The following is a 57,671-nucleotide window of genomic DNA, read 5'->3' on the forward strand; positions in this document are numbered from 1 at the left end:
ATCTGCAATATTTCCTGTGTGAAAAACAAGGCCCTTGAGATTCAGTTTCTGTGCCATATCATTACAATATTTAATTACCTCTTCCTTGAGGTCCAGACCTTCAATTTCGCATTTGATATGGCGGATTTCTGTAAGGAAGTAATGTACTGCAAAGGTGAGGTATGATTTTCCGCAGCCAAAGTCTGCTATGCGAAGGGGCTGGCTTGCAGCGGTCTTGTCTGCAAACTCCGGCAGAATATCATCAATAAATTCCAGAAAGCGGTTTATCTGGCGGAACTTGTCGTAGCGGGAAGAAATCACCTTACCTTCATCATTCATGATTCCGAGTAGAACGAGGAAGGGAACGGGGCTTCCTTCCTGCAAAAGATAGTTCTTACGGTGGTTGAGTAGACCGCAGGTCGTATCGAAACCACCTGCTTTAAGTTTCTTAACTCTGGTGGTTTCGATACGCTCGCTTTGCTCGCACTCAACCACCGGAGCAGCCAGCTTTTTATGCAGCTCAGTAGTCTTTCCCTTTTTATTTGTAAGCAGGGTGATTTCTTCTGTATCAGTTCGCGTAACAACGTTTTTAAAAGTAACTCCGGAGTTTTCTTTCAAAAACTCCTCCAGCTCACTCTCCGAAAACTTCTGATGAAAAACCTGAGTCTTAGTAAACATCTCCGCCGCATAAGATGCCCCATCGGCTGTATTCACCGCGCGGATTTTGATTTTCTGATATGGCTGTCCCAGCTTTTTTTCAACTTCTCCGGCAGGTTTTGAAAGTGTCACGCTTAAAATCATAATGATTAACAGTATACTATTTTTTCAAAAAATGATACATTTTCTTATATGGGAAAGTGTATTGTTTTTGTAAATCAGAAAGGTGGTGTAGGTAAAACCACCTCCGCAATCAATATCGGCGCATATATTGCGCTTGCCGGAAAAAAGGTTCTTCTTGTAGATTTTGACTCTCAGGGCAATATGTCCAGCGGTGTAGGTGTTTCAAAGGATAAGCCTACAATTTACGAGCTGCTTGCCGGTCAGGTAGAAGCAGACAAAGCAATCAAAAAAACTTCTGTAGAAAACCTCGATGCAATCAGCGCATCTATTGACCTTTCGGGTGTTGCTATTGAGCTTGCAGACCAGGAAGACCGCGAATTCTACCTCAAAAACGCACTTGAACCACTTAAAGCTGTTTATGATTATATCCTTATAGACTGTCCGCCGTCTCTTGGCATTCTCACACTTAACGGACTTGCCGCTGCAGATTCAGTTCTTGTTCCAATGCAGTGTGAATATTTCGCTCTTGAAGGTATTACACTTCTTCTTCAGACAGTTCAGAAGGTTCAGAAGGGAATTAATCCGGATCTTAAAATCGGTGGTATTTTCTTTACTATGTATGATTCCCGCACCCGCCTTGCACAGGACGTTGTAATGCAGGTTAAATCATATTTTAAGGATGTTGTTTTCAATACAATTATTCCTCGAAACGTTCGTCTTTCAGAAGCTCCATCTCACGGACTTCCAATCTGTAAATATGATCCTGAGTGTGTTGGCGCACGCAGTTACGCAAAGCTTGCAGAAGAGGTGATTCGTCGTGGCTAAGAATGCATTAGGAAAAGGACTTGGTGCGCTCTTGGGTGAAAATCCGGCCGCACAGGAAGAAGTTGCAGTTTCAACAGGCGCTGCCTCAGCTTCTGCTGGAGGTCTACATTCAACTACATTAAAAAGAACAAAGATTCCTGCCGCCATCGAAATGAAAGAAGACGGCTCTATGTGGCTGGACCCGGCCCTTCTTAAGCCGAACCCAAAACAGCCTCGTATTGAGTTTAATCAGAAACAGCTGGATGAACTTTGTGAATCAATTAAAGTAAACGGAATTCTTCAGCCAATTATTATTGAAGATGCCGGTGACGGTCAGTTCTATATTATTGCCGGTGAACGCCGTACCCGTGCAGCCCGCATGGCAGGTCTTGCAAAGGTTCCTGTTCAGCTGCGAAAGTTCGATGAGCAGCAGAAGCTGGAAATGGCACTTATCGAAAATATTCAGCGTGCCGACTTAAATCCTATTGAAGAAGCTACAGCATATTATAATCTTATTCAGATGGGCGACCTTAATCAGGAAGAGGTTGCTAAGCGTGTAGGCAAGGCCCGCGCTACGGTTGCAAATGCAATCCGTCTTTTGAAGCTGCCTGAAGATATTCAGCATGCACTTGTTAATGGGCAGATTACTTCTGGTCATGCACGTGCTCTCCTTATGGTAAAGAATGACGCTGATATGCGCGTTATGTTTGCAAAGATTCTTGGAAGCGGACTTTCCGTTCGTGAAGCAGAAGCACTTGCAGAAACCTACAATGGTGGTGGACGTGCCGCAGCTAAAAAAGAAGAAAAGAAGGCTGCAAAAAAAGATCCTGATGTTCTTGCCTTTGAGCAGGAATTGCGCAATATTTTTGGAACCCGCGACGTCAGCCTCAAAGGCGACATCAACAAAGGTTCGATTGTAATCGGTTTTGATAATAAAAAAGACTTCGATAGAATCTACGAAGTCTTGATGAGCAAGAAATAAATGCCTTCCGGTGGTTGAGTAGACGCGAAGCGTCGTATCGAAACCACCATTTTTTTTCATAAATCATACAAAATTTCTCAATCCCATTTCCTAAAAAAACATAGTTAAGTCTATATTATATACAGGAGGACTATATGAAACCATGTATGTACATACTTCAATGCAAGGATGATTCTTACTATGTTGGCAGTACCACTGATCTTCCAAAAAGAATTGAGGAACATAAACAGGGAATGGGGGCCGAATATACAAAGCATCGATTACCTGTCAAACTTGTATATTATGAAGAATGTCTAATTATAAAGGATGCATTTCTTCGTGAAAAACAGGTTCAAGGCTGGAGTCATAAAAAGCGACAAGCCTTAATAAACATGAAATTTGAATCACTAAAAGAATTTAGTAAAAAAGAGTTTAAAAAGAATAAGTAAATCAGCAGTGGTTTCGATACGGCACTTCGTGCCTACTCAACCACCGCGTCAAAGCACTTCCGGTGGTTGAGTGCCGCGACAGCGGTGTATCGAAACCACCCTGCTTAGTATTTTATGCAGATTTTCCCTTTCTATTAATGTCTGTAATACCCATAAGAAGGTTCGGAACGTATAAATCTTCATCAAGCTTATTCCAGTGGATACCTAAACCACCCCCACTCAATTCATATTCATTAAGGTCTTCAGCTTTTGCTGTAAAAAGATGCGGAAAAAAAATAAGGGGTAAAGAAAGTTGTCTTCCGTCTATCAATAAAATCCAAAGATTTTCGCTATCAAACCAGACTTTCTGAGCTTTTGCGTTTTTCAATAAAAAACTATATTCTTTTTCATTTAATAGTGCTGGCATGTAGCAATTATACAATACTTTTGAACAAAAGTGCATAAAAAAATGGCTGCGCATCAAAAGGCCTTACCACTCCAGATTAACAGTACAAACGGTGATTGTGAGCTTGTATATTTGTCTAATAATTATTGTGCTTCGCAAAGTATTGAAAATACTGTTTTTTTTTATAGTATTTCATAATAGTACAAATAACTATTGGAGGTTTGCTATGAAAATTATTAAAAAAATTTCAATAACACTTTTGGGCTTCAGTTTAGCAGCTGCACTGTTTTTTGGTTGTAGTAATTCATCTTCTCCAGAAAAGTCGGAGCCAACTGCAACTGAAGAAACAACAACCACTTCAGATACAAGTGACGAACCAGCAGAAAGTACAGACACAAATACTTTTACTTATTCTACAACATATACAGAACCTACTTTGCCACCTAACGTGGGAGAGGATCCATTTAAGGGAAAAACTTATTCATCTAGTAAAGGAAGAAGCTATTCTTTTGGAAATAATGGAGAGCTCACAGATACTTCATCAGAAGATCCAAATGGAGGCACAAAGTACCAATATACCTACAATGCAAATAGTGAAGAACTCAGTTTAAAACTGACTCACGTCAGAGAGGCATCTAACTGGTGTACATATAGTCAATTAGTTGACGTCTATAGGAATTATTCATATTCAGATTATGTAAATGAAATGGAACAATATGGGGAAGAAGCAGTCAGTGAAACTGTATTCAAGCAGCAAATTCAGGGACTATTAGATTATTATAAATCACAGTTTGAAAATCTAGCTGTTTATAAAGCAAAAGTCGATAGTTCTAATAATTTCGAATTTCGTACTGAATACTATAAAACAGCACCATCTCGTTTACCCTATCACAAAGGAATAAAATTTTATGGTAATTCAAATAATCACTCTATTAATATTAAAATAAATCCTGACGGTTATGGTGAATGGAGTTCTATTAATATTAGTTCCCCTTCAGAGAATCTAAGCTTTAGAATATCGAATATAACTTCAAATACAATTAATGCAAAAGAAGCTACTAGTAATCTGGAATACCAGGAAAATGGACGTCAATTGCTATTAAACTATTCATTGGAACTTGGATCTGAAAATAATTTAATTATAACATTATCAGCTACAGATGATGAAACCACAAGAACATGGTTAACAGATAACTTTAATACTTCGAGTGTAACTCTTACTACATCTACAGCAACTCATACATATACTTTACAGCAATAAAGGTGGTTTCGATACGGCACTCCGTGCCTACTCAACCATCGTGGGTTGATCATCGTTGTGGTTTCGATACGGCCTCTGGCCTACTCAACCACCGCATTAAAAGTACTCTTGGTGGTTGAGTGCCCGCGCAGCGGGTGTATCGAACCCACCTGCATTACTAACCACACTACCTACAACACATACTTCTTAATAAACTCACCTACCCCATCATGGTTATTGTCGTACTCGGTAACATGGCGGGCAATGCTTTTTATTGCTTCCAGACCATTGCACATTGCAACACCGTGGCCGGCCATGCGGATAAGACTTTCGTCGTTCATGCTGTCGCCGAAGCCCATTGTCTCTTCCATCGGAATTTTCAACTCATTTGCGAGCCAGCTGACAGCCTCGCCCTTACCACAGTTTGGTGGAAGAATTTCAAGGAAGTATGGTTTGCTTGTAAAGATTACGGCACGATCACCGAACTCTGCGCGAAGTATTCTTTGTAAATCTAAAAGCTGAGCAGGATCTCCCGGAACCAGCATTTTTGTAAAGCCGGTTTTCAGGAACTCTTCATAATTCTCAATGGCGGCTCCCTTGAGTCCACACAAATCAACATCGAGCTTTGTCCACTGGGTTTCCTCGCGGTAATAAATTGTATCGGGTGTGTAAACTTCACTTCGGAGACCACGAGCTTCTGCAATCTCATTTGTACGAAGTAAAATATCAGCTTCAACCTTACGGCAGAATATCTGCTGACGCTTATGCAAATCAAAAATTGAACAGCCGTTAATAGCAATCAAAAAGCGGCCGGCCTCTTTGCCTGCAATTTCAAGACGGCGGACAAAAGGAAGAATTGCATCTTCGGCACGACCTGAACAAAGTACAACATATATTCCGCGCTCTGCGCATTCCTGCAAAGCTGCTACAGTTCCGTCTGTAATTTCACGGTTATCGTTTAAAAGTGTATCGTCCAGATCAAGGGCAATCAGCTTAATATCAAATTTATCCATGGCTGCGAGTATATCAGAAAAAAGACTTTTTTTACAATATTTTTCTTTTTTTATACTATATAGCGTGGTATAATATTTTTCTATCACCTTTTATAAAATTTAAAAAATTGTTTATCAAAAATTAAGTGCAAATAAGGAGAGATTTTGCAAGTATGGAAAACAGAATACCTGATGAACTACATTTATCACCTGTTATCAACGTAGATAAGGATAAATGCTGTAACTGCCACCAATGTATTGATATCTGCCCGGTAAAACTTTGTAATGATGGCTCTGGAGACTACGTTACCCTGAATCATGATTTATGCATTGGCTGTGGTGCCTGTATTGAAGCTTGCACACATGGAGCGAGAAGCGGAATTGATGATTCTCAGCAATTCTTTGATGAACTCAGCAAGGGAACTCCGATAGTTGCAATTGTTGCTCCTGCAGTTGCCGTAAACTTTAAAGGACAGGATCTTGAATTAAACGGCTGGCTTAAATCAATTGGTGTAAAAGCAGTATTTGATGTATCTTTTGGTGCCGAACTGACTACTAAATCTTATGTAGAACAGCTTTCTAACGAGAAACCTCTTTTAATGATAGCCCAGCCTTGCCCTGCTCTTGTTACTTTCATTGAAACCTATAGACCAAATCTTATTCAGTATCTTGCAAAGGGCGACAGTCCTATGGCTCACACTGTAGAATATATCCGTCACTTCCATCCGGAATATGCAAGACATAAAATTGCCGTTATTTCACCTTGTTATGCAAAGCGCCGTGAATTTGATGAAAATGGACGCGGTGATTATAACGTTACCATGAAATCTCTTTCTGATTACATGGAAGCCCATAATATTAACCTGTCAAAATTCCCTAAAACAGATTTTGATAATCCTCTTGCAGAACGTGGAACTCTTTATTCAACTCCAGGCGGACTGATGAGAACTGCAAAACGTTTTGTTCCTAATGTTTCAAGAATAACCAGAAAAATCGAAGGTAATCCTCTTGTTTTTGATTATCTTGGTGGTCTTGATGACAGCCTTTCTGCAGGCGGAAAACCAATTTATACACTTGTTGACTGCTTAAACTGCGACAAGGGTTGTAACCGCGGCGGTGGAACTGTTAATCATCATATGTCTCTCGATGAACTTGAAATGTATGTAGAAAAGCGTACAGAAGAACGCCGCAATAAATGGAACACCCTTGATACCCGAAAGAAAAAGAAGGCAATCAAAAATCTGAATAAAACAATTGATGAATTCTGGAAGCCAGGAATTTATGACCGTGCATATACAGACCGCAGTGAAGTTTTCCATACCCTTTTGAAGTTGCCTACAAAGGCCCAGGAGCAGGAAATTTTACATCAGATGGGAAAATATTCTGACGCTGATATTTATAACTGCGGCGCCTGTGGTTATAAAACCTGCAAACAAATGGCTCTTGCGATTTTCAACGGAAAGAACAAGCCTGGTAACTGTCACCACTATGTAATGGATAAGCTCAACGAAGACCACAGTGCTGAACTTAATGAGGCAATTCAGAAGGTTACCGGCAAAAGTATTTCTCTTCTTGACGGTGCAAAAAATAACATTACATCACTTTCTGTTGTAACAGAAAAAATGAGTGATAACGTTTCTGATTCTTCTTCTGCAATTGAACAGATGCTTAAGAGTATTTCTTCAATAAACAAGATTATTGATAATAACTTTACAATCGTTAATGAGCTTGAAAACGCAACTAACATCGGACGAACAAATCTGCAGGAAGTAACAGGTCTGGTCGGCGAGATTGAAAAAGAGTCTAAGCAGCTGGTTGAAATGAGTAAGGTAATTGGTCAGATTTCAAGTCAGACAAACTTACTTGCCATGAACGCCGCTATTGAAGCTGCCCATGCCGGTGAATTCGGTGCGGGCTTTAGTGTCGTTGCAGACGAAATTCGTAAGCTTGCAGAAGACTCTGGTCGTCAGGCTAAACAGATTGGTGAAGTTCTTAAGACCATCAAGCAGATGGTTGATAATGCATACTCTAAAGCAGGAACGGTTCAGAGTGAATTTGATTCTGTAGTTTCCCTTGCAGGCCAGGTAAAAGACCAGGAGCTGCAGGTAAAGAATTCTATGGATGAACAGAATGCCGGTAATAATCTGCTTTTACAGAGTCTTTCTCAGATGAAAGATGGAACTCATGCTGTAGAAGATGCCGCAAAGCACCTTAAGGATGACACATCTTTAATTATTGAGCAGATTGCAAATATTCACGTTTAATTTGTTTCGAGCCAGCAGTTTATGAACTCAATCATAAACTGCTGGACATCGCTGAACCACTTTTTCTGGAACTTGCAGGCTTCTACCCCGATATAGCGGAAATGCCAGCATTCCCAGCGGTATCCGGTAACATCCTCGTAGCCCTTTGGAAAGCTTAAAGACCAGCCGTATTTTGCGGCATTTTCATAAACCCATTTTCCGCCCGGAGTCTGGTCAAAGGCATCGTCTACCGGAGCAAAGTCCAGTGCCATACCAAGCTGATGCTGACTCGTACCAGGGCGGGCACTTTCGCGTTCTGCTTCTTCGAGCCCGTCTACACTTACCCAGTAATCAAAAAGATTTTTCTGATAGTCATAGGAGCGGTAGGTAGAGCTGACGGTAAGTGTAACGCCGTCTTTTTTTGCTGCGGTGGCCAGAACCTGCAGGGCATTAAAAGCCTCGGGACGTAAGCTTAAATTATTTTTATTGATTGCGTATAAATCATTTTTTTCAAGATGAATTAACCCTTTTGGTTCGTAGTCTGCACTAACTTTATGAGTTTTATCAATTAAGAAAAATGGGCTCAAATCATCATTAGAAAAATCAGAACGAGTTGCCAGAACTTTTTTTAAGTCCGCAAGAAACTCTTCCGCATCTCCGTTAGAAATTGCAGCCTTACAACGTGGGCTCATAGAAACAAGTACACGGTTAAGCTTTTCTATTTCGGGGTTTAATACTGCTTGTCTAGCAGCTTCAACTTCAGCCGGTTTAACAGTACTGCTTTTTGATTTAGCGCAGGCAGTAAATGTTATAAATACCAACGAAAGTAATAAAATACTATTTCTTTTTTTCATATTATTCCTCTTTTTTTGAGAGTGGTTTCGATACGACCTTCGGTCTACTCAACCACCGGATATGCTTTTTCTTCAAACTCAGCAACCGGAAGTGGTTTTGAGAAATAGAAGCCCTGGATAAGGTCACAATCCTGTTTTGCAAGGAAGTCTACCTGTTCACGGGTTTCAATTCCTTCTGCAACAATTTCCATTCCAAGTTTTTTGGCAAGTGTAATTGTCTGTCCAACTATAAGATTTGAACGCTCTATATCATCTACACTTCGGAAGAATTCTGCATCAAGTTTAATAATATCAAGCGGCAATTCTTTGAGAGAATTTAATGATGAATAGCCTGCTCCAAAATCGTCCATTGACACTTTAAATCCAAAATCTTTTAACTTACGAACGGTAGTTAGCAAGACAGTCTTATCATCAAAGAAGGCAGATTCTGTAAGTTCAAGTTCAATATACTGGTGTGGCACCTTATACTTATCTACAATCCCACAGATATGCTCAGCAAGATTATCTTCTGCAAAATGAGCACGAGAAACATTTACTGAAATTGGAACAAGTTCTTTTCCCTGCTCTGCCCATGCCGCCTGAAGATGTGCAATACTTTCCAGCATGTAGTCATCCAGCTGCAGAATGAAACCGTTTCTTTCAAAAATTGGAATAAACTTTCCGGGGCTTATAAAACCAAGTACCGGATGAGTCCATCTTACAAGGGCCTCTGCTGCAGAAAGTTTTTCTCCCTTTGTAGAATACTTTGGCTGAAGATAAACCTGGAACTCATGATTTTCCAGAGCCTTTTCCATATCATCTTCAATGCGGCGTTCCCAGACCTGTTCTTCCTTCATTGAATCATCAAACCATACAATTTCGTCCTGTAATTTAATTGTCTTTGGAACAGCAAGACCTGCACAGGTAAGCACCAGAGAAACATCACAGTTCTTTGACATTACCGGGCACACTCCGGCAGAGAAAGTAAGATGCTGTCCACCCCGTCTTTCACGAAGAATATTCATTATATTCTTTATACGGATATTTAATGTTTCTTCATTCTGATAAGAAAGCAAAAGAGCAAAATCTGATTTTTCTACATGGGCAACAATTTCTTTTTTACCCAGAAGTTCTACCATATTTGCATTTAATTCTTCCAGAAGATTTTCACCCTGTTTAACTCCGTAAGCCATACAGAAATTCCTGTATTTTTCTAAACGAAGCTGAACGACTGCATAATTGCGATGGCCGCGGGATATTTCTTTTTTAGCTTTCTGCAGAAAATAATCTTTATTGTATCCACCTGTAATTGTATCTGTTGTAACAAGTTTGTTTAATCTTACTCTTTCATGAATCAGTTTAACAACCTTTGTTATTTCATAAATTACACTTGCAATAATTGTAAGCATAAAGAAAACAAGAATGGTACAAAAGAGATTGAACTGAAAAGCATTCAATTTATAAACATTCTTAAAGCAAAGATGAACTCCTGGAATTTTTGTCGCATAAATAGAAATTACATGAAGCCCAATACTATCCAGCGAAGCCCAGCCAAGAAATTCCCTGTCTCTAAGAACCTGCTTGAGGTTTACTGATTTTGCAAGATTTTTTGGATTTATTAAAATTGCTGAAAAATCTTGCTCTGCTGAATTTATATTGTATTCATCATCCTCTGATTCAAGGTCACTTACAGAAAGCTTTATTTTTCCATTTGAAAAGAAAAGATTAAGGTTTTCCTCATTATATTCCTTATCAAAAAAATGAACCATTCCAACACTTTCAAGAAGTCTTTCTGCTTCGGAATCATAGTAGTCTTTTAACTGAGGAAAGAGTCCTTTGATGTTATTGCTGTCATCAATATAGATTTTATTAATATCACTGTAAGATTCTTCAAATGAAGAAAGACGTTTTTGCAAATCTTCCCTGCTTTCTTTATACCAGTTTTCTTCTACAGCCTGTACTACAGTCTGACATTCGTTTGCTATATTAAGGATTAAGGTGTTTAAGATACCAAAGAGCGATAAGGCACAAATAAATAAAGAAAGTGAAAAAATGACCAGCTCTGTTATAATCATTTCTACTACAGCAGGCCAGACAGGCAGCCTCTGTAAACGCTTTATTCTTCTGTCCTTTTTTTTACTCATAAAAGTGCTCCATCCTGTAAAATAGTACGGGTACTACCATCACTATAAGTAAGAGTAATTGTCGGTTCACGAACTACGCCATCCAGATGAATCAGGCTTGGCGCATCGTTGTCGTAATTTTCACCGATTGCAAAATGGCAGGTATGGAAAGCTTTTTCATCTTCCAGCATATTTCCGGTTATATTTGCAGCCGGATTCAAACCGATTCCAAGTTCACCGATATTGCGGGCATTTTTCTTATAAACTGCAGCCTGTCCCTGTGGAAGTTTTCCTTCCTTTTCGAGAACAAAAGGTCTGAGCTCTGCTTCCATAATTGTTTTGAGAAGTCTGCGGGCTTCGGCTCCGCCTGTAATTTCTGTTACGTACCCCTTTTCTACTTTACAGGTAATAGGTGTTTCGAGGATTGAGTCTCCGTCAGAAAAAGTCATGGAACCATCATAAACAATTACGCCTTCACAGCCGTCGCTCTGCTGCTCAAGCACATTTCCGTCTGCACCTTTAAGCTGACTTCCGCCAACTACAGGGCTAATAAATACTTCACCAGCCGGAATGTTTCCGCCGCTTCCAGGCTTTGAAAAATCTCCGTCATCTGACAGAAGAGCACGTCCATTAACCGGAACTATCAGGTCTGTACCGGCCGGTGCTGTTACCCGTACACTCACTGCTCCCTTAAAGATTTCTGTAAGTTTTGCGCAGCGGGTCTGCAGCTCCTTGTAATCTATGGCAGCAGTACGGTTCATCATATCCGGGGTAATTCCTGGAGTCCAGGCCCCGCGCATTGTTTTCTTTCCATCCATAAGGTAGTCAAAAATATGAGTAAATTTCTGACCGTCTTCTGTTGTATATGGATTTGCCGTAGCCTGTGGATCTTTTCCAAGCTTGATATTTGAAATAGAAAAACAAACCTCAGGCTGACTTGCAATTGCAGCAAGAACTTCCGGGTTAGCATTATCAAAAGAAGTTTTATCCGGCTGATACATAAGGGTTGTTGTTGCACCGGCCTCACAGCTGGCTGCATACAAATCCTGGGCAATTTCTGCAGTAGCCGGATTTGCAATAATCAAAACCCTTTCATTCTTTTTTACTTTTACTACATCCTGTACCACTACCTGGGCAGGTGTACGGTTTTTATCTTTTTTTATTAAGCTCATTAATATCTCCTACATAGATCCTGAAACAAGTTCAGGATGACAGGTCATGCCGAACTTGTTTCGGCATCTATTTTCTTATAATTACAAGATTTCGTTCGGAATCCTCGAGTCCCGGAACTGAAAGAGGCTGAACCTGATAATCAGGAACCAGAGAAACGATTGCATCCATTTCTTCTTTTATACTTGTTTCTTTTGCTTTATAGGCACAGAGAAATCCTGAAGGCTTTACTATGCGTAAAAGCGTTTTAGTCATTTTTTTGTCCAGCGGACGGAAGGCTCTGAAGGTAATTAAATCATAGGCTTCTGCCGCCACTCTTTCTGCTTCGCTGTTTACAACAGTAACATTTTTAAGACCCAGGATTGCGGCGCAGTTTTCAAGGAAAGCACAGCGCTTTTCCATACGCTCTACAAGTTCAAAACGAACATTACTGAATTCGGGGCAAAGCGAAAAGGCAGCCGCAAGCGGAATTCCGGGAAGCCCGCCACCACTGCCAATGTCAGCAATTACAAGAGTTTCTCCGCTGGTTGAGTAGTCCGAAGAACGTATCGAAACCAGATTTTTTATTTTTCCCCAGGCGGCAAGAGAGTCGAAAATATGACGCACTACTAATTCATCGCGGTCACTGGTATTTGTAAGATTGTAAGCAGAATTAAAAAGTATGATTTCTTTTATATAGGCTTCCATCTTTTGTGCAAGATCAGCACAAAATGCTTCCGGAATACCACATTTTTTAAGTCCTTCGATTAAATCTATCATAAATAAATACCTTTACAGATGGTTTCGATACGCCTTCGGTACTCAACCACCGAATGTCTACTTACTGTCTATATCAAGCAGTACATCAGCATTAACAGAATCGCTTGAATAATGAATAACAACAAGATTTCCTGTTTTTTCGGCAGTAAGATTTTTTACACCGGCAAGTCTGTACATATAAGAATTTTCATTCTTATAATCCTGTACAATACTTGGCTGTACTTTATATGTAAGTGAAGAACCGTTTGAACTGACAGTCTTAAAAAGCATATAGAAGGTTTCAGTGCGAACCTGTTGTCCGACAAAGTATTTTCTGTCTCCGGTAAAAAGAAAACTTCCGTCTGCTTCTGTATCGCTGAAAAACACCTTTGTTAATGAGTCCGAAATGTTATAGCCGTTTACCTTAAATCGTAAAACAGAGGGCTCTCTTTTCTTAAAGCTTTCTGCATCTGTTTTTGTTGCATTCAGTTCATTCTTTTCTTTTGGACTTGCACTCTGCTGCTGCTTTTTCAAATCATTAAGATTATTCAAAACCTGCTGAAGCAGAACGTTTGTCGAAGTTGATGTTGAATAATTTGAAAGACTGCCTGCAGAACCAAGTGATGAAATATTACTAAAAAGTCCTGAATCATAAAGAGAAGAAATATCCGTTGCAGTCAGTGTATTACTTTTGTTCAAGGCAGAAGTCAGTACACTTTCCGGGGTAATTGCTTCTGTAAGAACTGATTCTGTTTTTTCTTTCGAAGCTTCTGCATCTGTTGTTGACTGTTTTGTTTTATTAGGGCGGTTAGGAAAACTTGGTGTATAAAAACCACCTCCGACCGCCGGCATGGAAGGCATCTCCGGCATTTCGGGCATTTCCATAGACTGAGCAGAAAGGGAAAGTGTAAAAGCTGCACATAAAAGAAGTCCGGCCGTCAAAGCAACAGTCTTTTTTGATTTACAAACTGGCAAGGCTTTCCTCCACATATTCAAGGCGCTGGGTAAGCTGGGCAATTGTTTTTTCAAGGCGGGACTTTTCTCGTTCAAGCTTTGTTTTAGGATCATTTCCGCTTGCCTGAGCTGATTTCTGTTTCATCATTTCGCGGACAGAAGAAGGGCTCTTTCCGCCATTCAGGAATTCCTGTTCAACCTGAGCACGGTCATCCTTTTTGCGAACACTGGCAACCACCTTCATGTTTTCAAAACCGATGGCAGGATTTACCTCTATAGCACCAACCTTTCTGATGTCTTTTGCGGCATTGCGTGGTAGGCATAGAACACGGTCTACATAATCTTCGTAACGGATATCTGCTTCCTGACAAAGGTCAAAGGCACGGGCAAGCTTTTTACCAAACTCCTGCATGAGCTGACCGTTTTTTGCAAGGTAATTTTCCTTGATGTCCTGAGTAAGAGCCTTGAGTTCTTCGTTGCTTTCCCAGCCGATTGAGTAATAACCTTTTTCTTCTGCAATTTTGAGAAGGTCTCCAAACTTTGCCCAGAATTCCTGGGTGTGAACCTTGCAGGCTTTGCCATAGCTCGGGTCATTTTCCTGCTTTTCTATAGTACAAAGATGATGGGTATATTCGTGAATTGCTGTATAAATCAGCATGTTATCAGTTTTTAAGTTCAGATTATGTATATAGATTTCGTGTGTATCCGGTTTATAAAATCCGTTTACTCTTTTGCTTTCTTTACCTGTCTGGATAACTGTAAAATCAATCTCACAGGGAGAAAGGTCCAGCAGGATTTCTTTAATTCTTTCGTTGTTCAATTCAAAAACCTCTCCCCCATTTTAATTGTATTTTAAAGATTGTAAAAGAGGAAAAGAAAGAAAAAATGGTGATTTCGATACGGCCTTCAGCCTACTCAATCACCGGTGGTTGAGTAGCCCAAAGGGCGTATCGAAACCACATCATTCATTAAAATGCATATTCTGCAGTAAGACTTGCAAAGCTGTTCTTTCTCCAGCCGTAGAACTCGCTGTCTTCATCTGCGCAGTTGATAATCATACCGCTGGCAGTAAGTGTAAGATTCTGATCCGGCTTAAAAGCAAGCTTTGGCATTACAACAAGGTCGCCGCGCTCAATACCATACATTACTGTTACTTCTGGAGCAAGCTTATCGTTAAGGAATGAAGTTGTGATGTTACATACAAGCTTGTTGTTTGTGTAGCCCTTGCTGTTGTAATCTACGTCAGCAGCAAAATCATCACATTCATCTCCGTGAAGGATAAAGCTTCCAGTTTCCTGTACGTTCAGGTTAGCGTTCCAGAATGGAAGGTCGATGTCAAATCCGCCCAACCAGGCAATTGAGTTGTTGTGTACCCAAGGATCTGTACCATCAACATCATCAGTAAGATTGTAAGCGAACTCACCGCGTACATTGAAGTGCCAGATTACAGAAGATGCTTCAAGTCCGAAGGTCTGTTTTTTGTCGTAAGCAAGGAATTTATCTTCTTCTGAAACAGAGCCATTTGCAAGATAAGCATTCAAAAAACTATCCAGTTTTTCGGCATTAAATGAAGGCTGCTTGTACCAGCCGTTGTAGTAGCTGATTCCCATATCAACCTGACCGAGTGTCCAGGTTGCACGGCCTCCAAACTGTCCGTATTTAAGTGTCCACAGATCAGGGTAAATTACGTCCGGATTTGCAGAAAGTGTATTTGCATTCTCAAGTGCCAGCATATATTCAGTTCCGGCAGCCTTTACCTCATCTTCAATATCGTCAGCAGTAAAGCCGGTTTCCTTGCAGGCTACAGCATAAGTTTCTGCGGCAACTTTCAGATTATCAATATAAGCTCCCATACCTGCAGTTCTAAGGCCAGTTTCAATAGTAGTTTTCTGTGTAGCCATAATTGCGTCGTAATTTGCCATACAGTCAGCAACTGCCTGTGCTTTCTGAGTTTCTGTCATACCTGACCAGTTTGCACCTGCCGCTTCCTGAGCCGCAGCTGTCATCATTGCAGTTTTATATGCAGTCTCTGCCGCCTGTGCATCTGCTCCAAGAGCTTTCAGGGTTCCTGCAGTTGCAGTAGCACTTGTATATCTTGTAAAGGCATCGGCAACTTTATTCTTTGCAGCTTCTGTTACAGCACCTGTCAAAGCATTTACCTGAGCCGGAGTCCAGCGTCCATCGCTTGCAAATCTGTCTACAGGAAGAAGTGGTGTATACACGCCTTCAAGATTCATGTTCGCAAAAGGCAGGCTGTAAACTGCGCGAACCATTGGAGTACTGATGCGGCGGTCCAGATAATCAGGAATGATAAAATCTGAATAGTCGTCTGCATTGAAGTTATCGAGCACGTGGAGCTTATCTCCCTTACCCCATACAACCTTCATTTTACCAGCCTCAAGGGTGAGGTTTCCAAAGTAGCCGCGGAGAACAGCTTCATCAATTACATCTTCCGGATGATTTTTGATTGTGTCCTCATCAATTTTCAAAGTAAGCGAAATGTCAGATTTATTTCCGCTGTAAGAAAGGTCGATCGAAGCAGAAGGTGTAACATCCATTTCTACTTTGTCTGCACCATCTTTATCTTCTTTATCGCTTGTATCAACATAGGCACGGATTTCTGTTTCCGCACTTCCATTTACTTCAATTTTGCTGGCAGCGCTGTCAGCACCATCATCACCAAAAGAGCCGAAATCGTCAAAGTCATCGGCATAAGCAGCAGCTCCCATCAAAAGAGCCGAAGCCATAAGAATGTATTTATTAAGTTTCATAGAATGCCTCTTATTTTCCTGTAGTAAGGAAGTTCTGTGTGAATACTCTGTCTGGGAGTGGCTTATCTACCTCAACCTTAAGAATCTTAAGGGTTGTGCTGTGGCCGGTCTGAACGTTCTTGAGTTTGTTTTCCATTGGCATATCGTAGCCGTCGATTTTCTGAATGTTCAAAACTTCGAGAACCTTTACCAGCTTGTCGTTCTTGTCGTACATCTCTGTGTGGATCGGGTACATTGTTTCCTTATCAACCCAAACCATGCGGTAGTTGTACTGAGTTCCTTTTTTGTCGAGAGGAACTTCTTTGATTACATAGCAGTCATAAGCCTTGCCGCTTTCTACTGTAATAGATTCTTCACGCAGATACTGGTGATCATCTTCTGAAACGTCGCGGGTTGAAAGATCATCGTAAGTTGCATCTGAACCCATAAAGGATTTTGAACCTTCGCTAGAGTTTACACGACGAACTGATTTAAGCGATGGCAGATAGATGAACTTGTCATCAGGACCATTGTCATTTGTAATCTGAAGGAAGCGGGTGTCCTTTACGTTAGCAGGTCCCTTGAAGTCCATTACAACGTAAGTTTTACCGTCAGCTTCTTTTCCGTACTCAATAATCTGGCGGTCTTCTTTTGCACCGCTCTTGTCCTGCAGGCTCATAATAACCTGGCTGCGAGAGAAGCTAGGCTTTTTGAAGTCTGCAACAGTTGTCATAATTTCAGTTCCCTTTGCATCTGCGAAAGCTGAACCAGCGAAAATTGTAAGTGCAGTCAAAACTGCAAGTGTCTTTGAATGTTTCATATTATATCTCCTTATTTGGATCCTCCGGTCAAGCCGGAGGATGACACATCTGTCATCCCCGGGCTTGACCCGGGGATCTATTTATTTATTTTTCTTCTGTTTAGAAATAAACTTAGGTTCGAACACATTCAGGATTCCAGGAATGATTGTCATTGCGAGGTAACTTGATGTGAACATTACGATTGCTACGAGTACACCGATGTAGCGGAGTACGACGAACTTAGAGAAGCAGAGAACCAGGAAGCCAAGTCCAACTGCAAGGGCGTTTGTTACAATACCGTGACCAGACTTGCGGAAGGTCTCGCGGGTAACAATTTCCAGGTTGTCTGTTTTTGCACGCTCTTCCTTATAAGTTGTAAGGAAGTGGATTGTGTAGTCTATGCCGACACCAACTGCAACTGAAGCGATAATGCTTGTTACAAGGTCAAGGTTGATTCCGGCAAAGCCCATTACCATGTAGTTCAAAAGAATTGCAAGGGCGAGAGGAACTGCACCAACAAGTCCGGCCCAGCCTGAACCAAAGGCAATTGTGATGATGATGAAGACAGAAATCAGAGAAATCAAAAGGCTCTGAATCTGGCTTGATACAATCATCTTTGTCATTGTGTATTCCATTTCACCGGCACCGGTTGCTTCGATTGTGTAGCCTTCAGGGAAGTGCTCTGCGGCAAAGTTCTTTGCAGCGGCTATAATGTCACCAGTTTCTTCTGTTGAGTGGTTGCGGAGCTGGCAAGTAACACGCATTACACGTGGGCTCATGTCATCATCAACGAAGCGGTCGAGAGAACCAGAAAGCAAGGTCAGATATCCGTTTACAACACCAGCCAGCTCTTCGCGAGTAGGAACAGGATACTTTGCAGGATCATAAGGAATCTCATAGTAAGCCATTCCGTTATAGTTGCATTCTTTCTCGAGTTCGGTAAGCATTTTTTCTGGTGTAGCATTTTTTGCTCCGGCAGCTACATAAGCACGGTTGAGCATTGCAAGAACTTCCTGAGTGGTCATAGGCTTAGAAAGCTTTTCTGCATATTCGATGTTAGGGTCAACCCAGTCTGTATCTGCAACGGCTGAAGTGGCTGTAGTTTCAGAAGAATCACCAAAATCTCCAAAATCATCGAAGCCGTCATCTGCGGCAAAGTCGCCAAAATCACCGAAGTCATCAAAGCTGTCAAAGTCATCAAAACCTTCGCCCGCATCTGTATTTGCAGTCTGCGGCAAAAGCATGGAATCATCACCGGCAGCCAGACCCGAGTCAGCACCCGCAGCCTCACTTGTCGGTACATGCCATACCTGATTTATACGTTTAATGAAGGTTGTGAAAGAAACAATTTTACCTATTCCCTCGTAATTTTCAGCAAGGTAAGTCTGCATATCATCAACAGCCTTGAGAATCTCAGGCTTTGTAAGGTCACCCTTTTCCTGACCGGAAATTGTAAAGTAAAGGCTGTTAGTTCCGGCAAAGTTTTTATCAATAGATTTGATATCCTGACGAAGCTGGCAGTTCTCAGGGAAGTAATTTACAATCGCAGTATCAATCTTGAGCATACGAAGGCCGGCATAAGATATGCCCAGAATCACAAGGGTAAAAAGAACAAGACGAACACGGCTGCCACAGAAGAAGTGATAAATACTGTAAAGAGTATTTCCACTTGCTTCCTTCATTTCCTTACCACCGGCAAGCTGACGGGCACGTTCAAGACGACGCTGAACCTTTTCTGTAAGATGCTTCATTCTTTCACGGCCGGCCTGAACCTTCTTAAAGTCCTTGCACAAAAGCAGGGCCGGAATAAAAGTGATGGAAAGCAGGAGAGCAATACCAACACCAATTGCAGTGAAGATTGCAAAGCTGTGAAGAGGTTCAATAGGACTTGAAACGAGGGAGATAAAGCCCACGATTGTAGTAATGCCGGCAAGGAGGACAGCCTTCATTACTTCTTTAAGTCCGGCAAAAATTGCCTCTTCATATTTTTCACGGGTAAGCTCTCCTTCTACCCCATCAAGTGCAACATAATAATGTGTAAGAACGTGAATACCGTAAGCAGAACCAACGGCTATTAAGGCAACAGGAATAACGCTTGAAACCAGAGTAAAGGTGATTCCAAGCAAAGCCATAAGTCCCATTGTCCAGGCGGCTGACATAACAACTGTGATAAGCGGAAGCAGAGTTCCATCCAGTGTCTTAAAGCTGAAGAAAAGTGACAGCAAAACAACAATGATTACAAGAGGAATCAAGGCACAAAGGTCAGAAATCATAAACTTGCGGGCACTTTCTGCAACTACAGGATCGCCGTAAATCTTACACTTAAGAGGATGCCCTTCAACTTCCTCAAGAACTATAGCCCTAACCTCTTCCAGGATTTTCTGCTGACGTTCAGCATCTGTGATTTTTGAAGTGGCTTTTTCTTCAGGAGTCATTGAGTGAAGAGTAATCTGCATCTGAGTTGCAGTATTATCATCATTTACAATAACGCGGTTGTACATGTCGCTCCATTCTGCAAGGCGGCCTTCCAGCTGGGCGATATCTTCAGCAGAGCCTGTGTAAGTATCAGGTATAAGCTGGCTGGCAGAAATCGAACCATCAGATTCACAGACATAATCAATATGAGTAAGTGAATCAACTCCCTCGATCTGAGGAAGCTCAAGAACACGGTCAGAAATCTTTCTGACAACTTCAATATTTTCCGGTGTAAGTACGGTACCTTTTGTAGATTCGAGACTTACGCCAATTACAATCATGCTTCCAAACTGATCTTCTGTTTCAGTGAGACGAGTATAAGAAGCGTCTTTTTGTGGAAGGAACTGACGAATAGAATTGTCAATTCCAAGGCTTGTTACAAAGAAGCCGAGAAGGCCTGTAAGGATTACGCAAACAGCGATAATAATCCATGGGCGCTTAAAAAAAGCTCTAGCTGCTTTCATACTAAAAAATCTCCTTATAATTTTAGTTTATCCGTTTAATTTCTTAAACACTTAAACCTTATAACAGAGAATATAATAACAGAAGCTTTTAAAGTCAATAAATTTTTGATTAAATGTTTAATTTTTTAATCATTTAATCATATTGACAAGTGAGATTTTTCATTTTATTCTTATTTGTAGAGGTAAAAAAGTGATAGATAAAGCCGAAATCAAGAAGACTCTGAAAACCTTAAATTCCTGCGTTCCTTTTTTTATTGCCATGAGCGATGAATACCGCCAGCAGCTGATTATGGATATTGCAGAAGCCGGTAAAGAAGGCATAAATGTTTCTAATCTTTCTGCAAAATCAAAGCTTTCTCGTCCTGCAATTTCCCACCACCTTAAAGTTCTCAAAGACTCAGGCCTTATAAAGCCTCTCAAGGTTGGCACCCAGATTTTTTATCAGCTGAATTTAAGTGAGAATTTTAAAACTGTTTCAGAATTGATTGATTCGATGGAAAATATTCTGAAGAAGATTAATGAATCTAAATAATCCCCAGTTCTGACAGAATTATCGCACCCGCAACTGTAGCCGCAGTCTCAGTACGCATTATACGTTCTCCCATTCCACAGCGTACAAAGCCCTTATCTTCAAGTAAACGGCGTTCTCTGTCTGTCCAGCCCCGCTCACTGCCAATAGCGGCAATCACCCGAGAGCCTTCAACCGCCCCTACAGAACCAGCCTGCTTTACAGCATCAGCCAGCCGCGCCGAAGGATTTACGTTATCGAGGGCAAGCAGAACCCCGGCCAAAGCAGCAGTTCCATCCTCCCCGGCTGTTACAGCCTCCAGACATTCATCCATGGTTTTATAAAGACACAACTCCGGAACATGTGTCGAGCCCGCCTGAACGGTTCCGTCCAGCAGCATCTGATAAGCAGAGCCCCTCTCCACAAGATTAGACTGCATGTAAGATTTTTCGCCCAAATCTGTACCGGTTAGATGAACTCGCCCCACACCAAGAGCCGCAATATCGCGTAAAAGACGTTTGAGCTGAATAGGACGAGGAAAACCAATTATCATTTCAAGCTTAGTAAGAGGCTTACCGTCGCCGCCGGCAGTAAAATCAAAAACTATTCCATCGTCACTTATTTCGCGGATTACTGCACTTCCGCTTGAACCGTCAATCACACCGGCTGTGAAAGAATCGCCGGCCTTTTTGTGAAGAACCTTAATTATATGCTGGGCACGTTCATCGCGCAGTGGCAGGGGGTGAGATATTTCTTCTTTTGAAAATAAACAGATATTCATAAATATTGCCCGTCACCCCGAACTCGTTTCGGGGTCTATTATCAGATGCTGAAACAAGTTCAGCATGACATAATTCGGCTAATTAAACATATTAATTCTTTTCAGAATTTTAACCAGTTCATCCTTTTCGATTAAATCTACAGGGCGGCCGTCGATATATTTATGCGCACTTTCCGAAAAGTTTCCCATAGTAATGCAGACACCATTGTCGCACTTTGTATCACGAAGCTTACTGTGGAAATCGCGGACATTAATATCACCAATAACATTCTGAGTTCGGTAAAAACGGAACATCTGCTTTGCTTCCCATTTTGAAGTTTCAACCTCGCAGATAATTTCTACACTTTCAGATGCAACCTGAACATCCTCTACCTTAACAAAGGCATCCTTGTAATAAGTCGCAATAAACTTACGGCACAAAGCCACGAAATCACTGGTGCCGGACATAAGATAAGTCTGAAGATTTTTATTCTGGTTTAATTCAGCATAGCGGGTAACTAGGGCATCAACATCCTTATAGCCCTGCTTTGCCGCCTGAATCTGACGTAAATAAATCAAGGCCTTTGAAATATCATTCAAACCAATACAGGTATTGGCAAGTCGATATTTAATCTGCAGCAAAATCTGTTCCTGCACATTAGGAAGACGAAGGGCAATTTCGTAATCTTTTACCGCATTGGCAAAATCTTTTACACGCTCGTGCATTTTACCGGCTTCGAGACAAGCCTGGGCACCAAATTCCGGATCCGGACGAAGATGCATAAATACCTTAAGAGCCTTATCTCCCATACCGCATTCAGTCATGGAAACAGCCATTTCAAAAAGAACTTCCTTATTTCCCGGATTTTCATCAAGTACACGTTTTAAGAAAGGCAGACAATCTCTGTATTTCTGATTTTTATAGAGAGCTGTTCCAAGAAGCATATTTACTTCATTATTTTCCGGCTGAATCGCCTTTGCCTTTTTAAAACAGTAAACTGCTTTATCAAAGGCATTAGATTTCATAAGGGCTCTTCCAAGGGTCATATTACATTCAAAATTATTCGGATCTTTTTTAATGGAAAGCATAAGTGCACTTATAGCATCTTCATTCTTTCCAAGATTATAAGCAGCAATACCCATACGGAGGGCAGACTTTGCAATATCTACCTCCGGATGGACTGAAGAAATATCATAAAGAGTTTTATAAATATTCCAGACTTTTTCCCAGTCTTTTTCACCGTAATAAAGGTCGCCAATAAGCTCCAGAGAAGGAACATTGTGAGGATCATGTGCAAGTTTTTTTTCTGCTTCTTTAAGAATTGCAGATTTTCCCTTCTTCTGAATCTTCTGGCTTACATCTTTTTTCTCATCCTTACGTTTTATTCCTTTAACCGTAAAGATTATAGTAATAAGAAGTAACGCAACTATTACAGCAATTAAGATTGAAAAAATCATCCGTCTTTACCTTTCTCCGTTTTATTTGCCAGTTTTTTCTTTTACAAGCTGAGCAAGTCTTTCCATAGCAATCTTGATTTTATTGATATCAGTTGCATAACAGCAGCGGATAAAGCCCTCACCGCCCTGACCAAAACAAGTGCCCGGAACTACTGCTACATTATACTTTGAAATAGCCTCTGTCGCAAATTCTTCGGAAGTCATTCCTGTAGGGCGGATATCCGGGAACATATAAAAAGCACCCTCAGGTTCAACACAAGGGAGGCCCATATCAACAAAAGCCTTATGCATGATATTACGGCGCTGCTGATAGCTTACGCGCATTTTTTCAACCTCATCCCAGCCGTGGCGGAGGCCTTCTGCAGCCGCATACTGACTGAAAATCGGCGGACAAATAGAAGAATAAGCATGAAGCTTACAGCACTGTACGAGTAAGTCATGAGGAGCTGCAATGTAACCGATACGCCAGCCGGTCATGGCAAAAGACTTAGAAAAGCCGTTGAAAATAATTGCGTAATCTTTCATGCCAGGGAACTCACCGATTGAAACATGCTTGTGTCCATCATACAAAAGCTCGCAGTAAATCTCATCGCTGAGACACCAGATCTGATGCTTTTTTACAACCTCGGCAATTTTTGCAAGCTCGTCGGCAGGAATAATGCGGCCGGTCGGGTTACTTGGCGAACAGAACATTACAGCCTTGGTTTTCTCAGTGCAGGCCGCTTCAATCTGTTCAGCAGTAGGATAAAATCCGTTCACACTTGTGTCCAGGTGAATAACCTTAGCGTCGCAAAGGGCAGCCAGCGGCTGATAAGAAACATAGCAAGGCTCGCATACAATAATCTCGTCCCCCGGATTCAAAATAGAACGGAGCACAAGGTCCAGTCCCTCGCTGGCACCGATTGTCGGCAGAATCTCAGTTTTTGGGTCATAGTAAAGCTTGTAGCGTTCAAGGTATTTTGCAATTTCCTCGCGAAGCTCAATCAAACCCCAGTTAGAAGTATAAGAAGTGTGGCCCTTTTCCAGATGGTAAAAAGCCTCTTCCCTCATAATCCATGGAGTCGGAAAGTCAGGCTCGCCGACACCCAGTGAAATAATATCATCATGTCCAATGCAAAGCTCAAAAAACTTACGGATTCCAGAAGGCGGAATCTCCATCATCTTTGAGCTGAATTTATCTTCTCGTGTATTCATTTATAGTCCTATGCCTGTACACCCTCGCGGCGGTCTCTCTCATCTTCAACATAAACAATGTCGTTTTCTTTATAAGTTTTCAAAACAAAGTTAGTCTTAGTTGAGCGAACACCTTCGAGAGTAGAAAGCTTTTCGCTTACAAAAAGGGCAACATCTTTAAGATTGTCACCTTCAATCAAAACCTTAAGGTCATAACCGCCGCTCATAAGATAAAGCGACTTAACCTGTGGAAAGCGGTAAATTCTATCCGCAATGGCATCAAAGCCGTGCTCGCGCTGCGGCTGAACCTGAATCTGAATTTCCGCGACAACCTTGTCCTTCGCGACTCTGTCTTTTTCCGGATTCACAATGGCCGCGTACTTGAGAATAACTCCGTCGTCTTCAAGCTTCTTAATAATCTGCTTAACCTCGTCCGTAGTTTTCTTTGTCATAGCTGCAATGTCTTCAACAGAAAGACGTGCATTCTGACGCAGTAAATCAAGTATCTCTTCCATAAAGGAACCCCCAAAAGTATAAAAAATGAATATAATATTTTACTATAGAAAGGCGTTTAATTCAACAATGATATTTTTCGTCAAAAGAGCATTTTTTTCCTTGCAATATGACAAAGCTGTGTTATTATAAAGATGTAGCAAGGAACGAGATGAGGACGTACACCGCTGCTTGAAGGGAGGCAATATGCAATTTCCGACAAAGAGAGATAACCTGGTCGAGGTTATATAATACGTAGACTTTTATAAAGCGCCAGCGGCTTACTGCTGGAACATTTATAGTGCCAGTCCACAGTTGACTGAGAGCACATTACAGGCCGGCTGATACGCCGGCTTTTTATTTAACCAGAACCTGTTATTTAATCAGAGTTTTTTTTGATTTACTGATTATCAAATCTGATTTCAAATACTGCCCCGTGAGGTTCTGCATTATAAGCAGATATTTCAGCATCCAGAGCGGAGCAAAGAGTTTTTGCAATTGAAAGACCAAGCCCAGAACCACCCGCTGCCCTTACATGAGCTTCATCAGCCCGGTAAAAACGTTCAAAAATGTGAGGCAGAGATTCCTGAGAAAAACCAGGGCCATCATCCTCAAATCTCATAAGTAAAGTATCATCAATTCTTTCTGCCTGCAGTTTTACCCTGCAAGTGCTGCCGGCAAATTTTACACTGTTTGAAACAAGCACCGTAATCAGCTGATGCAGCATTTCCGGGTCTGTATTTATGTGACGGCCATCATCATTTAGAAAATCAAATTCAAAATGAGCCTCTGGAGCAAGAGCAGCAAACTCATCACTCACCCGTTCAAAAAGCTCCTGCAAATCTACCTGACATAGCTGAGGCTTTATACGACCGCTTTCAATCCGCGAAATCTGCAGAAGGTTTTCAATAATTGCATGCATTGATTTTGTTTCGTTTTTTATGGCATTCAAAGATTTTTCAAGCTGTTCAGGATTATCCTTACCCCAGCGCAGGAGCAGACTGGTCTGGCCGGAAATTACTGTAAGCGGAGTATTGAGCTCATGAGAAACATCACTTGAAAACTGACGCTCTCGGTCAAAGTCTGCCTTAATTTTCATAAAGAGTTTATTGAAGGTTGAGGACAATTCATCAATTTCATCTCCCCTGCCACTTAAAGGAAGTTCTCCTCCAAGCTTTTCTGTTGTCATTGCCCCCGCAGCCCTTGTGATTTTTACAACAGGACTGATTGTATTTTTTGTGATTAAAAGAGAAATCAAAAAAGAAATCAAAAGAATAGGCAGAATCATCAAAAGCAGAATAAGAGGAAGCTTTTCAAAAATAACGGTAAAGGCATTGTGTTCTATATTCTCTGCAACTGCAACGACCACAGGCCCATGCTTTACGGCATAATAAAGGACATCAAGATCTCCGTCAAAAAAGAAATCCTTTTTATAATAGCGGACTGCCCGGCCATGGGTATCTTTTAAAAGAGGGAGAAAGGGATCATTAGTTGCAAGCACTTCTTCTGTCTGTGGATTATAAATAATATAAGTCAGAAAATATGGAATATCTGGAAATAAAAATAATGATTCATCTTCAGAGCTTTTTCCTTCACTTTCAGAAAATGCAGTAAAGACCGCAGACTCTGCATGCTTGAGTCCCGTAACCTGATTCCCCCTGACCATAGAACGCAGAAAAAAGAGAAAGCCCAGCGAGAGCATAATAACCGCGCCGGTCAAAATAAACATAAAAACAAGGGAAAGCCGGGCAGCAAATGAATGATTTATTTTTTTCAGCATAAACTTCTGTAACTCCTGATGATTATACAATCATATAACCGGCGCCACGCACGGTTTTGATATATCCGTCTTTGGTAAATTCAGAAATTTTTGAACGCAGATACCCAATGTAAACATCAACTGTATTCTCATCAATAAAATGCCCCTTGCCCCAGATGGCATCTATAATCTGTGAACGGGACAAAACCTTACCCTGATTTTCGACAAAAAGACGCAGCATTAAAAACTCTGTTTTCGAAAGCTGAACTTCCTCTCCCCCATCAAAGCTGAAACTCATTCTGTCCAGATTCAGGCTAAGGCTCTTGTATGAAAGACTTGATTCCTTAGGCTGATTATAACTGACACGGCGGAAGAGAGCATTTATACGGGCAAGCAGTTCTTCAATTTCAAATGGCTTTGGAATATAATCATCTGCACCAAGATTAAGTCCGTTGATTTTATCTATAGTTTCACCGCGGGCAGTTTCCAGAATTACAGGAACTGAAGACTCAGCCCGGATACGACGCAAAACTTCAAGCCCGTTCAATTCCGGAAGCATAATATCAAGCAGAATCAAGTCTGGTTTTTCGCTTTCGAATTTTTCAAGGGCTTGGCGGCCTGTTACTGCAAGGCAGGTTTCATAGCCTTCATGCTCCAGTTCCGGAATTACAAAATCTGAAATCCCCTTGTCATCTTCTACTATAAGTATTTTCATTTTAACCTCTCTTATTCAGCAGAGTCTTCACCTGCAGCTGCTTCCACCTGAACCGTAATCAGGGTTGGACTCATTACAGTTCCGTTAAAGGCACGAATTCCTTTAATCCCCAATTCAAGAGAATCTTTTTCTGATGCAAGCATAAACTTTACAGTGTCGCCTTTTTTATTAAACCAGATGCTTACATTTTGAGGCAGTTCACTTCCATCAATTGTTATACGGTGAGTTTTTACAGACCGCGGATTTATACTCTGATTAAAAACTATCTCAACATCAACCTGGTCCACCCCCACTCTGCTTACCTTTACCTGATTTACCGTAAGCGGCAGATCTTCCTGGGCTGTACGGTTACCGCGGTAATAAAGCATATTGTCCGGATCTTTTGGAGATGGCGGAAGCGGACGGGGATGCTGCGGAGGCGGAGTCCCCGGGCCTGGTCCGTGAGGAGGCGGATTACCGGCAGCCGGCGCCGAAGCACCAGTTGCCGGGGCTGCAGGAGCCGATGGAGCCGCAAACAAACCCGCCATAAGGAGAGAAAATAAAAGTATTAGAAGTTGTCTTTTAAAAAACTTCATAATTGAATTATACGGCATAGTTCAAAAAAAGAAATGAGAAAATGCCTTTTTTTTGATAAGACTTTTCTCAGAATTCTCTTAGCGTAAATTCAAGATTTACAGGCTATTGTGATGTAGAGTAAGAAGCATCGAGCTAAAAGCTCAGGAGGATTTTATGAAAAGCACCAGAAAAAACGAAAATAAAACATTAGGCTTTACCCGCTATTTTATTCTATATTTTGGCACTTACATTCTTGCAATACTTTTATCAGTATTTTTCTTTTTATTTACAGGCTGCAGCAGCAGTGTCTCAGACGAAACTGAAGACAACTACTCAGAAAACACAAACGCACAGGAATATGTATACACAGGCTCTGCCACACCATTCTGCGTAATTGCCGATGACCTTTATGAAAACTTTACGGCCGAAGGCACCATTTCTATTTCTCTCAATGAAAACAGCTGGACTGCAAGTTACAGCGGAGACATTACAGAATCTGATGTTACTATTACAGCCACAGATAATTCTTCTGAAGATGAAACAGCAGCCGGTATAGAAATTAAATACAATGGTACAAAAAAAATTAAATACATTCTTTCTGGAAGCTACAGCGGAACTATATTCATTAAAAACAAAAAAGCAGACGCCGCAGTGGTCCTCAACAATGCAAATCTTTCGAGTAATAACGGCGCAGGACCAGTTCTAAGGTTCAAATCAGAAAAGAGAACATTTATTGTTGTCCCTGCAGGAACTACAAATACACTTACAGACAGCCGTAGTCTTTACCAGAGCAATACGATGTATGATGACAAGAAAGGGTCAATTTATTCAAAGGGAAGCCTCATTTTTACAGGTGAAAGTTCAAGCTCTGCCGGTGGAAGTCTTTCTGTAATCAACAATGGTTATAAACATGCAGTTTATTCAAAAGATTATATCCGCATTGCAAACCTTACCCTGAATGTTACAGTAAACAGCACAAGTGGCCGCGACTGCCTGAGAAGTTTGACCGGTGTTATTATTGACAATGGAACAATCTCCCTTACAGGCAAAGGCACTATCACAGATGATGAAAGTGTCGGAATAAAAGTAGAAGGCGAAGATGCTGATGAAGATGCTGTAGAATACACAGCGAGCGCAGGCTTTGTAATTATCAATGGAGGAAACCTCACAATCAACACAATCGCTAAGGGCATTACCGCACACTGGAAATCTTCAGAAAGCGTAATAGGAAACAGCTCTTATACAGCAAGCGCAAATAAGTCTCTGCTCTATACAAGTTTTCTCAACGGCACTTCAAAAACACTTCCAGATCCTTATGTAGAAATTAACGGCGGCAATATCAGCATAACAACAACAGGTACCCCTTATGAAAATAACAGCACAGGCGAATCATGCTCGCCGGAAGGAATTGAAGCAAAGGGTAACCTTATAATCAATGCAGGTGCCATCACCATTAACAGCACAGACGACGCAATAAACGCCGGCGGCAACATAACAATCAACGGCGGCGCCATTTATGCCTGCAGTTCTCAAAACGACGCAATAGACGCCAACGGTTCTAATGGCATTACAATCAACGGGGGAATAATTGTTGCACTTGGAGTAAAAGAACCAGAATGTGCCTTTGACTGCGACAATAATCAATTTAAGATTACAGGTGGTCTTCTCGCAGGACTCGGAACAAATAATTATTCTGCCCCTTCAAACTGCAGCCAGACCACAGCAGTTCTTGGACAGAGTTCTTACGGTAACGCTAACAGAACTATGGCAATCGTAGATGAAGATGATAACCCGGTATTTGTATACACACTGCCTTCAAGTGCAGGTTCAATCATGATTCTTTCTTCACCCGAACTTTCAACTGGAATTGAATATACAGTAAGAAGCAGCGTAAGCGTAGATGGCGGAACTCAATTCCACGGTCTGTACACCAGTCTTCCTTCAATAACAGATGATGGAAGCGAAAGCTTAAGTTTCTCTACAACAAGCAGCAGCTATGTATATACAGATTCATCAGCAGGCACAAACAGAGGGCCTCAGGAAGGAAGCCGCCCGACCTCTCCCGGATTTTAATCAGGCCTCCAGATTACTAATTGTAAAAAAAGCGTCATAGTAGTATTCTAGAGACCGAGGTACATTATGAATTTCGTAGAAGACTTACTTAAAAAAGCTAAGGCTGCTAACAAAACTATCGTACTTTGCGAAGGCGAAGACAAGCGCGTTGTAGAAGCAGCTTCTAAAATTGTAAAAGATGGAATCGCAAAAATCATTTTGATTGGTAGCGATGAGGATATTAAAGCAAGCGGAAGCAATGCTGACCTTTCAGGCGTTACAATCATTGATCCTGCAAAGGATGCAAATGCCGACAAATATGCAGAACTTCTTTTTAAAGCTCGCGAAGGAAAAATCAACAAGAAGACTGGTGCTCCTGAGTATGCTGATGTTGCAGCAGCTAAGGCCGCAATTCTTAAAGACCACACAATGTACGGTGCTTTGATTTTGAAGGCTGGAGATGCAGACGGATTCGTTTCTGGTGCCTGCCACTCAACAGCAAATACACTCCGCCCGGGACTTCAGGTTATCAAGACTGCTCCTGGCTTTAAGACAGTTTCAAGCTGCTTTATTATGGTTGCTCCAGAGGGTGGAAACAAGTACGTTCCAGAGGGAGTTGCCGTATTCGGTGACTGCGCTATCAACATTGAACCTACTGCAGAAGAACTTGCAGATATCGCTGTAGCATCTGCTGACACAGCAAAGAAAATTGCAGGAATTGAACCACGTGTTGCAATGCTTTCTTTCTCTACAAAGGGTTCAGGAAACGACGCTAAATTCTACGACACAGTAACAAAGGTTCAGAAGGCTACAGAACTTGCTAAGGCAGCTGCTCCTGATCTGGCTCTCGACGGAGAATTCCAGTTCGACGCAGCAGTTGCTCCAGAAGTTGGAGAACTCAAGGCTCCGGGAAGCAAGGTTGCAGGTCACGCTAACACCTTCATCTTCCCTAACATCAACGCTGGTAACATCGGCTATAAGATTTGTCAGCGCATGGGCGGCTGGATGGCTATTGGTCCTGTTTGCCAGGGCTTTGCAAAGCCTCTCAACGACCTCAGCCGCGGCTGCAATGTAGACGACATTGTTGCAACTGTAGCCGTTACTGCATTGCAGGCATAAGCGCCTTCTACGGTGGTTTCGATACGCACTTCGTGCTACTCAACCACCGCAACTTTCTTCAATACAACTAAAGTTTTTAATTGACACTTAAACCATCTTTACATATACTAAAAATAATTAGGTATAGTAAAGATGGCGCCTTCAGATGCTATAAAAGTGATACTGCCAGCTTTTGAGCAGTATTACACCATTAAAAAAGAAGAAATTACCCCTCCTTTCTGCGCTGAAGCAGAGTTTCGTTCCCACAACGAACAGTATTTTCTTGTCCGTTCTGCCCATATTGCAGACATAGACTCCAATGAATTTGTTTATTTTGCAGATACATACGTCTTAGACACAGAAAAACTGGAAGAACTCGTAAAGGCTGCCTGGGAAGCAGGTCTTGCAAAGGTAAAACCCTATAACGGACACCGCAATTCAGACGTTTCTCTTTTAATTTTTACGAAATCGATTTCTCCAGAAACAGCAATCAAAATCAAAAAAACAAAGCTTTATAAATCCTATAAATTCAGTCTACACGGCTGGAGCCATTTTAAGCTGGCAGTTTGTGACCTGGGCACTACCGGTAAAGACGGAGCCCCGGAAGTCTTCTCCAACCGCCAGGGCAAGGATTTTATTAAGCTGATTAAAAAGAATTTAAAAAATCCGTCGTGACCCTCTCCCGACAAGATTTTTAAATAAAAACTTATTCGAATTTACGAGGAGGTAAGTTCAAATGACAGCATTATTAATTATTATTGCTGCAATCGTTTTGCTGCTCATCGGCTATATCTGCTATGGCTCATGGCTTGCAAAGCAGTGGGGTATTGACCCTTCAAGAAAAACACCGGCTAACGAAAAGACAGACGGTGTTGACTATGTTCCGGCAAAGCCTGCCGTTCTGATGGGACACCACTTCTCATCTATTGCAGGCGCAGGTCCAATTAACGGCCCAATTCAGGCAGCCGTTTTCGGATGGGTTCCAGTATTCCTTTGGTGTGTTGTCGGAGGTATTTTCTTCGGCGGTCTTCAGGACTTTGGTTCTCTTTTTGCCTCAATCCGCCACGACGGAAAATCTGTTGGTGAAATCATCAAAGATTCTATGGGAACAAAGGCAAAGAAGCTCTTTATCATCTTTGCCCTTCTCGTATTGATTCTTGTAATTGCTTCCTTTGTAAACGTTGTTGCAGGAACCTTCTTCTCTGCAGCAGGTTCATTCGGATTCGTTGGAAATCCTAATGGAAACCAGACAACAGCTATGATTTCTCTTCTCTTTATTGTACTTGCTATTGTTTACGGTATTCTTACAAATAAATGCGGTCTTAAAACACTCCCGGCTACAATCATCGGAATTGCAGGCATCGTGCTTATCACAATTCTTGGTTTGAAGTGTGGATTTGCTATGAGCCGCACAGCATGGATTGTTTTCATTGGTGTATATATTGCAGTTGCTTCTCTCGTACCGGTTTGGATTTTGCTGCAGCCACGTGATTACCTTTCTTCATTCCTTCTTTACGCTATGATGGTCCTTGCCCTCATTGGTATTGTTGGATCTGCCTTCACAGGAAACGCAACCTTTACAATTCCTGCATTCACAGGCTGGAAGACAAACCTCGGAACTATGTTCCCTGCCCTCTTCATCACAGTAGCTTGTGGCGCATGTTCAGGCTTTCACTCTTTGATTTCTACAGGTACTTCTTCTAAGCAGCTCGACAACGAAAAGAATGCTAAGGCTATCGGTTATGGTTCAATGCTTATTGAATCTGCTCTTGGTATTATTTCTTTGATTGCTGTTGGTATGGTATTTGACAAGTACAAGAACGGCGGCTTCGGTTCTCCATCTGCAGCATTTGGTGCAGGTATTGCTATTTTGTTCGGTAACGAAAACTCTGGCGTTTACAACACAATCTATGCTCTTCTTACTCTTGCAGTTTCTGTATTCGCTCTTACATCTCTTGATACAGGTACCCGCCTCAGCCGCTTTATGTTCTCTGAACTCTTCCTTAAGGATGGAGAGGCTACATGGAAAGATGCAACAGGCATCCGCAAGGTTCTTGCTAACCCACTCTTTGGTACAGCTACTATGGTAATCATTGGTTGTATTCTTGGTGGTCTTAAGCTTTCTGCAATCTGGGGACTCTTTGGTGCTGCTAACCAGCTCTTAGCCGGTATTGCCCTGATGGCTGTTGCTGCATGGCTTGGTCAGGCTGGAAAGAACAACAAGATGTTCTTTATCCCTATGATTTTCATGCTTGCTGCTACATTGACTTCACTTGTTCTTACAATTGTAAAGAAGATTGGAGCTATGGCTGCAGGTGCACAGGGTGCATTCTTCTGGGGCAACTGGTTCCAGCTGATTTTCGCTCTTGCTATGGCAGTACTCGCTGTAATCCTCGTTATCGAAGGTGTACAGACATTCGCTAAGCAGGCTAAACGCGCTTAAGAATAATTACAGACACGTCGTCTATGCGCGGCGTGTCTTTTATAAAGTTTTCAAGACCTTTCATTAATTTTTTTGCAATATCTTCAGCACTGTCATCTTTACACTTTTCAAGAATAGTCATAATCGCTTCAATTCCAAAATCAAGCTTTTCTCTGTTCTGCATTTCAGTTATACCGTCGGTATACAAGAAGAGGAAATCGCCGCTATTCATTGTAAAGGACATTTCTGAATAATCTACATTCATACCGCTTAAACCTACAGGACCGGTATATGGCATATCTGCAGTAGGAAGCATTTCTTCTAATGTGTCTTCTTTTGCATTATAAAAGAGAGGATATGGATGGCCTGCATTTGACATAGTTACCGTACAGCTGCCATCTTCATTTTCCTTCATGTTTAAAAGGAGACCGGTAAGATAATTATCAATTTCACCCTTTGCGTCTATAAAACGTTCATTAATAAGCTTAAGACACTCTGCTACACTTTGACCATTCTGCAACAACTCATTATAAGTCTGCTGAATGATATTTTCTGCAAGCATAGTTACAAGGCTTGCTGCAACACCGTGTCCAGAAGCATCAAAAAGAGAAATACCGTTTAATTGTTCTCCCTCGTGATAGAAATTATAAAGGTCACCGGAAACAAGCGAAAGCGGCTCATAACGTACCGCAAAGTCCCAATTTTTAAGCGGATGTTCAGGAGCATGAAAATACTTCTTTTGAACAATTGCAGCCATACGCATATCTTTAAGAGATTTTTCACGGTCATGCTCAAGGCGGCCGTTTACATCAGTAAGCTGCTTTGTCTGCCTTTTAATTTCATCTTCAAGACTATGATTAAGATATTCAAGACGGTTTGCAATTTTACTGTAATCAATACAGAAGTAAATAAAGATTATGATGATTACACCTGTCCAGCCAAAAATCGAGATAAAAGGCAGTTTTATATTTCTGAAGGCACCCTTAATAATAACATCAATTCCCATTACAACAATGAGGAAGAAAACGGCACCTAAAATAAAACGAACCTTAGTCTGCTGTTTAGACTCAGTCTTTTTAATAGCTGCAATTGCATAACCAATAGAAATAAAAAGACCCAGGCAGGAAAGCGGAATCAGCAGCAGAGTCTTTTTTACAAGCCAGAGGTAATCAGGCGCAAGAAGCACCAGTATTGTACTTACAATAAATGAAAGATATTGAATGGCAGTTTCAAAAGTATTGAGTTTCTTTTCAATGAAGGAACAGATAAACATTGAAAAAGCAAAGGCCATACAGAAGAAACAGATACTCTTGGCAAACTTAACATAATAGAAGAAAGGAACACCACCATGAAAACCTGCCCATGGCAAATCTGTTATAAAGAAGACAGAAAAGAATAAAGCTGTAAAGAAATTTAATAAACCAAAGCGTCTGTAACTTACTTCCTGCTTATAGATAAAATAAAGCATCAGGAAGAAGAGCCCGCACAAAAGCATTACACCTTCAAAGAAGATATAAAAGCGGCTGCGCCAGAAGGTCATATTATCCGAGGTACGCCAGCCATCCTGTCGAAGGCCTACAAAAACTCCGTCTGTAATTGTTGCATGGCCGAGACACTGAACCTTAATAAGAATTGTATTCTTTCCTTCCTGATTCAGATACAATTCCGGAAAATCAAAAAGATGGGCAACATAACCCGCTTCCTGATTTACAGGGTCGTCCGGACTATCTCCCATTACACCATAATCATCAATATATTTTCCATTTAGATAGAGAATATCTGCATAATGCAGATATGGAATAACCATTGAAAGGTCATCATTTTTTAATTCCGGAATCAGTTCAAACTCTGCCTTGAGCCATATGTATTTACCTTCAATGCCTACAAGGTCCATCAGGTTTTTATAACCCATATTATCAAGATGTTCAAACTGAAGGTTCTCAGCATCTTCCGGTTCACTTGCTGCATCTGTTAAAGCCCAGTAAAAATCATCATCAAGATATATTCGTGGAACTGATTCGTCTTGACCACAGGAAGAAAATAAAAAGAGAGAAAAAATAAAAATAAAGACAAAAACAAGCCGTGAAGCGAAAAATGCGCACTTTTTCATATTACAATTTACCGTAGATATATTGTAACAGAGGAAATAAAGATTTTCAAATTAATTTAAAACATTACAAATCAAGCAAATATAAGGCTTATGCAAATGTTTCAGCCACTTTTTTCAGTTCTTCTATAATGCTGATTTTCTGAGGACAGTGCCCTTCGCAGTTGCCGCAGCCGACACAGTCAGCCGGGTTACCGGTCTTTTTAAGCTCCTCGTTAAAGTGCCATTTGTAAGAAGCAACGCCATATCGCTTTGCTTCATTTGCAAGTTCAAACATTCTAGGAATGTTGATATTCTGAGGGCATCCACCATTTGTTTCATCCACACAATAACGGCAGCCTGTACAAGGAACTGCAATAGTAGATTTAATAAGGTCCGTAGCCTTTTGAACACAAGCCTGCTCTTCTGCATTAAGAGGGACAAAATCCTTCATGTAGCTCATGTTATCTTCAAGCTGTTCCATATTACTCATACCACTGAGAACAACAAGAATATTATCCAGGCTTGCACAGTAGCGCACCGCCCAGCTTGCAACGCTTGCCTTAGGATTATAATCAGTAAAGATTTTCTTTGCGTCCGGCATGATATTTGCAAGACTTCCACCCTTAATAGGCTCCATAATAGAAACCGGAATTCCATAGCGTTTACAGATTTCATAGCACTTGCGGCTCTGAACACCTTCGCTTTCCCAGTCAATATAGTTAATCTGCAGCTGAACCAATTCAACTTCCGGATGCTTACTCAAAATCATTTCAAGAACCTCAGCACTGTCGTGGAAGCTGAAGCCCGGATGTTTGATTTTTCCTTCAGCCTTCATTTTCTGCATCCATTCAAAGCCACCAAGCTTTTCTGCAGTTTCGTAAACATCTTTATTAAGGGCATGCAGGAAGTAATAATCAAAATATTCTACGCCACATTTTTTTAGCTGCTCATCAAAAGTTTTCTGAAGGTCTGCTGGATCTGTTTTTCCCCAAAGAGGCATTTTTGTAGTAACCTGGAACTTTTCGCGGGGATAACGCTTTGCAACAAGCTCGCCGAAAACGCGCTCAGAAAATCCTCCGTGATAAACCCAGGCTGTATCAAAATATGTAAAGCCCTGAGCCATATAGGCATCAATCATTTGGCGGGTCTTTTCAAGGTCAATATTACCCCAGGTTTTATCTTCCGAATAAGGAAGTCTCATAAGTCCAAATCCAAGTTTCTTAATGCTTTCCATTTTTACCTCCATTTTTATTATATATTATAAAACTTCAGAAGTGTTGTAAAAAAAGCGACTTAAATTGTAAAAAAAATTTAGGTAAAATTCCCCATAAACAGGCAGCAACATTTTGTTGATTTTTTTGAAATCAGGGTTATAATAAAGACAGTTAAAGTTATGAAAGTTAACGATAAAGTTATAAGTGAAGCAGATATCGAAAACATAAAGATTGCCGTACAATCAAGGCAACCAGTTGATTTCTTCTGCTATACACTTACTCCTGAACAGAAGGAACGTTTTCTCAAGATTCTCAAAGTTTTCCTGGAAGAATGCGATCAGGATTATCTCTTTAACTATCTTTCATACTGTCTTTTCGAACTTCTTGATAACGCAAGCAAAGCAAATGCGAAGAGAATCTATTTCAAAGAGCACAACCTTAACATAGACAACGAACAGGATTATAAAAACGGGATGAAGGCTTTTAAGGAAAACCTTGATGAAAACACCCTTCATTACGAAGCAGAACTCGAAGCCGTACATCTCGAAGTACATCTTCTTCTTTCTGCAGATGATATAATCTCCATAACAGTTTCAAATAACACTAAGATTACTGATAATGAATTAAAGCGAATTAAAGAAAAAATAGAAAAAACCAAGGTTTACACAACCATGGCCGATGCAATGAACGACATTGACCAGACAGAAGGTTCCGGCCTTGGTATTATTACAGTTTTAATTATGCTTAAAAAGATGGGACTTGCTTCAGACAATCTCAAATTTACTACAACAGATAACGAAACAATCGCTACAATTGTAATTCCTAAAGACACTTTTGAAGAAATCTAAACACACATGTCATGCTGAACTCGTTTCAGCATCTTCCACATGAGATCCCGAAACAAGTTCGGGATGACATTTTATTTCATCAAATCAGCTAAAGTAACACTATCCAGATAATTTTCAACTAAATCATCAAGCTTAGTCCACAAAGGCAGGGTTCTGCATACAGCCTTTCGCGGACATTCAGGTGCATCTTTTTCAAGACAGGCAACTGGCGACAAAGTACCTTCTGTAAGACGCAGGATATCACCTACCCTGTATTCTTCCGGTTTTTTATTAAGTTTGTATCCGCCGCCTTTACCATGCACCGCTTCTACAAAACCATTTTTTGAAAGCAGAGTCATAATAGCTTCTATATATTTTTGAGAAATCGCCTGACGTTCTGCGATTTCTTTTAGAGGAGTTCTATCCTGTGTATGCTGTTCAGCAAGATCAATCATAACACGAAGAGCATAGCGGCCTTTTGTTGAAACTATCATTTATCTACCTTCCTTGTATATAAGTAGATTATAACAGATTATTTAGAGAATTCAAGCCATACGGTAGAGCATACTTGGACGTCCGCCGGTTTCGTAATTGATTTCTGCCTTTACCTGTTTAGTTTCAAGCAGATAACTCATGTAATGACGCACAGTTACACTTGAAAGCCCCACCTCTTCCGAAATCTGGTCTCCGGTAACCCAGCCGCCTTTATTTTTCATAAAATCAATAAGAAGATTTAATGTTTTTTCCTGAATACCCTTTGGCAGTTCCTTATCCACAATGCGGGCAGATCCCTGGTTAGATATAAGGCTGTCTACATAGCTCTGATCAATTGTCTGGTTTGCGGCTCTGAAAGCTTCTTCATTTGCCATAAACTTTTCTAAGGCCACCTGAAAACGCTCGTAGGCAAAAGGTTTAATCAAAAAATCAATTACACCAAGGTGCATTGTTTCTTCAAGTGTTGCCGGATCATTTGCGGCAGTTACCATAATCACTTCGCAGTGCAGCTTATTTTCCCGGATTTTTTTGAGGGTCTCTACACCATTGAGATATGGCATAAATACATCCATAATCACAAGATTAATGCCTTCCCCTTCCGGTCCGGTTAAAAAGTCCAGCGCCTCCTGACCGTTACGGCAGGTTTTTACAACACAGAAATCCTTGTTCTTACAGACATACTGTTCATTTATCATAGCGACCATAGGGTCGTCTTCAACAATCAGAACCTTATACATAACTACCCTTTAATAATACCATAAAAGAGCTGCCTATGTCTTTCTCTGATTCAAAAGAGATTGTACCGCCAAGACTTTCCACAAGCTGCTTTGTGTGATACATACCTACACCGCGTCCGCTGCCCTTTGTAGAAAAGCCTTTTTCAAAAATCCTGTCGCCGATTTCTGCAGGAATACCGCAGCCGGTATCGCGGACAGTAATTAAAAGCTCGCCAGGCTTTGTAAAAACACCAAACTCAAGCTCTCGCGGCCGGTCGTTGTTCAGGTTCATGTTCATTGCGTCCAGAGCATTGTCAATTAAGTTTCCGGCAATTGTTACAAGGGCTTCGGAAGGCACTGCAACTTCCGAAGACTTAAAGCGGATTCCATCTTTTAGAATAAACTTTACATTACATTCAGAAGCCCTGGCAATTTTACCAATTAAGAGGGCAGCAAAAGAGGCATTGTCTACGGCGTGCATAACCGTGCTAAGAGTTTCTCTCTGAATAATGGAAATATTTTCGATATATGAAACAGCCTTATCATATTCGCCAATCTGAATAAGGCCGAGAATTACATGAAGCTTGTTTGTAAAGTCGTGATTATTAGCCCTCATGGAATCTACCAGATACTTTGTACCGGCAAGCTCTTCCATAAGCTTTGTGTATTCGGTACGGTCATGTAAAAGGGCAACCGCGCCGCTTATAATTCCGTCTTCCTTTACAGGGATGCAGTCTATTAAAAGGGCTGTACCGTTTTCTGTTTCGGTCTGAATACCAAAATCGGCGGTACCGCTGGAAATAACCTGAGAAAGGTATTTTTCGGCAAAAACAGCCTGCTTTATCAGGCTTACTTTTTCATCACAGTGTTCAGTTGAATCTGTTTCATCGCAGCCCAGCATTTTTTTGGCAGCCTTATTTGAAAACTCTATATTATTGTCGCTGTCTACGGCAATTATTCCGTCGTATGTAGATTCAAGTATGTTTTCACGAATGCGGTACATTGAAGTAAAGGTGTCTGGTTCATAACCGAGAAGGCGCCTCTTTAATTTTCTGGAAAAAGCGCGGCATATTGCAATTTCTATGATTATTGCAGCCAGAGTTACAATCACAAATAAAAGAACAATTTTATAAGTAAAGGAACGGATAGATGTTTTAAGCATGATTGTCATTATAAAACCTATGTAGTTCCCATTTTCATCATAAACCGCAGAATAAGAACGGCGTTGTGGACCGGAAGGACCAATATCACTTTCTGTATAAAAACCCTTTTTGTGACTCGTAAAATCAGGATGAGTTCCGTCATATTCCTTACCAATAAGGTTATGATTTGTATGATAGATTCTTATATTCTGAGTATCGACTATTGAAATAACGTCTACATCCGCCAGCTCCGCTGCAATCCCGTCCATAGTAATACACAAGTCGCGGCGGGGCGCCTCCTTCATAAATCCATAAATTCGCGTAATAAGGCCGGCAGTTTCCTGCAGATTCTGGTCAAAGGCTTTATCGCTTGCATTTACATTTACAACCGCGCCGCCAATGCTCATAAAAATAGTGGTCACAATAATCAGAATCAGCTGTATGCGCTGAATCTCATGACGAATATCAGTAAGACTGTTTTTTCTCTGGTTCTTCATTCTATGATTATAATAGCAAAAAAAACGGATTTTTAAAGACTTTTGTAAGTTAAAAAAAAACAAGGTTCCCAGACAGTAACACTAGAAGGGAACCTTGCCGTCCAGCGTTGCTGGACATCGGAGAGAGTTTATCAGCTTATTTACAAGCTGTTTATAATATAGCAAATTCATTATTTCTTGTCAAATTTTTTATGAAAAAATTCACCAAATTTTTACAAAAAAGTGAAAAAATTTGCATTTATACAAATTCTGACTGATAATATTTATATGAAAAAGTTATTTTTTTCTATAATATTCCTTTCAATTTCACTTTCGTGCTTCTCTCAAAACAGATTTTTTGATAATTATGTTTATCAGTCCTGGAGCGATTTTGGAGGGCTTTCGGGCACCACAGCAAACGATATTTATCAGACAAATGACGGATATATTGATATAGGAACCTATGAAGGTCTGGTTAAATTTGACGGAGTTGAATTCAGTACCTTAAACCGTATTTCAGACAAAAGCTACGGCTTTGCTTCCGTAAGAACAATAATTCAAGATGGCCGCCGTGACATCTGGCTGGGCTCAAATGACGAAGGTCTTCATAAACTGTCAGACGCCGGAAATAAAATATATACTGTTGAAAACGGACTTCCAAACAATTCTGTACGAACTCTTTGCGAAGATAAGCGTGGAAATATCTGGGTTGGAACTGCCAGCGGTGTTGTTTACATTACCCCCGATGGAAAACTTATAAATCCACAGTTTGGTCCGGGAACTACTGCAAACGGCGTAATTGCTTCTCATCTTTACTGCGACAACGACGGCAGAATCTGGCTTACAACCTCTAACGAAAACGGTCTTTTTATCTGTGAAGACGGAGTTTTCCGCACTCTCGACGTCTTTGAACCTTATTCAACCTATTTTGCAACAGCAATTTTTCAGGACCAGGAAGGAACTTACTGGATAAGCCTTGGAGAAAAAGGACTTGCATGCTTAAAAGGAGACAAGGTTACACTGCTAAAAACAAATACACTTCTTGACAGAACTCCAGCCTGCACTATTCTTCAGGACAAAAGCGGAGTTATCTGGTTTGGAACGGAGCATGGCCTTGCAGTTTACGCAAATGGAAAATTTGAAGAATACAAGGGCGCTCAGGCGCTTGCCGGTTCAAACATAAACAAAATCATTCAGGACCGGGAAGGAAACATCTGGTTTGCCACAGACAGAAACGGCATTGGAAAAATGACTCTGGGCAAATTTAAAATGCACAGGCTGGGCATAACCGTAAACTGTATTGCAGAAGCCCCAGACGGAAGAATCTGGGCTGCTACAGATAAGGGAGTTCTGTGTTTTAAAGATGATGAAGCCCAGGAAAATGAGCTTACAAAATACACAAAGGGGCTTCGTGTTCGCCATGTAGAAGCTACCCCGGATGGTAAACTTCTTGTAAGCTGCTACACAAAGCCCGGCCAGATTATTTACGACGGCAAAAGCATTAAGAACTGGGACTCAGACAATGGCTTAGCCGGCAATAAGGTTCGCGTTGCAATTCAGACAGAGCCGGACGAATATTACGTTGGTACAACAACAGGCTTAAGCATTATTCATAAAGACGGCTCTATCAAAAATTTCAAGCAGATTACAGGTGAACTCGAAACCGAATACGTTATGGCAATTTACAAGGATACTCACGGAGTAACCTGGATTGGAACAGATGGCGGCGGAATCTTCCTTATGAAAGATGAAAAAGTCTTTTCTCACCTCACCTCTGCAGACGGAATTGCCGGTAACGTAATTTTTAAAATAAATCAGGATAAAGAGGGAAACTTCTGGATTTGTACCGGAAGCGGAATTACCCGCATAGAAGATTTTGATTCTACAAGAAAAACAAGATTAAACTGCTGCACCATAAACTCTGAAAATGGAATCGGTACAAACTCTGTTTTCCAGATAATGTTCGACAATATGAACAATGCCTGGATTACAAACAACCATGGAATAGCTTCTATTTCAATGGCAGAGATTGCAGACTTCCTTGCATCAAAAAGAGAAGTTCTTACTACTCAATATTACAACAGAAATGATGGTCTTGATTCCGATGGTCCTACCTCTACTGCCCGTGCAATCATAGACAGCCTTGGCCGCCTCTGGATTCCTCTTGTAGACGGCATTGCCGTTTACGATCCTCAGAAGGTTCAGAAAAATTCTATTCTTCCACTGGTTCAGATTGAAACAATCACCGTGGACTCTACAGTTTACAAACACTCAAGAGACATGATTATCTTAAAGCCGGGTACAAAACGAATTGATATAAAATACACAGGAATCTCTTTTGATGCTCCTGAACGACTAAGCTTCTCTCATATGCTTACAGGCTTTGAAACTGATTACACTACCCCAAGCGCCGAGCGTGTTGTTTCTTACACAAACCTGACACCGGGAAAGCATTCCTTCCTGGTTTATGCAATAAACGGAAACGGACTGCAATCCAACAATGAAGAAATGATGTTCTTTTATCAGAAGCCTTATCTCTGGCAGAGACCTCTTTTCTGGGTTGTCTTAATAGCCGCAATGGCAGGTTCTGCAATAGCTTACTTCTTATGGCGTGAACAGAAAATCAAGATGGAAAACCTCCGCCTGGAAGCACTTGTTCAGGAAAGAACTGCCGACCTCAAAATTGAGAAAGATAAATCAGATATGCTTCTGCGTTCCATTCTTCCGGACAAGATTGCAGACAAGCTTAAAAAGATAGACGGAAATAAATCCTTTGGTGAAGACTTTGAAAACGTTACCCTCCTTTTCTCTGACATTGTTGGCTTTACAAAAGTTTCCAGCGGACACAAGGCTCAGGAAATTGTAAAGGCCCTGAATGAACTCTTCAGCCGTTTTGATGAAAGAGCCAAGCAAATGGGTGTAGAAAAAATCAAGACAATCGGGGATGCCTACATGGCAGCCTGCGGTATACCGGAACCGAACGAAAATCATGCCCGCATAATGGTAGATTTTGCAAAGGGTATGCTGCAGGATCTGGAAGAGTACAACAAAAATGCAGACATTCAATTCCAGCTTCGTATTGGCTTAAACTGCGGTCCGGTAACTGCAGGAGTTATTGGAACCCATAAATTCATTTATGATGTATGGGGCAATACCGTAAACGTTGCCAGCCGAATGGAAACGGCGGCAACTCCAGGCGGAATAAGAATTACAGATACACTTAAAAAAGAGCTTTCCGGCCAGAAAGGCTTAAAGTTCAGCAAGGCTATTGAATGTGAAGTAAAAGGTAAAGGCCTCATGAAAACCTATGATATTTTATAAGGCAGAAAGGAGCTGGAGATTTATGAAAAAGTATTTAATTAATACAGCAGTTTTAGTTCTCGCAATAACAGCCGCATTTTCCCTGGCTTCCTGCAAAGCAAAAAAATCTAAAGTTGTAAAGGTTGGTCTTTTGCATTCTCTAACCGGAACTATGTCCATAAGCGAAACAGGAGTACGCGACGCAGAACTGCTTGCCATAAAAGAACTTAACGAGGCAGGCGGTGTGCTCGGCTGCCAGATAAAGGTTATTGAAGAAGACGGAAAAAGTAATCCCCGTATGTTTGCTGAAAAAGCCCGCAAACTTCTGGAAGAAGACAAGGTTGCAACAATTTTCGGCTGCTGGACCTCAGACTCCCGTAAAGCCGTAAAACCTGTTCTCGAAGAAGATTACGGCCTTTTGTGGTATCCGGTACAATACGAAGGCTTTGAAGCAAGTCCAAACATCATGTACATGGGAGCCGCTCCAAATCAGCAGGTTGTTCCTGCCATAGATTACTGTGTTAAAAATTTGGGAAAACGCTTTTACCTTCTTGGCAGTGATTATGTTTTCCCGCGAACTGCAAATTCCATTATCAAAGCACAGTTAAAATATCTTGGCGGCCAATGTGTTTCCGAAGTTTACGTTCCAATGCATGAATCAGATTTTAATCAGATTGTTAAAGACATAAAAAAGCTTAAGCCGGATGTAATTATAAACACGCTGAACGGAAGCTCGAACCAGTCATTTTTTTCTCAGTTAAAATATTCCGGTATAGATGCAGATGATATTCCGGTCATGAGTTTTTCTGTTTCTGACAGCGAAATTAAGACTATTGGTATAGATAAACTGAAAGGGCATTATGTTGCCTGGAATTATTTTGAGTCCACTGCGACTGCAAAAAATACCAGATTTGTAAATGCCTATAAAAAAGAGTTTGGAACCAACACTGCAGTAGGAGACCCGGAAGAAGCCGCTTACATTGCCGTAAATCTCTGGGCTGCTGCCTGTACCCGAGCCGGCACCTTTGACGTAGAACCTGTAAGAATTGCTGCAAAGGAACTCAGCTGTATTGCCCCGGAAGGTATTGTTACAATTGAAGGCTCAAATCAGCATCTGAATAAAATTACCCGAATTGGAAGAATTAATGAAAAAGGTCAGATTGATGAATTATACGCTTCGCCGGAAGCTGTAAGACCAGACCCATATCTCAGCACTTATGCCTGGGCCCGCGGCCTTTAATTTTTCAGTTTCTTAAGTCTTTATATGCGGACATTGTTTGTCAGAGTTGCAGCTTTATCCACATCCTCTTTCTTAGCATATCTATGAGGCTGTTTTGCTATTACAGTTGTACCCTTTCCAAGCTCGCTCTTAATCTCAATTGTTCCACCCATAAGCTCGAGAAGATTTTTTGAAATACACAAGCCAAGTCCGGCACTTGGAATTTCTGAGTTTACTTCATTATCCTCACGGGCAAAGCTCTTACAGATGTAAGGCAAAAACTCCGGAGAAATACCAATACCCGTATCTTCACAGATAAAGCTTACTAAACATTCATTATCAAGGGCAGACTTCTCCTGCTTAAGACCGAATCTTATTTTTCCACCCCTTGGAGTATATTTAACTGCATTCATAAGAATATTCATAACATTATCTGTAGTATGAATTACATCCTGATAAATATATGGATTAAAAATTTCGCTCCAGTATTCAACTGTTATATCTTTTGCCTCTGCTTCATTTTTTATAAGTGCATATATTTTTTCTACTGCATCTGAAAGGTCAGTTGGAGCCTCATTAATTTCTATATCACCATTCTCCATCTGCACAAGTTCATTTACATTATTCAGGAAGCTTAACATGTGCTCCTGTGTATGCTCTATTTTGAGTAAAGAATTTACTGCCTCGTCTTCACTCAACTCTTTGTTCTTTCTCTTATTTGTAAACTTTATCATTTCCTGCATATCGTTGAGAATATTTTGTGTTACAGTCTGCATAAAAATATTCTTTGCACGATTTGCATTTGAAGCAAGATCTGCTGTTCTCTGCAGTTCAATTTTGCGGACAAGCTCTGCCTCTGCTTCTGCCTTAGCTCTTTCTTCAAGAGTTATATCATTTAAGAAGACATAAAAAATATCGCCGTAATTTTTTGTTTTTACATAACGGCCATAATCCTTTACATATTTTACGCTTCCACTTTTTGTCTTAATTCTGTATTCCACATAATCAATATGATTTTCTTCTGTAATCTGCTTATCAATACTTCTCTGTACGCGCGTAAAATCATCCGGGTGAACAATACCGCAGAAGGAGTTTCCTACATACTCACGGAATTCTTCTGCAGTTTTACAGTCATACATTTTGATAAGTTCACTATTAAAGGAAATCAGCTCCAGGGCACCATCTGCATGGTAAGAGAAGAAGCCTCCAGGAATTCCTTCTGCAACCTCATTAGCCGCAATCAACATTTCTTCAGAAAGATTTGTCTGTTCTCCTTCTGCCGGCTTCATCAATATTCGACCGGTAGAAAGCACAGAAGATTTTTTAAGATAAGCTTCAAAATCGCGGCAGGAAAGAGGCTTAGAAAAATAGAAGCCCTGAATATAATCGCAGCCAAGAGTCTTTAAGATTTTATACTGCTCAAGAGTTTCTGCCCCTTCTGCAATTGTAAGCAGTCCCATACGGTGAGCCATCTTAATAATGTTCTCTATTACAATTTCATTCTTTTTGATATTGCGGACAAAAGAGATATCCAGTTTAAGAATATTAAGCGGGAAGGTTGCCAGAGAACCAAGAGAAGAATAACCGGAACCAAAGTCATCCATCTCAATTGCAAAGCCCAGGTTTTGTGTTTTTTTAACCTGAGAAATAATGATATCGGTATTTTCAGAATAAAGAGACTCTGTTACTTCCATGTGCAGCAGGCTGTGATCTACCTTATATTCATCTATTATTTTAAATTGATTTTCAATACAACCTGTTTCCAGAAAATCTCGGCGAGAAACATTTACAGAAATAGGAACCAGAGGAAGTCCGTCCTGTTCCCAGCGTTTCATATCCTTACAAACCTGTTCTAGAACAAAGACATCCAGTTTTGTAATAAAGCCGTTACGTTCAAAAAGCGGAATAAAGCTGGCAGGGGCCATAAAGCCGTATTCCGGATGATTCCAGCGGACAAGAGCTTCTGCTCCTGCAATATGTCCGGAAACTGTTTCATGCTTAGGCTGATAGAATACCTGGAACTGACTTTCTTCAAGAGCCCGCTCCATAGTCTCTATAATTCTCTGCTCATTTAAAAGTTGATTTTGAAGGGAGTCTTCAAAGAAGGCCAGATCTTTTCCGTACTTTCCCTTTATACCGCTTATTGAAAGGAAGGCCCGGTCGCAGCAGATAACCAGAGGAAGGTCAACATCTATAGGAGCATAAACTCCCATCTTTACAATCTGGTGAGGAATAGGAGCCTTATCCAGAATCATTTTTGATATACGATTCAGGCGTTCAATATCAACCTGTTCGTCGTATTCATAAAAAAGAATATACTGGTCTCCGCCATAACGGCCGCTTATTCCGGCAGGCATTGCCTTCATCATTTCTCTGGCAGAATAGGCAAGAAACTCATTACATTTTTCTACGCCATAGAGACTGTTGGAAGACTTAAAGTTATCAAAATCAAAGGCAATTATACAAAAGTTCTTTTCCCGGTTATGGCTGATAAACTGTTCAACCTTAAGCAAAAATGCCTTACGGGTAAGAAGCCCAGTAAGCTCATCGCGTTCAAGTTCATCGATTGCTTTATTTGCCTGAGAAAGCTTTATTGCAGTTTTTAAGCGCTGCAGAACCCGCCTTTTATCATAAGGCTTTTTCAAAAAATCAGTTACATCAAGATCCAGCAGCTGGTTCTCAAGTTCAGAATTTTCTATATCTGTACTGATAAGAACAGGAAACTTTTCTGTCGGAATTGCTCCCCGTAACTCTTTTACTATTGGAACAGCCTTTCGTATTTCTATAATTGCAGTTGCTAAGTCATGACAATTTTCAGTTATTACAGAAACAGCTTCTTCTGGCGAAGCATTAAGAACTTCGTAAAAGGGCGAGATAATCTGTGACAGCAGCGCAGAGTTTTCACTATTGCTGTCAACTATGAGGACTTTAGATTTTTCATTCGTACCGGGTATATTCATCTGCACTTTTACTTCAATAAATTAATTATACCACAGTTTTAAAGTAACACAAAAATTTATTTTTATTTGCAGATTATTTTTTGTGATTTTTTATACATTTTTTGTAAGTTTTTCCAGAAAGGCTGTACATCCTTCCATAATATCATCATAGGTCTGGTCAAAGTTTCCGGTGTACCAGGGGTCTGCAATATCACGGTTTTTACCGGCAAAGGATAAAAGGCGTACTATTTTACCTTCCGGGTCCGGAGCCCAGCAGCGGTTCATGTAATAAAGGTTTTCATCGTCCATAGCGACAAGGTAGTCATATTTGTTGTAATCATTTGGAGTGATTTGTCGTGCGGCACGTCGCTCAAAAGGGATTCCCATTTCACGAAGTTTTGCCCGGGTTCCATAGTGAATGTCGTTCCCTATTTCTTCCCGGCTGGTTGCAGCAGATTCAATTAAAAAGTCCTTTTCCAGGCCGGCTCGGCGTACCAGCTCTTTCATTACAAACTCTGCCATAGGAGAGCGGCAGATATTTCCGTGACAAATAAATAAGATTCTGGTCATTTTTCAAAAACTCCGGTTAGAAGAGCATGCGGGTTTCTTTTTTGTATTCAGCAAAGCCAGGCTTGCGGGACTGTCTCTTATCTGCCATAGGAATACTGATAGAAAGGAACATAAGAGTATTAACAAGAGCACCGGCTAAAAGGTAAAAACGCTGCCAGCCCAAAGCAGCTACGCTTGCAAGACCGATTCCCCACCACATAAGAATTTCACAGGCATAGTTTGGATGGCGGCCATGCTTCCACAAGCCAGTGCGGATAAAGCCACCCGCGCCTGAGGCTCTGAAGCGGTGCATCTGAATATCAGCAAGTCCCTGAAATACTGCTGACAGAAGACTCAAAATTACAAAAAGCAGGCACAGGGGCTGGAAGGCTGCCTTCTCTGCAATTGCGGTAACAGCCGGCAGAACGCAGAGATAAACCACGCAGGTTGGGAACATATGAATACCCATAAGATTTACAAAAGGATAAAACTTTCCTGTTTTTTCTTTAAGCATTACATAACGCCAGTCCTGGTACTCAAAGCTTTCAAAATTGTAAATCCAGTTGGCAGTAAGACGCAGAGCCCAGAAAAGAACTGCAGCAAAAAGAAGACAGCCCAAAAGAGGATTATCAGCATCAACCTTTGCAAGGGCAAGACCAAGAATCACAGGCGGCTGTACACTCCAGTATGGGTCATAAACCGAAGCATTTCTGAATATCAGGCTGAAGATAAATACTACAATAGTTGCAAGAAGGTCTGCCAGAAAAAGGGATAGCTGATAAGAAAAAGAATAAATGTCTGTCAGGTAATTATATGTAAAAAGTCCGCAGAAAGCGGCAAGGAAGTAAACAAAGATTATTACAGCTAAGGAAGTGCTTCGGTTTTTGATCATAGGGTTTCCTTATAATATGGATTGCTTCGTCGCTACGCTCCTCGCAATGACGACGGTGGTTGAGTAGTCCGAAGGACGTATCGAAACCACCGTCATTGCAAGACAGACAGCTCGCCCCGTCATTGCGAGGCGAAGCCGAAGCAATCCATTCAACTATAAAGTAGCTAATGTGCGGTCAATTCTCGCAAGAGCACGCTCTTTTCCAAGAACTGAAATAGAACCGATAAGTGGAGGAGAAACGCGGCTGCCTGTTACTGCCATACGGATTGGCATCATAAAGTCACCGAGTTTAATTCCAAGCTCTTCGGCCTTTGCCTTTGCAAACTCTTCTGCACCTTCGTGGTCAAGCTCAAATACCTTGCCGACAAATTCTTTTGCAGCTTCCAGAACTTCCTTAGTCTTAGCAGCATCAATGCGCTTTGGAATAATCTGATCTGCAGGAGGAACTGCAGGCTCTGTAAACATAAAGTGAACCATTTCTGCTGCTTCTGTAAGGAACTTAAGGCGTTCCTGAATAAGAGGCATAAGACCCATAAGTGTTTTTTCAACATCTTCTGAGCTCATGTTCATACTCTTGTCTACACAGTAAGGCTTTCCGTCTTCGCCCATTGCAACGCCAGAGAACTCTGGGCCAACATTTGGTTTTGGCTGTGGGTTTTCAGGATTGATTTCAAGCAGGGCGTCGCCTGTTCCTGTAATAAATGGAAGGGTCCACTTGTAGAGCTCTTCTGTCGAAAGCTGGCGGATATAGTTTCCGTTGTAGTACTCAAGCTTTTTGTAGTCAAAAACTGCTGGAGCCTTGTTCAGGTGCTCAAGCTTAAATGCCTTTGCAAGCTCTTCGAGAGTATAGAACTCTTTTCCTTCTTCGTAAGAACAGCCAAGCATTGCAACGTAGTTTACGATTGCCTGTGGAAGGTAGCCGCGGGCACGGAACTCGTTGAGAGATGTAGAACCGTGACGTTTAGAAAGCTTCTTTCCATCTGAACCGTTTACCATTGGAAGGTGACAGAACTCCGGATGCTCCCAGCCGAAAGCGCGGTACATCTGAACGTGGAGTGGAGTTGAAGGGATCCATTCCTGAGCACGCATTACGTGGCTGATTTTCATAAAGTGGTCATCAACAATATTTGCAAGGTGATAGGTTGGGAAGCCATCGCTCTTCAAAAGAACTGGGTCCGGAGAAATATCTTCATTCTTCCATACAATGTCGCCAAGAAGGTGGTCGCTGAACTTTGTCTCACCTTCCATAGGAACCTTAAGACGGATTACATATGGCTTACCTGCATCGAGATTAGCCTTTACTTCTTCCGGAGTAAGGTGACGGCAGTTGCGGTCGTAACCAGGAGCCATCTTGTTTTCTGTCTGAATCTTTCTTATGCGGTCAAGGCGTTCTGCATCACAGAAGCAGTAGTAAGCCTCTCCCTTTTCTACGAGTTCATAAGCATATTTTTTGTAAAGCTCAAAGCGTTCACTCTGAACATAAGGGCCGTATTCGCCGCCCTTAGAACCGCCTTCGTCCCAGTCGATTCCAAGCCATGCCATTGTATCGTAAAGATTCTGAACATATTTTTCGTCGTAACGGGTGCGGTCTGTATCTTCGAGACGCAGAATGAATTTTCCGTTTTGAGAACGTGCAAAAAGATAATTAAAAAGTGCAGTGCGAACACCACCAATGTGCTGCATACCTGTAGGTGACGGAGCATAACGTACACGAACTTCTTTGTCTGCCATAAAAGACTCCTCTAACTGTCATTGTCGGGCTTGACCCGACAATCTTATAATATAGAAAATATTGAGTTATTATAATGATTTTGAGGAGATGCCTCAATAGATACTCGTACATTGCTTTGTCTGCCTTGAAAAGGGTTTTCTGTGCTTCATATATTATCAGCTGATTCTGCCACTCGCAAATGTCATCCGCAAGAAAAAACTATACTTATTTTAAAAGTTACCGTATAATTATAATAACTTTGTTATTAAATTAGGAGATTTTATGAGCTCTAAAACTTCAACAAATGGCATTATGGTACCCTGGTACGGATACCTTATGATTTTCCTTTTATACATAACCCCATTTGCCTTTATGACACCGCTTGGTTTATTATCAGGCTTATTTACTACCCCTGAAATGGGAATTATTTTTGGAAATCCTATTGTAAATATTATGATTGCGCTGATTGTTATAGCGGGAGCCTTGATGACTCTACATTTACGAAGCATAATCACTAAAGCAGAACTTACTCCGGAAGGAATTAAAAAGTTTAACAAACAGCTTAAACTTACAGATTTGCTTAATATCGTAATTCCCGTATCTTCAATGATTATTGTGGGGGAAACAATTACTATTTTCGTAAGAAAAACTGGCATGCAGCTTTCAGCATTTCAGGGTGGAGACCCGGGCGTATTCATTGTACTTCTTTTCCTTGGCTCCCTTTTTGATGTAGGTCTTTTCTTCTATATTCTCCACATCAGAATTATTGAACCAAGGCTTTATGTCATTCCTTTTAATAATAAAGAAATTCCTCTTAATATTATTCAGAGAAATGTACTCACGCTTACCTTTGCCCTTCTTGGAGTTATCTTTCTCGTAATGATTTGTATTACTCCAGCTAATCTTGCTGCAGGAACATTGGTTGTATACAAAAGAATTTCTCCTATTTTGATTTATAGCGTAATCTACTTTGCAGTTTCAGTTTTATTGCTGACAGCTGATATCATTAATGCCCTAAAACAGATTGGAAGCATTACAGCTGCGCTTTCTCAGAAGGATTACACTATTACAGACTGCCGCCCTATGCACCGAAGTGAACTTGGTATTATTATTCAGGCTATCAATGAATTTAAGAATCAGGCTGGTGATATTCTTCGTGATATTGATGTTTCTACAAAGAAAACTTCAAGTCAGTCTGATGACCTTGTTCACAACATGGATCTTACAAAAGAAAACGTTGGCAGCATTGTAGAGTCTCTTTCTACTATGAAGCAGGAAATTGAAAATCAGTCTGCCGGTGTAGAAGAGTCTAACTCTTCTATTGAGCAGATTATGGGTAACATCCGCGCCCTCAACTCTTCTATTGAAGTTCAGGCAGCAGGTGTAACACAGTCTTCTGCAGCAGTAGAAGAAATGGTTGCAAATATTGCCAGCGTTACTCAGATTCTCGAAAAGAATAATCAAGCTGTAAATGCCCTTACTTCCGCAGCAGACAAAGGTCAGCAGCAGGTTAAGGCTGCCGTTAAAACTGCAGAAAGTGTTCTTCAACAGTCTGAAGGCATTTTACAGGCTTCAAGCATGATTCAGAATATTGCAAGCCGTACAAACCTCCTTGCCATGAACGCCGCAATTGAGTCTGCTCACGCCGGTGAAGCAGGTAAGGGATTCGCGGTAGTTGCCGAAGAAATCCGTAAGCTTGCCGAACAGTCTGGTGAACAGAGTAAGTCTATTGATGAAAACCTCCGCGCACTTTCAGAAGCAATCGGCGGTATTTCTACAGATATCAACCTTGTACAGAATGCCTTCCAGAACATTTACGAGCTTTCACAGAAGGTTCGCGAGCAGGAAACTGTAATTGCAAACGCAATGGAAGAACAGAATTCCGGTAACCAGCAGGTTCTCGAGGCTATGCGCGAAATCAGTGATTCTACTACAGAAGTTAAGAATGGTTCTGCAGAAATGCTCGTTGGTGGAGAACAGATTCTTAAAGAAATGAAAAACCTTTCTGAAGTAACACGTGTTATCTCAGAAAATATGAACCAGATTAATGAGTTCTCTCAGCAGATTTCTGATGCAGTTACTGTTACAACAGCTTCTACAAACAGCACTCAGGAAAATCTGCAGGGACTTATGAAAGATTTGGGTTCTTTCAAGTTGAACTAAATCTAGATCCTCGGGTCAAGCCCGAGGATGACAACATAAGACCTATGTCATTCCCGGGCTTGACCCGGGAATCTTTTTTTTAAACCAAACTTATGCTATAATCGAAAGTCCGGGGGACATTAAAAAATGGCAGATTACCACGAATTTCCGGCAGCCCCAGAAGGCACGCCTGTAGCAAACTTTGTACATCTTCACGTACACTCAGACTATTCTCTTTTGGACTCCTGCGCCACTCTGGATAAGCTTGTTGCAAAAGCAAAGGCCCTCAACATGCCTGCCCTTGCCCTCACCGATCACGGTAACATGTTCGGTGCCCTCAACTTTGAAAAGCTCTGTCATGTAAACGGAATCAACCCGATTGTGGGCGAGGAATTTTACGTTGCCTACGGAAGTCACTACGAAAAGGAAGATGTTCCTTACAGCCACAAAGGCGAAGAAGGTGACCGTCATGCCCACTACTTCCACCTTATCCTGCTTTGTGAAAATCAGAAGGGCTATGAAAATATGTGCTGGCTTTCCAGCCGCGCCTTTTGTGATGAAAATGCCCTTTATTACGGCAAGCCTCGTATAGACTTTGAACTTCTTGAACAGTATCACGAGGGAATTATCTGCTGTTCGGCTTGTATTCAGGGAGAACTTCCCCAGATGCTGCTTGCCGGCATGGACAAGGAAGCAGAAGAGCTTGCCCTTAAATATAAAAATCTTTTTGGTCCGGACCATTATTATATTGAGCTCCAGGATCACGGAATTCCAGACCAGAAAATTGTTGCGGAAAAACTGATTGCCCTGGCCCACAAGCTGGACATTCCGCTGGTAGTAACAAACGATATTCATTATGTAGAAAAAGAGGATGCCATTGCCCAGGATGCACTGCGCTGTATCGGCTTTAAAAATCTTCTTCACGAAAAGCACGCCAAAATGGGCGGCGATATGGATTTGGATAACTGGTATTTCAAGACAGAAGAGGAAATGAGAGCCCTCTTCCCTCAGTGTCCGGAAGCTTATGACAACACAATTAAGATTGCCAATATGTGTAATCTTACAATCAAACAGTACACAACGCCTGAACTCAAGGAATGTCTTCCACGCTTTGAGCTTCCTGCTGAATTCCGTACCCACGGAGACGACTACCAGAGCGACCAGAACGACTATGTAAAATATCTTGTAGAAGAAGGACTTAAAAAGCGCTACAAGGAAATTACTCCCGAAATCCGCGAACGCGCCGACTACGAAATGAATACCATCTTTACAATGGGATTCTCCGGCTACTTCCTTATTGTTTGGGAATTCATCAACTGGTCAAAATCAACTTATGATAATGTAAACAAAAGGCCTAAGCCTTATATTCCGATTGGACCGGGTCGTGGTTCCGGTGCGGGTTCTCTTGTAGCCTACGCCATGACAATTACAGATATCGATCCATTCAGATATGGTTTGATTTTTGAGCGTTTCTTAAACCCTGAACGTGTTTCCATGCCGGATTTCGACGTTGATATGGACTTCGACTATCGCCAGGATATCATCCAGCATACCCGCGACCTTTACGGCGATGCCAACGTAGGACACATTGTAACCTTTGGTACCCTTAAGCCAAAGAACTGTATAGCCGATGTTGGCCGAATCCTCAACATTCCGCTTTCTGAAGTAAACGAGCTCAAAAAATGCATTCCGGATAATCCTAAAGCAAAACTTAAGGATGCCTTCAGCGAACCTACAGAAAAAATGCCGGATGGCGGTCAGCTTATTAAATACAAGGATGATCCGCGCTATCAGGAGCTTTTTGACCTTGCATTCCGCCTTGAAGGTGTAAAGCGAAACACAGGTCTTCACGCATCGGGAATGGTAATTGGTCTTACTCCGCTTCCGGACTGGGCTCCGGTCTTCAAGGATCCTAAAACCGGTGAAGTTGGCGTTCAGTACACAATGGATATTATTGAGCCTTGCGGGCTCGTAAAGTTCGACTATCTTGGACTTAAAACACTTTCGCTTATCCGCTATGCAGAGGCAATCATAAATAAACACCGCCCGGCAGGAACTCCGGAATTCATTACAGCAAATGTAAGCGAAACCGACGAAGCAACCTTTGACCTTTTTGACCGCGGTGACTCAGTTGCAGTATTCCAGTTTGAATCTCCGGGTATGCAGAAAATTCTTCGTGAATGTAAACCCCGCTGCATAGAAGAGCTTGTTGCCTTAAACGCCCTTTTCCGTCCGGGTCCACTGGCTTATATTCCAAAATATATTGAAGGAAAATGGCATCCTGAAAAAATTGAATATCCTGACCCGGCTCTAAAAGACCTTCTTAAAGAAACCTACGGTATTATGGTTTACCAGGAACAGGTTATGAAGGTAGCCCAGATTATTTCAGGCTTCTCTCTTGGTGGTGCCGATATGCTGCGCCGTGCCATGGGTAAGAAAAAGCTCGACGTTCTTATGAAAAAGAAGGAAGAGTTTATTGCAGGTGCCGTAAAAAACGGCCACACAGAAGAACACGCAGCCGAAATCTTTGAAATCATGATTCCTTTTGCGGGCTACGGATTTAATAAATCTCACGCGGCAGCCTATTCAGTTCTTGCTTATCGTACAGGCTGGCTCAAGGCTCACTACCCTGCCGAGTTCATGGCAGCAAACCTTACAAACGAAATTACCTCCACAGACGGACTTCCTTTCTATATAGAAGAAGCCCGCAAAATGGGTGTAGCAGTAGATGCTCCTGACGTAAACCGTTCCGATGTTATTTTCGACGTTGTAGATGGCCGCATTGTATTCGGTCTTAAGGGTATAAAGGGAATGGGCGAAGCTGCAGCCCAGGTAATTGTAAACGAACGCGAAAAGAACGGTCCTTACAAAAACTTTATGGACTTTATTAAGCGTGTATGTGCAATAGTTGAAAAAGATGAAGATGGCCGCGAAAAGACCTTTGTAAATAAAAAGGCAATAGAAGTTTTGATTAAGACCGGTGCCTTTGACCATCTGAAAGAAAAGGACGGCACGACTCTAAACCGTCCGACCCTGCTTGCCAACATGGAAGCAGCCCTTGATTATGTTTCTGATTATCTTGAAGACCAGAAAAAAGGACAGGGAGATTTATTCGGAGACCTGGCAGAAGAAGAAAAGAACTTTACAGATTTCCAGTTTAAAAAGATTCCAGACATTCCACAGATGGAACTTTTGAACATGGAAAAGGAATGCATCGGCTGCTACGTAAGCGGACATCCTCTGGACTCTTACCGCAAAGCAATTGAACATGCCGTAACAGTAAGGGCTGGTAACATCAACCGAATTGCAGAAGAGAGCAAGGCAGAAAAGGCCGCCCTCGAAGCAAGCGGAATGAAGCCATGGCAGATGCGCGATTCCGGAAAGTCTTATGTAGCCCTTGGAATGCTAAGCGGAATACATCAGATTACAACAAAGAAGGGAGCCCAGATGGCCTTTGCAAAGCTTAATGATATGGATGGCCAGATAGACCTCACCTTCTTCCCTAAAACCTGGGAGACTATGCGGGGCCAGATTGAAGACGGCAGCGTTTATGCCTTCCGCGGAAAGGTAGATGGCAGCCGCGACACCCCTTCTTTGATAGTAGATTCAATAGAAGATGTTGAACAGATGGAAACTCATGCAGCCCAGTCTGTACATATCAAACTGGACTCAAATTTCACTTCTGAACTATCAATTTCGCAATTAAGAGATTTTTTATTTGATAAAATGGGTAAATGCTCAGTATATTTTCATATAGACACAGGAAATAATCCTTATGTCGTAAAGGCAAACGACCAGATTTCGATGAGTGCCGATGAAACAACTCTGAAGGCACTGAAAGAGATCAACTTCGTACGCGAGGTCTGGACTGAGTAAGGCTACCCCAGAAACGGTGGTTTCGATACACTTCGCTTCGCGAAGCACTCAACCACCGTAGAAGTCTATATTATTCACCGGTGGTTGAGTAGGTTTCGTAAGAAACCGTATCGAAACCACATTTTGGAGGACAACATGATACAAACAATTCTTTCTATTCTTGCAGGTGCTTTGTCACTTTATACACTTTTATGCTTCATTTATATTCTTATGTCCTGGTTCCCCGGAGCCAGATTCACAAGATTCGGCCATTTTATGACTGCAGTCTGCGAGCCATATATGGGCCTCTTCCGCAAAATGAGTTTTCTCAGAATTGGAAACATAGATTTTTCACCTATTGTTTCTCTGGGACTTCTTTCGCTTGCTTCTGCAATTCTTGCAGGAATTCAGCATACAGGAAGAATCTTCTTTGGCGGAATCCTTGGTACAATTCTAAACTCTCTCTGGGGTATCGCATCTTCCATCATAGGAATCTTTACCCTTCTGATTTTTATCCGCTGGATTTTCCTCCTGGTCAATAAAGGCAGAACCTCTTATGATTCAGGATGGAATCAGATAGACATGCTTTTGAATAAAATTTCTTATAAAGTAGCAGGAACCTTTACAAAAAGCGGCATGAGCTACCAGCGCTCCCTTTTGATTTCCTGGATATCTATGCTGGTTGTACTGATTGCAGGACATTTTTTAATTACGATTCTTGCAGCCCTCTGTTATAGAATGCCTTTCTAATCTTACAACACGGGGCAGGCCTTGAAAGTTTCTGAAATTAAAACTCCGGTTTCTTCGATTGCGGGAATAGGACCACAGCTTACAAAAACTCTGGCAAAGGTAAATGTTTTTACCGTTGGAGATTTGCTGCAATATTACCCCCGCGATTATGAGGACAGAACAAGAAAGGTATGCTTCCGCGAACAGGCCGCTAATTACGGCAAAGTACACACCGTAGCCCGGG

Annotated in this window: 45 protein-coding genes (2 of these 45 cut by a window edge); 17 read left to right on the forward strand and 28 right to left on the reverse strand. The window is 41.3% G+C overall.

All coding sequences use genetic code 11. The features are described from left to right. Window positions 1–780 carry the 5' portion of a class I SAM-dependent methyltransferase gene (locus G626_RS0104900; RefSeq protein ID WP_022931672.1) on the reverse strand. 483 nt of this gene lie to the left of the window's left edge, so only the first 780 of its 1,263 coding nucleotides appear in the window; the start codon lies at window positions 778–780; its stop codon lies beyond the left edge, outside the window. Between the two features lie 48 nt (window positions 781–828). Here G626_RS0104900 and G626_RS0104905 point away from each other — a divergent pair, with 48 nt between their 5' ends. From G626_RS0104905 to G626_RS0104915, 3 genes are all read left to right on the forward strand, one after another. Further along, entirely contained in the window at window positions 829–1,584 is a 756-nt protein-coding gene (locus G626_RS0104905) for a ParA family protein (RefSeq protein WP_022931673.1), read from the forward strand. Further along, on the forward strand, window positions 1,577–2,545 hold the full coding sequence (locus tag G626_RS0104910; protein ID WP_022931674.1) for a ParB/RepB/Spo0J family partition protein: 969 nt from the start codon (window positions 1,577–1,579) through the stop codon (window positions 2,543–2,545). Before G626_RS0104905 ends, G626_RS0104910 begins: the two co-directional genes overlap by 8 nt. Window positions 2,546–2,679: 134 nt before the next feature. Next, window positions 2,680–2,973 (forward strand): GIY-YIG nuclease family protein, encoded by a 294-nt coding sequence (locus tag G626_RS0104915; RefSeq protein ID WP_022931675.1) that lies wholly within the window; start codon window positions 2,680–2,682, stop codon window positions 2,971–2,973. Between the two features lie 112 nt (window positions 2,974–3,085). Here G626_RS0104915 and G626_RS0104920 read toward each other — a convergent pair whose 3' ends face one another. Continuing rightward, entirely contained in the window at window positions 3,086–3,379 is a 294-nt protein-coding gene (locus G626_RS0104920; protein WP_051142201.1) for a DUF2442 domain-containing protein, read from the reverse strand. Between the two features lie 205 nt (window positions 3,380–3,584). On the opposite strand from G626_RS0104920, the gene G626_RS0104925 reads away from it, so the two are divergent. Then, the gene (locus G626_RS0104925) at window positions 3,585–4,619 is read left to right on the forward strand and encodes a hypothetical protein (RefSeq protein ID WP_022931677.1); all 1,035 of its coding nucleotides are present in this window, start codon (window positions 3,585–3,587) and stop codon (window positions 4,617–4,619) included. Window positions 4,620–4,789: 170 nt separating this feature from the next. On the opposite strand, the gene G626_RS0104930 is transcribed toward G626_RS0104925, so the two are convergent. Next, window positions 4,790–5,611 (reverse strand): Cof-type HAD-IIB family hydrolase, encoded by an 822-nt coding sequence (locus G626_RS0104930; protein WP_022931678.1) that lies wholly within the window; start codon window positions 5,609–5,611, stop codon window positions 4,790–4,792. Between the two features lie 152 nt (window positions 5,612–5,763). Between G626_RS0104930 and G626_RS0104935 the strand changes: the two genes are divergently transcribed. Then, complete coding sequence (locus G626_RS0104935) at window positions 5,764–7,854, forward strand: [Fe-Fe] hydrogenase large subunit C-terminal domain-containing protein (protein WP_022931679.1); 2,091 nt, start codon at window positions 5,764–5,766, stop codon at window positions 7,852–7,854. Here the strand turns inward: G626_RS0104935 and G626_RS15455 are convergent. The 9 genes from G626_RS15455 to G626_RS0104980 all read right to left on the reverse strand — a co-directional run bounded on the left by G626_RS15455 (window position 7,851) and on the right by G626_RS0104980 (window position 20,140). Beyond that, a complete protein-coding gene (locus G626_RS15455; protein WP_022931680.1) occupies window positions 7,851–8,687 on the reverse strand; it encodes a M15 family metallopeptidase in 837 nt (278 codons plus the stop codon). The genes G626_RS0104935 and G626_RS15455 overlap by 4 nt on opposite strands. A 44-nt stretch (window positions 8,688–8,731) precedes the next feature. Continuing rightward, window positions 8,732–10,810: a putative bifunctional diguanylate cyclase/phosphodiesterase gene (locus G626_RS17295; RefSeq protein WP_022931681.1), complete on the reverse strand. Its 2,079-nt coding sequence runs from the start codon at window positions 10,808–10,810 to the stop codon at window positions 8,732–8,734. Further along, window positions 10,807–11,961 (reverse strand): aminopeptidase, encoded by a 1,155-nt coding sequence (locus G626_RS0104950; protein WP_022931682.1) that lies wholly within the window; start codon window positions 11,959–11,961, stop codon window positions 10,807–10,809. Before G626_RS0104950 ends, G626_RS17295 begins: the two co-directional genes overlap by 4 nt. A 67-nt stretch (window positions 11,962–12,028) precedes the next feature. Then, complete coding sequence (gene rsmG / locus G626_RS0104955; RefSeq protein ID WP_022931683.1) at window positions 12,029–12,718, reverse strand: 16S rRNA (guanine(527)-N(7))-methyltransferase RsmG; 690 nt, start codon at window positions 12,716–12,718, stop codon at window positions 12,029–12,031. 57 nt (window positions 12,719–12,775) lie between these two features. Next, entirely contained in the window at window positions 12,776–13,672 is an 897-nt protein-coding gene (locus G626_RS0104960) for a hypothetical protein (RefSeq protein WP_022931684.1), read from the reverse strand. After that, entirely contained in the window at window positions 13,659–14,471 is an 813-nt protein-coding gene (locus G626_RS0104965; protein WP_022931685.1) for a hypothetical protein, read from the reverse strand. Before G626_RS0104965 ends, G626_RS0104960 begins: the two co-directional genes overlap by 14 nt. A gap of 148 nt (window positions 14,472–14,619) precedes the next feature. Next, window positions 14,620–16,422, reverse strand: a complete 1,803-nt coding sequence (locus tag G626_RS0104970) for a hypothetical protein (RefSeq protein ID WP_022931686.1) — start codon at window positions 16,420–16,422, stop codon at window positions 14,620–14,622. 10 nt (window positions 16,423–16,432) lie between these two features. Beyond that, window positions 16,433–17,221 (reverse strand): outer membrane lipoprotein-sorting protein, encoded by a 789-nt coding sequence (locus tag G626_RS0104975; protein ID WP_022931687.1) that lies wholly within the window; start codon window positions 17,219–17,221, stop codon window positions 16,433–16,435. An 81-nt stretch (window positions 17,222–17,302) separates the two neighbouring features. Next, a complete protein-coding gene (locus tag G626_RS0104980) occupies window positions 17,303–20,140 on the reverse strand; it encodes an efflux RND transporter permease subunit (protein ID WP_022931688.1) in 2,838 nt (945 codons plus the stop codon). A gap of 190 nt (window positions 20,141–20,330) precedes the next feature. Here G626_RS0104980 and G626_RS0104985 point away from each other — a divergent pair, with 190 nt between their 5' ends. Beyond that, on the forward strand, window positions 20,331–20,672 hold the full coding sequence (locus tag G626_RS0104985) for an ArsR/SmtB family transcription factor (protein WP_022931689.1): 342 nt from the start codon (window positions 20,331–20,333) through the stop codon (window positions 20,670–20,672). Here the strand turns inward: G626_RS0104985 and G626_RS0104990 are convergent. From G626_RS0104990 to G626_RS0105020, 7 genes are all read right to left on the reverse strand, one after another. Continuing rightward, window positions 20,665–21,429 carry an RsmE family RNA methyltransferase gene (locus tag G626_RS0104990; protein ID WP_022931690.1) on the reverse strand — a complete coding sequence of 255 codons (765 nt, stop codon included), beginning with the start codon at window positions 21,427–21,429 and terminating at the stop codon, window positions 20,665–20,667. The genes G626_RS0104985 and G626_RS0104990 overlap by 8 nt on opposite strands. Window positions 21,430–21,507: 78 nt before the next feature. Beyond that, window positions 21,508–22,866 (reverse strand): tetratricopeptide repeat protein, encoded by a 1,359-nt coding sequence (locus tag G626_RS15465; RefSeq protein WP_022931691.1) that lies wholly within the window; start codon window positions 22,864–22,866, stop codon window positions 21,508–21,510. A gap of 21 nt (window positions 22,867–22,887) precedes the next feature. Continuing rightward, window positions 22,888–24,060: a pyridoxal phosphate-dependent aminotransferase gene (locus G626_RS0105000; protein WP_022931692.1), complete on the reverse strand. Its 1,173-nt coding sequence runs from the start codon at window positions 24,058–24,060 to the stop codon at window positions 22,888–22,890. An 8-nt stretch (window positions 24,061–24,068) separates the two neighbouring features. Continuing rightward, window positions 24,069–24,554, reverse strand: coding sequence for an Lrp/AsnC family transcriptional regulator (locus tag G626_RS0105005; RefSeq protein WP_022931693.1), 486 nt, complete (start codon window positions 24,552–24,554; stop codon window positions 24,069–24,071). A 377-nt stretch (window positions 24,555–24,931) separates the two neighbouring features. After that, a complete protein-coding gene (locus G626_RS0105010) occupies window positions 24,932–26,311 on the reverse strand; it encodes a sensor histidine kinase (protein WP_022931694.1) in 1,380 nt (459 codons plus the stop codon). A 22-nt stretch (window positions 26,312–26,333) separates the two neighbouring features. Then, on the reverse strand, window positions 26,334–27,005 hold the full coding sequence (locus tag G626_RS0105015; protein WP_022931695.1) for a response regulator transcription factor: 672 nt from the start codon (window positions 27,003–27,005) through the stop codon (window positions 26,334–26,336). Between the two features lie 11 nt (window positions 27,006–27,016). Next, a complete protein-coding gene (locus G626_RS0105020) occupies window positions 27,017–27,580 on the reverse strand; it encodes a hypothetical protein (RefSeq protein WP_022931696.1) in 564 nt (187 codons plus the stop codon). A 154-nt stretch (window positions 27,581–27,734) separates the two neighbouring features. On the opposite strand from G626_RS0105020, the gene G626_RS0105025 reads away from it, so the two are divergent. From G626_RS0105025 to G626_RS0105040, 4 genes are all read left to right on the forward strand, one after another. Next, window positions 27,735–29,633, forward strand: coding sequence for a carbohydrate-binding domain-containing protein (locus G626_RS0105025; RefSeq protein ID WP_022931697.1), 1,899 nt, complete (start codon window positions 27,735–27,737; stop codon window positions 29,631–29,633). A gap of 66 nt (window positions 29,634–29,699) precedes the next feature. After that, window positions 29,700–30,731 (forward strand): phosphate acetyltransferase, encoded by a 1,032-nt coding sequence (gene pta / locus G626_RS0105030; RefSeq protein WP_022931698.1) that lies wholly within the window; start codon window positions 29,700–29,702, stop codon window positions 30,729–30,731. Window positions 30,732–30,863: 132 nt separating this feature from the next. Then, window positions 30,864–31,385 carry a hypothetical protein gene (locus G626_RS0105035; RefSeq protein WP_022931699.1) on the forward strand — a complete coding sequence of 174 codons (522 nt, stop codon included), beginning with the start codon at window positions 30,864–30,866 and terminating at the stop codon, window positions 31,383–31,385. A gap of 61 nt (window positions 31,386–31,446) precedes the next feature. Then, a complete protein-coding gene (locus G626_RS0105040; RefSeq protein WP_022931700.1) occupies window positions 31,447–33,153 on the forward strand; it encodes a carbon starvation CstA family protein in 1,707 nt (568 codons plus the stop codon). Here G626_RS0105040 and G626_RS0105045 read toward each other — a convergent pair. After that, window positions 33,140–35,242, reverse strand: a complete 2,103-nt coding sequence (locus G626_RS0105045; protein ID WP_022931701.1) for a SpoIIE family protein phosphatase — start codon at window positions 35,240–35,242, stop codon at window positions 33,140–33,142. The genes G626_RS0105040 and G626_RS0105045 overlap by 14 nt on opposite strands. A gap of 88 nt (window positions 35,243–35,330) precedes the next feature. Next, window positions 35,331–36,455 carry an aldo/keto reductase gene (locus G626_RS0105050; RefSeq protein WP_022931702.1) on the reverse strand — a complete coding sequence of 375 codons (1,125 nt, stop codon included), beginning with the start codon at window positions 36,453–36,455 and terminating at the stop codon, window positions 35,331–35,333. Between the two features lie 159 nt (window positions 36,456–36,614). On the opposite strand from G626_RS0105050, the gene G626_RS15470 reads away from it, so the two are divergent. Then, a complete protein-coding gene (locus G626_RS15470) occupies window positions 36,615–37,283 on the forward strand; it encodes a Cof-type HAD-IIB family hydrolase (RefSeq protein ID WP_022931703.1) in 669 nt (222 codons plus the stop codon). A 71-nt stretch (window positions 37,284–37,354) separates the two neighbouring features. On the opposite strand, the gene G626_RS0105060 is transcribed toward G626_RS15470, so the two are convergent. The 3 genes from G626_RS0105060 to G626_RS0105070 are packed head-to-tail and all read right to left on the reverse strand — an operon-like array spanning window position 37,355 to window position 40,112. After that, window positions 37,355–37,756 carry an RrF2 family transcriptional regulator gene (locus tag G626_RS0105060; protein ID WP_022931704.1) on the reverse strand — a complete coding sequence of 134 codons (402 nt, stop codon included), beginning with the start codon at window positions 37,754–37,756 and terminating at the stop codon, window positions 37,355–37,357. A 51-nt stretch (window positions 37,757–37,807) separates the two neighbouring features. Next, window positions 37,808–38,494 (reverse strand): response regulator, encoded by a 687-nt coding sequence (locus G626_RS0105065; RefSeq protein WP_022931705.1) that lies wholly within the window; start codon window positions 38,492–38,494, stop codon window positions 37,808–37,810. Then, window positions 38,487–40,112 (reverse strand): sensor histidine kinase, encoded by a 1,626-nt coding sequence (locus G626_RS0105070; protein ID WP_022931706.1) that lies wholly within the window; start codon window positions 40,110–40,112, stop codon window positions 38,487–38,489. The genes G626_RS0105065 and G626_RS0105070 overlap by 8 nt, the downstream gene beginning before the upstream one ends. A gap of 267 nt (window positions 40,113–40,379) precedes the next feature. On the opposite strand from G626_RS0105070, the gene G626_RS0105075 reads away from it, so the two are divergent. Both G626_RS0105075 and urtA read left to right on the forward strand, forming a co-directional pair. Continuing rightward, window positions 40,380–43,412, forward strand: a complete 3,033-nt coding sequence (locus tag G626_RS0105075) for an adenylate/guanylate cyclase domain-containing protein (protein ID WP_022931707.1) — start codon at window positions 40,380–40,382, stop codon at window positions 43,410–43,412. Window positions 43,413–43,434: 22 nt separating this feature from the next. Further along, window positions 43,435–44,631: an urea ABC transporter substrate-binding protein gene (gene urtA, locus G626_RS0105080; RefSeq protein WP_027726992.1), complete on the forward strand. Its 1,197-nt coding sequence runs from the start codon at window positions 43,435–43,437 to the stop codon at window positions 44,629–44,631. A gap of 20 nt (window positions 44,632–44,651) precedes the next feature. Here the strand turns inward: urtA and G626_RS0105085 are convergent, their stop codons facing one another. From G626_RS0105085 to gltX, 4 genes are all read right to left on the reverse strand, one after another. Beyond that, on the reverse strand, window positions 44,652–47,570 hold the full coding sequence (locus G626_RS0105085) for an EAL domain-containing protein (protein ID WP_022931709.1): 2,919 nt from the start codon (window positions 47,568–47,570) through the stop codon (window positions 44,652–44,654). Window positions 47,571–47,660: 90 nt separating this feature from the next. Then, a complete protein-coding gene (locus G626_RS0105090) occupies window positions 47,661–48,119 on the reverse strand; it encodes a low molecular weight protein-tyrosine-phosphatase (RefSeq protein ID WP_022931710.1) in 459 nt (152 codons plus the stop codon). Window positions 48,120–48,135: 16 nt separating this feature from the next. Next, a complete protein-coding gene (locus tag G626_RS15475; RefSeq protein WP_022931711.1) occupies window positions 48,136–48,990 on the reverse strand; it encodes a DUF1295 domain-containing protein in 855 nt (284 codons plus the stop codon). Window positions 48,991–49,143: 153 nt separating this feature from the next. Further along, window positions 49,144–50,721 (reverse strand): glutamate--tRNA ligase, encoded by a 1,578-nt coding sequence (gene gltX, locus G626_RS0105100; RefSeq protein WP_022931712.1) that lies wholly within the window; start codon window positions 50,719–50,721, stop codon window positions 49,144–49,146. A gap of 262 nt (window positions 50,722–50,983) precedes the next feature. Between gltX and G626_RS15480 the strand changes: the two genes are divergently transcribed. From G626_RS15480 to G626_RS0105120, 4 genes are all read left to right on the forward strand, one after another. After that, entirely contained in the window at window positions 50,984–52,864 is a 1,881-nt protein-coding gene (locus G626_RS15480; protein WP_022931713.1) for a methyl-accepting chemotaxis protein, read from the forward strand. A gap of 126 nt (window positions 52,865–52,990) precedes the next feature. After that, window positions 52,991–56,719, forward strand: a complete 3,729-nt coding sequence (gene dnaE / locus G626_RS0105110) for a DNA polymerase III subunit alpha (protein ID WP_022931714.1) — start codon at window positions 52,991–52,993, stop codon at window positions 56,717–56,719. Window positions 56,720–56,854: 135 nt separating this feature from the next. Then, the gene (locus tag G626_RS0105115; RefSeq protein WP_022931715.1) at window positions 56,855–57,448 is read left to right on the forward strand and encodes a YggT family protein; all 594 of its coding nucleotides are present in this window, start codon (window positions 56,855–56,857) and stop codon (window positions 57,446–57,448) included. A gap of 21 nt (window positions 57,449–57,469) precedes the next feature. After that, a protein-coding gene (locus G626_RS0105120; RefSeq protein ID WP_022931716.1) for an ATP-dependent DNA helicase RecG crosses the window boundary here: on the forward strand, window positions 57,470–57,671 show its 5' end (the start). The gene runs 2,036 nt beyond the window's last position; the window shows 202 of its 2,238 coding nt (coding positions 1–202); it begins with the start codon at window positions 57,470–57,472; the stop codon falls past the right edge of the window.

It is taken from the genome of Treponema bryantii NK4A124, assembly GCF_000421345.1.
Taxonomy (GTDB): Bacteria; Spirochaetota; Spirochaetia; order Treponematales; family Treponemataceae; genus Treponema_D; species Treponema_D bryantii_B.

Bases quoted from the DNA above. Each gene is read 5' to 3' on its own strand.
- G626_RS0105035 (WP_022931699.1), top strand. From the start codon at position 30,864: ATGGCGCCTTCAGATGCTATAAAAGTGATACTGCCAGCTTTTGAGCAG.
- G626_RS15470 (WP_022931703.1), top strand. From the start codon at position 36,615: ATGAAAGTTAACGATAAAGTTATAAGTGAAGCAGATATCGAAAACATA.
- G626_RS0104930 (WP_022931678.1), bottom strand. From the start codon at position 5,611: ATGGATAAATTTGATATTAAGCTGATTGCCCTTGATCTGGACGATACA.
- G626_RS0104905 (WP_022931673.1), top strand. From the start codon at position 829: ATGGGAAAGTGTATTGTTTTTGTAAATCAGAAAGGTGGTGTAGGTAAA.
- G626_RS0105010 (WP_022931694.1), bottom strand. From the start codon at position 26,311: ATGCTGAAAAAAATAAATCATTCATTTGCTGCCCGGCTTTCCCTTGTT.
- G626_RS0104970 (WP_022931686.1), bottom strand. From the start codon at position 16,422: ATGAAACTTAATAAATACATTCTTATGGCTTCGGCTCTTTTGATGGGA.
- G626_RS0105015 (WP_022931695.1), bottom strand. From the start codon at position 27,005: ATGAAAATACTTATAGTAGAAGATGACAAGGGGATTTCAGATTTTGTA.
- G626_RS0105075 (WP_022931707.1), top strand. From the start codon at position 40,380: ATGAAAAAGTTATTTTTTTCTATAATATTCCTTTCAATTTCACTTTCG.
- rsmG (WP_022931683.1), bottom strand. From the start codon at position 12,718: ATGATAGATTTAATCGAAGGACTTAAAAAATGTGGTATTCCGGAAGCA.
- G626_RS0104975 (WP_022931687.1), bottom strand. From the start codon at position 17,221: ATGAAACATTCAAAGACACTTGCAGTTTTGACTGCACTTACAATTTTC.
- G626_RS15465 (WP_022931691.1), bottom strand. From the start codon at position 22,866: ATGATTTTTTCAATCTTAATTGCTGTAATAGTTGCGTTACTTCTTATT.
- G626_RS0104915 (WP_022931675.1), top strand. From the start codon at position 2,680: ATGAAACCATGTATGTACATACTTCAATGCAAGGATGATTCTTACTAT.
- G626_RS0105070 (WP_022931706.1), bottom strand. From the start codon at position 40,112: ATGAAGAACCAGAGAAAAAACAGTCTTACTGATATTCGTCATGAGATT.
- G626_RS15475 (WP_022931711.1), bottom strand. From the start codon at position 48,990: ATGATCAAAAACCGAAGCACTTCCTTAGCTGTAATAATCTTTGTTTAC.
- G626_RS17295 (WP_022931681.1), bottom strand. From the start codon at position 10,810: ATGAGTAAAAAAAAGGACAGAAGAATAAAGCGTTTACAGAGGCTGCCT.
- G626_RS0105065 (WP_022931705.1), bottom strand. From the start codon at position 38,494: ATGTATAAGGTTCTGATTGTTGAAGACGACCCTATGGTCGCTATGATA.
- G626_RS0105020 (WP_022931696.1), bottom strand. From the start codon at position 27,580: ATGAAGTTTTTTAAAAGACAACTTCTAATACTTTTATTTTCTCTCCTT.
- G626_RS0105045 (WP_022931701.1), bottom strand. From the start codon at position 35,242: ATGAAAAAGTGCGCATTTTTCGCTTCACGGCTTGTTTTTGTCTTTATT.
- G626_RS0105050 (WP_022931702.1), bottom strand. From the start codon at position 36,455: ATGGAAAGCATTAAGAAACTTGGATTTGGACTTATGAGACTTCCTTAT.
- G626_RS0105005 (WP_022931693.1), bottom strand. From the start codon at position 24,554: ATGGAAGAGATACTTGATTTACTGCGTCAGAATGCACGTCTTTCTGTT.
- G626_RS0104980 (WP_022931688.1), bottom strand. From the start codon at position 20,140: ATGAAAGCAGCTAGAGCTTTTTTTAAGCGCCCATGGATTATTATCGCT.
- G626_RS0105040 (WP_022931700.1), top strand. From the start codon at position 31,447: ATGACAGCATTATTAATTATTATTGCTGCAATCGTTTTGCTGCTCATC.
- G626_RS0104935 (WP_022931679.1), top strand. From the start codon at position 5,764: ATGGAAAACAGAATACCTGATGAACTACATTTATCACCTGTTATCAAC.
- G626_RS0105000 (WP_022931692.1), bottom strand. From the start codon at position 24,060: ATGAATACACGAGAAGATAAATTCAGCTCAAAGATGATGGAGATTCCG.
- G626_RS0105090 (WP_022931710.1), bottom strand. From the start codon at position 48,119: ATGACCAGAATCTTATTTATTTGTCACGGAAATATCTGCCGCTCTCCT.
- G626_RS0105025 (WP_022931697.1), top strand. From the start codon at position 27,735: ATGAAAAGCACCAGAAAAAACGAAAATAAAACATTAGGCTTTACCCGC.
- G626_RS0105085 (WP_022931709.1), bottom strand. From the start codon at position 47,570: ATGAATATACCCGGTACGAATGAAAAATCTAAAGTCCTCATAGTTGAC.
- G626_RS0104950 (WP_022931682.1), bottom strand. From the start codon at position 11,961: ATGAGCTTAATAAAAAAAGATAAAAACCGTACACCTGCCCAGGTAGTG.
- G626_RS0105060 (WP_022931704.1), bottom strand. From the start codon at position 37,756: ATGATAGTTTCAACAAAAGGCCGCTATGCTCTTCGTGTTATGATTGAT.
- pta (WP_022931698.1), top strand. From the start codon at position 29,700: ATGAATTTCGTAGAAGACTTACTTAAAAAAGCTAAGGCTGCTAACAAA.
- G626_RS0104990 (WP_022931690.1), bottom strand. From the start codon at position 21,429: ATGAATATCTGTTTATTTTCAAAAGAAGAAATATCTCACCCCCTGCCA.
- G626_RS15480 (WP_022931713.1), top strand. From the start codon at position 50,984: ATGAGCTCTAAAACTTCAACAAATGGCATTATGGTACCCTGGTACGGA.
- dnaE (WP_022931714.1), top strand. From the start codon at position 52,991: ATGGCAGATTACCACGAATTTCCGGCAGCCCCAGAAGGCACGCCTGTA.
- G626_RS0104925 (WP_022931677.1), top strand. From the start codon at position 3,585: ATGAAAATTATTAAAAAAATTTCAATAACACTTTTGGGCTTCAGTTTA.
- G626_RS0104920 (WP_051142201.1), bottom strand. From the start codon at position 3,379: ATGCCAGCACTATTAAATGAAAAAGAATATAGTTTTTTATTGAAAAAC.
- G626_RS0105115 (WP_022931715.1), top strand. From the start codon at position 56,855: ATGATACAAACAATTCTTTCTATTCTTGCAGGTGCTTTGTCACTTTAT.
- gltX (WP_022931712.1), bottom strand. From the start codon at position 50,721: ATGGCAGACAAAGAAGTTCGTGTACGTTATGCTCCGTCACCTACAGGT.
- G626_RS15455 (WP_022931680.1), bottom strand. From the start codon at position 8,687: ATGAAAAAAAGAAATAGTATTTTATTACTTTCGTTGGTATTTATAACA.
- urtA (WP_027726992.1), top strand. From the start codon at position 43,435: ATGAAAAAGTATTTAATTAATACAGCAGTTTTAGTTCTCGCAATAACA.